Source organism: Cupriavidus basilensis, assembly GCF_000876015.1.
GTDB lineage: Bacteria > Pseudomonadota > Gammaproteobacteria > Burkholderiales > Burkholderiaceae > Cupriavidus > Cupriavidus basilensis_B.
This window is the reverse complement of the sequence record NZ_BBQM01000027.1, coordinates 54,777-109,767: the sequence shown is the minus strand read 5'-3', so window position 1 is coordinate 109,767 and position 54,991 is coordinate 54,777. Positions and strand designations below refer to the sequence as shown.

Genomic DNA, 54,991 nt, shown 5'->3' with positions numbered 1-54,991 from the left:
CGGAACACGTCCAGCGGGCCCGGCGACGGGAAAAAGCGCACCGGGTCCTCGGCGTAGACGCGCGCCTCGATGGCGTGGCCCTGCGCGGGCACGATGCCGCCCGCGGCCTGCGGCAGCACCGCGTCGATGCGCTCGCCGCGCGCCAGCCGGATCTGCGCGGCGACGATATCGATGCCGGTGATCTGCTCGGTGACGGCGTGCTCCACCTGCAGGCGCGTGTTCATTTCCAGGAACACGAAGCCGGTGGCGGGCGTGTGCAGCATCTCCACGGTGCCGATCACGTCATAGCCGATGGCGGACAGTAGCGCGGCGAGCTGCGCCGCCATCGCCTCGACCCCGGCGCGGTCCAGGCCGTGCGCGCGCGCTTCCTCGATGACCTTCTGGTGGCGGCGCTGCACCGAGCAGTCGCGCTCCCACAGGATGCGCACGCCGCCGTAGCGGTCGGCCAGCACCTGGAACTCGATGTGGCGCGGCTGCTCGACCAGCTTCTCCAGGTAGAGTTCGGCCTGGCCGAAGCTGCGCTGCGCCACCGAGCGCGCCTGCGCCCAGGCGGCCGCCAGCCCGGCCGCGTCGCGCACCGGCACCATGCCGATGCCGCCACCGCCGCCGGCGGGCTTGATCAGCACCGGGAAGCCGATGCGCGCGGCGGCCTCGGCCACAGTTGCCACGTCGTCGGGCAGCACGGCGGAGCTCGGCGCCAGCGGCATGCCCTGCGCCGCCATGAAGGCGCGCGCCTCGGTCTTGTGGCCCAGGCGCCGGATCCACTGCGGCGACGGCCCGATGAAGCACAGGCCAGCCGCCTCCACGCGCTCGGCGAAGGCGGCGTTCTCGGAGAGAAAGCCATAGCCCGGATGCACCGCGTCAGCGCCGCTGGCGCGCGCGGCTTCAAGCAGCTTGTCCTGGTCCAGATAGCTTTGCAGCGGCGGCGCCTCGCCGATGCGCAGTGCCATGTCGGCCTCGCGCAGATAGGGCAACCCGGCGTCCGCATCCGAATACACCGCGACGGATTCCAGCCCGAGCCCGCGCAGCGCGCGGATGACGCGCGCGGCCACCGCGCCGCGGTTGGCCACCAGCACGCGGCGCAGCGGGCGCGGCGCGGCGGATGCTTGCGTGTTCATGCTCATGACGCCTCTCCTGCGCGTTCTCCCGTGCGGATCACCACCGCGTCGACCAGCACCGGCGCGGCGTCGCCGCGCATCACCATGACCGGATTGGCGTCCACCGAGCGTACCCGCCCCTGCGCCTGCACCATCCAGTCGCCCAGGCGCGCGAGCAGGCGCGCCAGCGCGTCCACGTCCACCGCGGCCAGGCCGCGCAGCGCGCCGAACGCGCGCGCGATGCGCAGGCGGCCGATGGCCTCGCGCGCCTGCGCGGCGCTGAACGGCGCGCACAGGAACTGCACGTCGTCGATGGCCTCGACCAGCACGCCGCCCTGGCCTACCATCACCACCGGGCCGTAGATGGCGTCGATGTGCGCACCCACGGCCAGCTCGAACGCGCCGCGCTGCTGGCACGCCAGCAGTACGCCGCCGTGGCGCACGCCTTCGCTCGCGGCCAGGCCGCGCAGGATGCGGTCGAGCTCGGCGTAGGCGGCCAGCGCCTGCGCCTCGCCGGCCAGGCCGAGACGCACCAGCCCCAGTTCTGACTTGTGCGTGATGTCGGGCGAGACGCCCTTGGCCACCACCGGCGCGCCAAGTTCGGCCAGCGCGCGGCGCACGTCATCCTCGCTCTTGCACAGCCGATGTGCCACCACGGGCAGGCCGGCTTCCGCCAGCGCCGCCAGGCTCTCGACTTCGTCGAGCGAGTGCGTGGCTGCCGCGATGCCGTCCGGCCACGCCGGCGGGATCGCCGGGGGCGCGGCCAGCGCCGCGGCATTCAGTTGCACGTGGCGCGCGGCCATGCCGAGCGCGCGTATGGCCGCGCGTTCGCTGTCGAACACCGGCACGCCGTGCGCGCGGAAGGCCTGCGCCACCCATTCCTGGTTGGCGCTGACCGCCACCGGCACGCCGCTGGCCGCGGCGAAGCGGCCGGTCTGCGCCGAGAAGCCGGGGAAGTCGTAGCCTTCGCCGCCGATCGGAAAGCCCACGTAGATCATGTCGGCCTGGCGCTGCGCGGCCACCACCTCCAGCGTCTGGCCGTAGATGTGCGGCTGGCCCAGCAGCGCGGTGGTCATGTCGATCGGGTTGCGCGCCGACACGTATGGCGGCAGCACCGCCTTGAGCGCCGCCGCTCCAGCGCCTTCGAACTGGCACAGGTCCAGGCCCTGGTCCTCGGCGGCGTCGGCCGCCAGCACGCAGGTCGCGCCCGAGTTGCTGATCGCCACCACCTTGCGCCCGCGTGGGCGCTGGCCGCCGGCGAAGACCTGGCTGTATTCGACGAGCTCGCGGAAGTCCGCCACGCGCTGGATGCCGTGCTGCCGCAGGAAGGCATCGGCCAGCGCGTCCTCGCCGGCCAGCGCGCCGGTATGCGAGCTGGCGGTGAGCTGCCCGGCCTGCGTGCGGCCCGCCTTGACGGCAAGGATGGGAATGTCGCGCTGGTGCGCGATGCGCGCGGCCTGCGCCAGCACCGCCGGGTCCTTGAGCGATTCGATGTACAGCAACAGCACGCGGATGTCCGGGTCCGCCGCCACCGCGCGCAGCACCTCGGCGGCGGTGATGTCGGCCTCGTTGCCCGTGGCGACCATGTAGCGCACGCCGATGCCCTTGCGGCGCAGTCCGCCGTAGACGATGGACGAGCCCGCGCCGCTCTGGCTGACGATGGCGACCGGGCCGTCCTGCCCTCGCTCCTCGTTGATCATGGTGGAGAAATGCAGGATGGCGCCGTCGCGAAAGTTGGCCACGCCCTGCGTATTGGGGCCGAACAGGCGCAGCCCGCCGGCGCGCGCGCGCTCCACCAGCCGGCGCTGCTGCACGGCACCCGCCTCGCCCAGCTCGGCGAAGCCGGAGGAATAGATCACCGCGGCGCGCGCATGCACGGCGAGGCAATGTTCGATGGCCTGCTCCACTTCCTGGCCGGCCACGCTGACCACCACCACGTCAGGCGCGTCTGGCAGCGCGGCCAGTTCGGGGTAGGCCGGCAGGCCCTGGATCTGCGCGCGGTTCGGATTGACCGGATACACGCGGCCCGCGAAGCCATGGCGGCGCAGGTAGTCGATGGGCCGGCCACCCGCCTTGATGGGATTGTCGGAGGCGCCGAGGATGGCGACCGAACGCGGGGCCAGCAGACCGAGGATATCGTCGTCGCCGTTATTGTCGTTCTCGCGCATCGCTCAGTCCACCTTGACATTGGCCTCGAGGGCCACGCGCTTCCACTTGGCCAGCTCCGACTGCACGAAGGCGCCGAACTGCTCGGCGTTGAGCGTGCCCGGCGTGGTGCCGCTCTGCGCAAGGTTGGCCTTCGAGTCGGCGGTGTTCATGCTCCTCACCGCGTCGCGGTTCAGGCGTTCCACCAGCGGCCTGGGCAGATTGGCCGGGCCGTAGAAGCCGATCCACGTCGTGGCCTCGTAGCCGGGCACGCCCTGCTCGGCGATGGTGGGCACATTGGGCAGCGCCTCGCTGCGCCTGGCCGAGGTCACGCCGATGGCCTTGACCTTGCCGTCCTTCACGTAGGGCGCCATCGTCATCACGTCATGGAACAGCGCGGGGATCTGGCCGCCGAGCAGGTCCGACAGTGCCGGCGCCGCACCCTTGTACGGGATGTGCGTGAGCGGCGTGTTGGTCATCAGGCGCAGCAGCTCGCCCGACATGTGCGTGGCGCCACCGATGCTTGACGAGCCGAACGAGAGGCCCTCCTTCTGCTTCTTCGCGTAGGCGAGGAATTCCTGCAGGTTGGACACCGGCACGTTGTTGTTCACCACCAGCACGTTCGGCGTGGTGGCCAGCAGCGCGATCGGCGTGAAGTCCTTGCTGGCGTTGTACGGCAGCCGCGGCCGCACTGCCGGGTTGATCACGTGGTGGGTGGCTGTGACCAGCAGCGTATAGCCGTCCGGATTGGCGCGCGCCACGATCTCGCTACCGATCTGGCCGCTGGCGCCGGCACGGTTGTCCACCACGAAGGGCTGCCTGGACTCGGCCTGCATGTCGCGCGCGATGCGCCGCGCCAGCAGGTCGGTCATGCCACCGGCCGGGAACGGCACGACGATGGTGACGGGCTTCTGCGGCCAGTTCTCCTGCGCCTGCGCGCCGGCGGGCAGCAGCGCGGCGCCGATGGCGAAGGCGGCAGCCACGCCGCCGGGAGCGGTAAGGAATCGGTGATGGGACAAGGCGGTCTCCTGTTTTTGGCTTTGGTGCGTCGGACTTTCTCGGGAATTCGGATCCCAGGCCTTTGCTCCCCTCTCCCGCAAGCGGTGAGAGGGGAGCAAACCGGCAGCAAGGCGAGAGGCAATCCCGCCTCAGGGCCGGATGCCGAACCTGCTCACGCCCGGCTCGCGCAGCGGCGCGGCCAGGTTGGCGAACTCGCACAGCAGCGCGCGCGTGTCGCGCGGGTCGATGATGTCTTCCACCACGAAGGCTTCGGCGCTGCGGAACGGCGAGGTCAGGCTGCGCACGCGCTGCTCGATCTCGGCGCGCTTTTGCACGGGGTCATCGGCGCCTTCGATCTCGGCCTTGTAGGCCACTTCCAGGCCGCCTTCGATCGGCAGCGAGCCCCAGTTGGCCGAGGGCCACGCGTAGCGGAAGTTGAAGCGGCCCATGTGCTGGTGGCCGGCCGCGGCCACACCGTAGGCGCGGCGCAGGATCAGCGAGCACCACGGCACCGTGGCCTGGTACACCGCGGCCAGCGCGCGCACGCCGTAGCGCATGGTGCCGGCCTTCTCGGCCTCCAGCCCGATCTGGAAGCCGGCGATGTCGACCAGGTTCACCACCGGCAGGTGGAAGGCCTCGGCCATGTCGACGAAGCGGATGAATTTCTCGGCGGTGGGGCCATCCCAGCCGCCGCCGTAGTGGTACGGGTCGCTCGCCACCACCGCCACCGGCCAGCCGTCGATACGGGCCAGCCCGGTGACGATGGCGCGGCCCCAGAAGCGGCCCATCTCGAAGAACGAGCCCTGGTCCACCAGCGTCTCCACGATGGGCCGGATCTTGTAGACTGCGCGGCTGTCGCGCGGGATGGCCGACAGCAGCCATTCGTCGCGGCGCGCGGGGTCGTCGGCGGGCTCGGCGCGCGGCGGCAGCGCGTGCACCGAGGGCGGCAGGTAGGACAGGAAGCGGCGCGCGCGCGCGAACGCTTCGGCCTCGCTGGCGACTTCGTCGTCGACCACGCCGTTGCGGGTATGGATCTGGCTCCCGCCGAGCTCGTTCTTCTCCAGCTTCTGGCCAATGCGCGCCACCACCGGCGGCCCGGCGTTGAACAGTTGCGAGGTGCCCTTGACCATCACCGAGTAGTGGCTGGCGGCCACGCGCGCCGCACCCATGCCGGCCACCGAACCCAGCGCCAGCGACACCACCGGCACCAGCGACATGTTCTCCACCACGTGCTGCCACACCTTCATGGTGGGGATGTTGGTGTAGCCCTTGTTCTCGATATTGCGCACCGAGCCGCCGCCACCGGTACCGTCGACCAGCCGCACCATCGGCAGGCGCAGGTCGTGCGCCATCTTCTCGGCGTGGATCAGCTTCTCACCCACGGCGCCGTCGTTGGCGCCGCCGCGCACGGTAAAGTCGTCGCCCACCAGCACCACGGGGCGGCCATCCAGTTGCGCGCGGCCCATCACGAGATTGGCAGGCGTGAGGCCGACCAGCCGGCCGTTGCTGTCGTACTGGCCGTTGCCGGTGAGCGCGCCCACCTCGCGGAAACTGCCCGCATCGGCAATGGCGTCGATGCGTTCGCGCACGGTCAGCTTGCCGGCATCCTTGTGGCGCTTGACCTTGTCGTGGCCACCAAGCTGGGCGGCGAGTTGCTTGCGGTAAGCGAGTTCATCGATTTCGGGCTGCCAGGACAAGTCGGGTCTCCTCAAGACTGTCGTTATGTGCCCTTGATATCGCAGCAACCGTGCCATGCGCGCGCAGCCTTGATTTCATTGTTCTTTTTGCAGGGCGCTGATAATGTGTCCACCAAAACGACAAAGAAGGACATCAAAGTGTCCTCAATGGAGACACAATATGTCGTCGACAACGACAGCCGAAGACACACGGCCGGCGGGCGAGGACAGCCTCGGCGTGCTGGTCGCCACGCGCGCGGGAGCCACGCTGGCCAGCCACGGGCTGGCCGTCGACCCGGCGCTCGCGGCGGCGGCGCTGGCGGCCTCGGCGCGGCTGGACGATGAGCCCGGCACCGGCAGTGCGCTCGACACCGGCCGCCTGTTCGAATGCAGCGTGGCCGCGCGCCACTACATCGCCATGCGCCTGCGCGACGGCGCGCGCGAGGTGATCCTGCTGCGCCCGGCCGCGCGCGACGCGGCACTGTTCGATTTCCTCGGCGCGGTGCCGTTCGCCGGCGCCATCCTCGACCACCTGCTGACCAATCCCTACCAGGCCATCACCGTGGCCGACCGTGCCGGGCGCATGCGCTTCATCAGTCCGGTGCACGAGAAATTCCTCGGCCTGCGCACCGGCGAAGGCACCGGGCTGCCGGCGCGCGATGTCATCCCCAACTCACGGCTGGCGCAGGTGGCCGCCAGCGGCAAAGCCGAGATCGGGCAGTTGCAAACCATGAACGGCGTCACGCGCGTGGTCAACCGCATCCCGATCAGCGCCGGCGGCGAGGTGGTCGGCGCGATCGGCCAGGTGCTGTTCAAGGAGCCGGAGGCCATCGGCCGCATGGACCGCGAGATGACGCGGTTGCGCTCGCAACTGGCGCGGACGCGGCGCGAGCTCGACGAACTGCGCGAGCAACAGGCCGGCCCCGCGCTGCTGATCGGCGACAGCGCGCCGATGCAGCGCTTGCGCCGCGAGATCGACACGGTGGCGCGGCTGGACGTGCCGGTGCTGATCCTGGGCGAGAGCGGTACCGGCAAGGAACTGGTAGCGCACGCCATCCACGGCGCCAGCCGCGCGCCCGACGGCCGTCCGCTGGTCAGCCTCAACCTCGCCGCGCTGCCGGCCACGCTGATCGAGTCCGAGCTGTTCGGCCACGCGGCCGGCGCCTTCACCGGCAGCCAGCGCGGCGGGCAGGCCGGCAAGCTGGAGCAAGCCGCGGGCGGCACGCTGTTCCTCGACGAGGTGGCCGACATCCCGATGGAGATGCAGGTCAAGCTGCTGCGCGTGCTGGAAGACCACATGGTCGAGCGCCTGGGCAGCCGCCGCGCGCAGCGCGTGGACTTCCGCCTGGTGGCGGCGACCAACCGCGACATCCAGGCGCTGATCGACGGCGGGCGCTTCCGGCTCGACCTGTACTACCGGCTGTCGGGCGTGGTGCTGCGCATTCCGGCGCTGGGCCAGCGCCGCGAGGACATCCCGGCGCTGCTCGGCCATTTCGTGCGCGGCTTCTGCGCGCGCAACCGCGTGCCGGTGCCGGAGGTGGCGCCCGAGGTGGCCCGTTACCTGGCCGAGCGCCGCTGGCCCGGCAACGTGCGCCAGTTGCGGCAGAAAATCGAGGAAGCGCTGGTGTTCTGCGACGGGCGCGTGCTGCGCCCGGCGGATTTCGCGCGCGGCGAGGAAAGCGCGGTGGCGCTGCGCGCCGAGACGGCCGAGCCGCTGCCCGGCTACGGCGTTGCCGCCGCGGAACCGGCGGACCCCGCCGACGACACCCCGCCCCGCGCGGCCGCCGCGCTGCGCGAGGTCGCCCACGAAGCGGTGCTGCAGGCCATCGCGCGGCACGGCGGCAACAAGAAGCGCGCCGCCGCGCAGCTCGGCATCTCGCGCTCGCACCTGTACAAGCTCCTGGCGCGCGGCGCGCGGCCGTAGCCGCCGCGGTCGCCTACTCATCGTCCGCCAGCAGCACGCGCAGCATGCGCTGCGGATCGGCCAGGAAATCGCGCGTCACGCGGAAGTGCTCGGTGTCCTCGTAGGCGATGCGCTGCACGCCGCCGGCGCCGAGGCGGTAGATCCACGCATCGGGGTAGGCCATCAGGATCGGCGAGTGCGTGGCGATGAGGAACTGCGAATCGGCGCGCACCAGATCGTGGATGCGCGACAGCACGGCAAGCTGGCGCTGCGGCGAGAGCGCGGCCTCGGGCTCGTCGAGCAGGTAGAGGCCGTTGCCGCGGAAGCGCTCGGTCAGCAGCGCGAGGAACGATTCGCCGTGCGACTGCTCGTGCAGCGAGCGAGCGCCGTAGGCCGGCATCACCGGCCCGCCCGGGCCGGGCTCGGCATCGAGGCGCTCGATCTCGGTGGCGACGTTGAAGAAGCTCTCCGCGCGCAGGAAGTAGCCGTCGCGCGGGCGCCGGAAGCCGCGCGCCAGGCGCAGGTATTCGTTGAGCACCGAGTGCGAGCGGCGCGTGCCGAAGCTGAAGTTGCGCGAGCCGCCCTCGGCGTTGTAGCCGGCCGCCACCGCGATCGCCTCCATCAGCGTGGACTTGCCCGAGCCATTCTCGCCGACCAGGAACGTCACCTTGGGATGGAGCTCCAGCACGTCGAGCGCGCGCACCGCGGGCAGGCTGAACGGGTAGCGCGCGAAGCTCTCGACGATGTCGCGGCGCAGGGTGACGCGGCTGAGGAACTGGGACGAGATCATGGCGCGGCGGCGGGGGACGGGAGTGGCGTCCATCGTACCGCATGGCGCCGGCTGGTCAGACGCGCATCAACCCGCCGGAAACATCCCCAGCAGGTTCGCCACCGCCGCCGGCATGTCGGCAGCCTCGGTGATCGCGCGCACCACCGCCGCGCTGCCGACGCCGACCGCCAGCACCTCCGGCAGCCGCGCGGCGTCGACGCCGCCGATGCCGACCAGCGACGGGATCACCGGCTGCATCAGCTTCGCATAGGACTGGAAGCGGCCCATGCCCTGCGGCGCGGTCGGCATGACCTTGGTGGTGGTCGGGAAGATCGCGCCGAGCGCGAGGTAGCTCGGGCCGATGGTGGCCACGCGCAGCATCTCGGCGTAGCCGTGGGTGGACACGCCGAGGCGCAGGCCCGAGGCGCGCAGCGCGCCGAGGTCGGCTTCGTCGAGGTCTTCCTGGCCGAGGTGGATGCCGTAGATGCCGCTGCGCGTGCTGTCGTTGCCGAAGCCGGCGTGCAGCGCGATGGCCTCGCGCCAGTGGTCGTTGATGAACAGGCGCGCGCGGCTGCCGCGCGCGGCATCGGCGGCGCGCGCGATCTCGTCGCGCACGGCCTGCGCGTCGTCGGACTTGAAGCGCAACTGCACCGTGGGCACGCCGAGCGGCACCAGCCGCGCGATCCATGCGGCGCTCGGCACCACGGCGTACAGGCCCAGCGGCGGGCACGGCGCGAACGGCGCGGCGGGCTGCTCGGGCGCGACCAGCGCGGCGTGGCGCACCTGCGGGAAGCGCGCGAAATCGGCCGGCCAGTCGAGCGAGCCGGGCCGCCACGCGCGCGCCAGGCAGAGCGCGTCGTGCGCGGGGAAATGCAGCGCCAGGCAGGCCAGCAGCACGGCGGTGAACGCCGGCGAGTGCGCGCTGTCGCCGTCGGCGTGGGCGCTGAACACCCAGGTGCCCATCGGCGAGCGCACGGTGTCGATCCAGCGGCCGCCCTCGCGCTCGCTCTCGATGGCGGTCGCGCCGGCGGCGGCGAGGCGCGCGAGCGTGGCGGCGTCGGCCTCGCCGTCGCACAGCACCACGTCGGCACTGCCGGGCGCCTCGGCGCCGGCCTGCGCCAGCGCGCGCCAGGGCTGGTCGCTGGTGCCGAAGGTGGCGCCGTAGCGCGCCAGCAGCGTGTCGCGCAGCGCGGCGTCGACGGGCGCTTTCACGGCGGCGCGGCTCATGCGCGGTCCTCCGCGCCCGCGGCGTGCCAGAACGGCATGCCGACCACGGGAGTGCTGGCCTGGGCGATGTCGCGCTCGGGCATCGGTCCGGCCAGGTAGGCGGTGCGGCCGGCGTCGACGGCCTGCGCGAACGCGCGCGCCATGTCGACCGGGTAGGCGGCCTGCGCCACCGCGGTGTTGAGCAGCACGCCGTCGTAGCCCCACTCCAGCACCTGCGCCGCGTGCGACGGCAGGCCGAGGCCGGCGTCGACGATCAGCGGGGTGTCGGGCAGGCGCTCGCGCAGCAGGCGCATGGCGTGCGGGTTGACCACGCCCTTGCCGGTGCCGATCGGCGCGGCCCACGGCATCAGCGCCTGGCAGCCCACGTCGAGCAGGCGGCGGCACAGCACGAGGTCCTCGGTGCAGTACGGCAGCACCTTGAAGCCTTCCTTGACGAGGGTCTCGGCCACCGCGGGCAGGTTGAGCGTGTCGGGCTGCAGCGTGTAGTCGTCGCCCACCACTTCGAGCTTGATCCAGTCGGTCTCGAACACCTCGCGCGCCATCATGGCGGTGGTGATCGCTTCCTGCGGCGCCATGCAGCCGGCGGTGTTGGGCAGCACCGGCACGCCGAGCGCCTTGAGCATCTGCCAGAACGACTGGCCGCCTTCGCCATCGCCGACCGCGCCCTGGCGGCGCAGCGCCACCGTCAGCATGGCGGGGCGGGACGCTTCCACGGCGGCCTGCAGGGTGGCGGGGGACGGATAGCGCGCGGTGCCGAGCAGCAGGCGCGAGGCGAACCGCTCGCCGTACAGCACGAAGGGGTCGCCGAGCAGGCCGCCGCGTTGGTCGAGAGGATCGAGGGTATCGAGGGTCATGTCGGTTCAGCCTCCCGTGACGGGTTGCACGAGGTCGATGCGGTCGCCGGCGGCGAGCGCTGTTGCGCCATGCGCGGCGCGCGGCACGAACTGGCCGTTGAGCGCGGCGGCGAACGGCGGCGCGATGCCGGCGCCGGCCACCGCGTCGGCCAGCGTGGCGTGGTCGGCAAGGGCCAGCGGGCGGCCGTTGAGCAGGATTTCCATGGTCTGTCTGCGTCTGTTCAGTGCAGCACCGGCGAGCCGCCGGCGACGGTGTCGAGCGCCGGGCCGATCATGCCGGGCCAGCGCAGCGCGGCGGGCACGGCATGCGCGGCCGGGTCGCCGTCGAGCAGCGCGCGCACCACCTCGCAGGCGGCCTCGGTGACGGCCGGCGCGATCAGGAAGCCGTGCCGGTACAGGCCGTTGAGACGCACGATGCGCGCATGCTGGTCGACCCGGATGGCGGGCAGGTGGTCCGGCCGCGTGGGGCGGCGCTGCACGTTGAGTTCGAGCACGCGCGCCTCGCCGAAGGCCGGATGCAGCGAGTAGGCCGCCGACAGCAGCTCCAGCGCGGAGCGCACGCTCATCGGCGAATCGTCGTCGCTTTCGATTTCGGTGGCGCCGATCACGTAGAGGTCGCCCGGCTTGGGCGCGATGTAGATCGGGTAGCGCGGATGCAGCAGGCGCACCGGGCGCTGCAGCTTGACCTCGGGCGCATGCACGCGCACCACCTCGCCGCGCAGGCCGCGCAGCCCGGGAATGGTGCCGCGCGCGGCCGCCTGCGCGGGCCACGCGGCGCGCGCGCCGAGGCCGCGGCAGTCCAGCACCACGCGGGCGCGGATGCCCAGCGCCGGCAGGTCCTGCGCCTCGACTTCGCCGGCTTCCCACACGCAGTGCACGCCGCTGGCCACGGCGCAGGACAGCAGCGCGCGCAGCGTGCCGCGGTTGTCGAGCTGGCCTTCGCCGGCCAGCAGCAGGCCCTGCGGGAAGCGGCCCGCGAGCGCGGGCTCCAGCGCGGCCACGCCGTCGCCGTCGAGCGCGCGCATGCGCTCGGCCACCAGCGCCGGCGGCGCCACCGCGCGCACGCGGCTGGCGAACAGCGACATCTCGCCGCGGTCGCGCGCATGCCAGACCACCAGCGTGCCGCCTTCCTGGAAGAACACCGGCTCGGGCAGCTCGGCCAGCCAGCCGCGCCACAGGTCGACGCTGGCGATGCCGAGCTCAACGATGCGGCGCTCGGCGATCGCGGATTCGGCCAGCGGCGCCAGCATGGCGGCGGCCACGTGCGCGGCCGAGCCGGCGCCATCGGGACCGGCGCGCTCGACCAGCGCCACGCGCAGGCCGGCCCGCACCAGTTGCCAGGCGGAAAGCCGCCCGGCCAGGCCGGCGCCGAGCACGGCCACATCAAACGACTGCACTGTCATGGGGATGTTTGCGCCAGTGCCTGCCGCAACTGCGCGGCGGGCTCCGGCCTCCTTTCATTCATGGCGCGCCCCGCGGGCGGGGCGCGGTACTTCACGCGGCGCGCACGCAGGCGCGCGCCGCACCCTGCCTCACGAGTAGATCTTGCTGCCGCTCTTGACGAACTCGATCGACTTTTCCTGCATGCCCTTCTCGGCCTCCGGCTTGAGCGAGGCGGCGTAGTCGCGCACTTCCTGCGTGATCTTCATCGAGCAGAACTTGGGACCGCACATCGAGCAGAAGTGGGCGATCTTGGCGCCCTCGGCCGGCAGCGTGGCGTCGTGGAACGAGCGCGCGCGCTCCGGGTCCAGGCCGAGGTTGAACTGGTCTTCCCAGCGGAACTCGAAGCGCGCCTTGGACAGCGCGTTGTCGCGCAGCTGCGCGCCCGGCCAGCCCTTGGCAAGGTCAGCCGCGTGCGCGGCGATCTTGTAGGTGATGATGCCTTCGCGCACGTCTTCCTTGTCGGGCAGGCCCAGGTGTTCCTTGGGCGTGACGTAGCACAGCATGGCCGTGCCCATCCAGCCGATGTTGGCCGCGCCGATGCCGCTGGTGATGTGGTCGTAGCCGGGAGCGATGTCCGTCACCAGCGGTCCGAGCGTGTAGAACGGGGCTTCGTAGCAGTGCTTGAGCTCCTCGTCCATGTTGGCCTGGATGCGCTGCAGCGGCACGTGGCCCGGGCCTTCGATCATGACCTGCACGTCGTGCTTCCAGGCCTTGGCGGTCAGCTCGCCGAGCGTGCGCAGCTCGCCGAACTGGGCGTCGTCGTTGGAGTCGGCGATGCAGCCCGGGCGCAGGCCGTCGCCGAGGCTGAACGAGACGTCGTAGGCCTTCATGATTTCGCAGATCTCGTCGAAGTGCGTGTACAGGAAGTTTTCCTTGTGGTGCGCGAGGCACCACTTGGCCATGATCGAGCCGCCGCGCGAGACGATGCCGGTGACGCGGTCGGCGGTCATCGGCACGTAGCGCAGCAGCACGCCGGCGTGGATGGTGAAGTAGTCCACACCCTGCTCGGCCTGCTCGATCAGCGTGTCGCGGAACATCTCCCAGGTCAGGTCCTCGGCGATGCCTCCGGTCTTGTCGAGCGCCTGGTAGATCGGCACCGTGCCGATCGGCACCGGCGAATTGCGCAGGATCCATTCACGGGTCTCATGGATGTGCTTGCCGGTGGACAGGTCCATGATGGTGTCGGCGCCCCAGCGGATCGACCACACCATCTTCTCGACTTCCTCGGCCAGCGACGACGTCACCGCCGAGTTGCCGAGGTTGCCGTTGATCTTGACGCGGAAATTGCGCCCGATCGCCATCGGCTCCAGCTCGGTGTGGTTGATGTTGGCGGGGATGATGGCGCGGCCGGAGGCGATCTCGCGGCGCACGAATTCCGGCGTCATGTCCTCGGGGCGCAGCGGCAGCGCGGCGCCCAGCGCGTTGCCCGGGTGCTGACGCAGCAGCGCCTTGTACTCGGGCTTGTCGTAGAGCGCCTGCAGGTTGAGCGACTCGCGCAGCGCCACATATTCCATCTCGGGCGTGATGATGCCCTGGCGCGCATAGTGCATCTGCGACACGTTGGCGCCGGCCTTGGCGCGGCGCGGGTTGGTCAGCTGGGCGAAGCGCAGGTGCGCGGTGGCCGGGTCGGCGGCGCGCGCCAGGCCGTATTCGGACGACAGGCCGGACAGCACCTCGGTGTCGCCGCGCTCCTCGATCCACCTGCCGCGCACCGACGGCAGGCCGGCCTTGAGGTCGATGTGCACGTCCGGGTCGCTGTACGGGCCCGAGGTGTCGTACACGGGAATCGGCGGATTGGACATCTCGCCCTTGTCCGTGCGCGTGGAGGTCTGCAGGATCGTGCGCAGCGGCACCCGGATGTCGGGCCGGCTGCCGGTCAGGTAGGTCTTGCTGGAAGCCGGATAGGCAAACTTCTTGTCGAGATCGGTCTCGAGCGATTCGAAGGAAGCGGCAGGGGCGGAATTTGTGCGGGCCATAGGTATCGTCCTCTCTCTTGCGGGGATGGACGAAACCAGGAGCCCTGAGCATGGGCCGGGCGCGATGGCCGGGTCATGTGCCTCGCGGGAGGCAGGAGCTGTTCGGTAGTCATGAAACTTCCCACGCCGGTACTAGCCGGATCGGGTTCGAAGGGACTCTCTCAGCCGCACGGCCCATCCGTGTGGCACCCCTGTTTCATCCAACGGGGTGAATTTAAGCACAAGGGCCGGGGCTTGACCACCCTTGTTTCAATCTGGACAGCCGTGCGCGCAAGTCAGGACTGGCGCTTGCTGCGGCGCGGCAAAAACGCCGTGGGGCGCGATGGAGCGCGGTGGGACCCGGGCACCACACCCGGCAGACCTTGCCGGCCGTCACATAGCGCGCGGCTTGCTCTACCATGCAGAAAACAGCAGAAAACAGGACAACGCGGCCACGCGCCGCCCATTCCAGGAGACCGCATGACCGACGCCGCCACCCATCGCGTGTTCAACCAGGTGCCGGACCTTGCCGGCTACAACCTGTTCGCCGGCGATCCGGCCCTGCGCGCGGCGCTCGAGCGCCTCGGCGGCGGCTGGCATGCCGGCGCGCTCGACGTGTTCGGCGCGCGCCTGGGGCAGGCCGACGTGCAGCGCTGGGCGGCCGAGGCGAACCGCCACACGCCCGAGCTGCATACGCATGGCCGCACCGGCGAGCGCATCGACGAGGTGGAATTCCCCGCCGCGTGGCACGAACTGCTGGCCCTGCTGCGCAGCCAGCAGCTGCAGGCGCTGCCGTTCGCGCAGCCGCGCGACGGCGCCTGGGTGGCGCGCGCGGCGGGTTATTACCTGCAGGCGCAGGTCGAATCGGGCTCGCTGTGCCCGCCGACCATGACCTTCGCCAGCATTCCCGTGCTGCAAAAGGAGACCGCGCTGTTCGCCGGGCTGGGGCCGAAGCTGTTCGCCACCGAGCACGACGCGCGCGACCTGCCGTGGCGCGACAAGCGCGCCGTCATGATCGGCATGGGCATGACGGAGAAGCAGGGCGGCTCGGACGTGCGCAGCAACACCACGGTGGCGCGCGCCGTGCGCGGCGAGGGGCGCGGCGCCGAGTACGCGCTGACCGGGCACAAGTGGTTCTTCTCCGCGCCGATGTGCGACGCGCACCTGGTGGTGGCGCGCATGGGCGCCGAGGACGGGCCGCTGTCGTGCTTCTTCGTGCCGCGCTTTCGCGACGACGGCAGCAAGAACCCGGTGCAGATCCAGCGCCTCAAGGACAAGCTCGGCAACCGCTCCAACGCCAGCAGCGAGGTGGAGTTCCGCGGCGCCACCGGCATCCTGATCGGCGAGGAGGGCCGCGGCATCCCGACCATCATCGAGATGGCGACCTATACCCGGCTGGACTGCGTGATCGGCAGCGCCGCCATCCTCCGCGCCGCGCTGGTGCAGGCGCTCCACCACGCGCGCCACCGCATGGCCTTCGGCCAGCTGCTGGCCGAGCAGCCGCTGATGCGCAACGTGCTGGCCGACCTGGCGCTGGAAAGCCAGGGCGCGACGCTGCTGATGATGGAACTGGCGCACGCCTTCGAGCGCGCCGACGCCGACCCGCTGGCGGCCGCGTGGAAGCGCATCGTCACGCCGGCGGCCAAGTTCTGGATCTGCAAGCGCGCGATCGAGGCCACCGGCGAGGCGATGGAGGTGTGGGGCGGCAACGGCTACGTGGAAGAGGGGCCGATGGCGCGGCTGTACCGCGAGGCGCCGGTCAACTCGATCTGGGAAGGCTCGGGCAACATCATGTGCCTGGACGTGCTGCGCGCGCTGCAGCGCAATCCCGAGGACGGCGCGCGGCTGCTGCAGGACCTGGCGCAGCGCGCCGGCGGGCATCCGGCCGTGCGCGCCGAGCTGGCCTCGCTGCAGGCGATGCTGCGCGACGCGCCCGAGCACCTCGAGGCCGGCGCGCGCCGCTTCGCCCAGGGCCTGGTGCTGACCGCGCAGGCAGCGCTGATGCTGAACCATGCCGACCCCGAGGACGCCGAGCGCTTCGTGGCGAGCCGCCTGGGCCGCCAGCACGGCCGCGTGTTCGGCACGCTGGAGGGCGACGCGGCGGCGCTCGCGCGCGTGGCGGCGCGCGCGTGGCCGGCCTGAGGCGGTAGCTTCCGGCCGCCGCTCCGGTCGCTTCCGCGGCGGCTTTTCCGATCACTTCTCCGGCTACCCGGGCCGCCCCCGCCTGCCCTGTCCGTCACTTCGGGAAATATTCTTCCGGCGCCGCTACAACCGCCGGAAGCCCTGCCGTAAACCCGGTCATCCCCGGGAGCCATCCGCCCGCCCGTCGAGTGCGCATGGCACGCATTTCGCTTGGAAGTGCGCCCCGGTCATCTTTCCCGATTCAGTGACACGCCCCGCCCGGCGGGGGTTTCCCGATCCCGACATGAACATCAGCCAACGCCTGTTGCTTTCCCTTTCCCTGGCCCTGGCCGCCCTGCTGGTGGTGGGCCTCGGCGGCATCTGGCAGCTGCGCCAGTCCGAGCAGCGCTTCGAGTATTTCAACGACAACACGCTGGGCAGCGTGCGCACGCTCGGCGAGCTGAAGGACAACGTGAACGCCATGCGCGTCGCGCTGTACCAGCACACCATGAGCGACGACCTCAAGGCCAAGTCCGACAACGAGGCGGTGCTGGTCCAGGCCGACAAGAATTTCGAGGCCACCGCCGCCAGGTACGAGCGCGACGACATCAGCGACGACACCGACCGCAAGCTGCTCGAGGCCGACCGCGCCGCCTTCAAGCGCTACCGCGACACGCGCCCCGCGCTGCTGGCGAAGTCCCGCGACAACGACTACCAGGCCGTCCAGGAGCTGCTGCTCAGGGGCGAGGTGCACCAGGCCTCGCTCGCGCTGCGCCAGGCGCTCGACGCGCATATCGCCTACAACACCAAGCTCGGCGAGCTGGCCGTGGCGGACAACCGCGCGCGGTACCGCACCTCGGTCCAGGTGTTCTCGGCCCTGATCGCGGCGGCGGTGCTGGGCACGGTCGTGCTGGCGGTGGCGCTGTACCGCCGCATCCGCAACAGCCTGGCCGAGATCGAGCAGACCCTGGAATACGTCAGCAACAGCCTCGACCTGGAGCGCCGCGCACCAGTCGGGCGCATGGACGAGATCGGGCGCACCGCGGCCGCCTTCAACCGCCTGCTCGAACGGGTCGGCGCCGCCATGCGCGAGGTGCGCGAGTCGACCGAATCGGTGGGCGTGGCCGCGCGCCAGATCGCGGCGGGCAATACCGACCTGTCGGCGCGCACCGAGCAGCAGGCCGCCTCGCTGGAGGAAACCGCGTCGAGCATGGAGGAGCTGACCACCACCGTGCGGCAGAACGCCGACAACGCGCGCCAGGCCAGCGGACTGGCCGGCGACGCGGCCAGCGTGGCCGAGCAGGGCAGCCACGCGGTGCAGCAGGTGGTGCAGACCATGGGCGCGATCGCGGCCAGCTCGGGCCGTATCGCCGAGATCACCAGCCTGATCGAGGGCATCGCGTTCCAGACCAACATCCTGGCGCTCAACGCCGCGGTGGAAGCCGCGCGCGCCGGCGAGCAGGGCCGCGGCTTCGCCGTGGTGGCCGGCGAGGTGCGCACGCTGGCGCAGCGCTCGTCGAGCGCCGCCAAGGAGATCAAGGACCTGATCGACGAATCGGCCGGCACCGTGCGCGCCGGCTCCACGCAGGCGCAGGACGCCGGCAAGACGATGGACGACGTGCGCCAGGCCGTGAAGCGCGTGTCCGACATCATCAGCGAGATCAGCGCGGCCTCGGCCGAGCAGAGCGCGGGGATCGAGCAGGTCAACCAGGCGGTCGGCCAGATGGACCAGGTCACGCAGCAGAACGCCGCGCTGGTGGAACAGGCCGCCGCGGCGGCGCAGTCGCTCGACGACCAGGCCGGCAAGCTGCGCGACACGGTGTCGACGTTCCGGCTGGCCGGGGCCTGAACAACCGGCATCGGTCGCGCCGGCTACACCGCCAGTATCTCGGCCAGGCGCAGCACCACGCGCGGGCCGTGGCGGATCAGGTCGTGCGCGCGCTCGCCGATCATGACGGCCGGCGCGTTGGTGTTGCCGCCGATCAGCGTCGGCATGATCGACGCATCCACCACGCGCAAACCCTCCACGCCGCGCACGCGCAGTTGCGGGTCGACCACCGCGCCCTGGTCCATGCCCATGCGGCAGGTGCCAACCGGGTGGTAGATGGTGTCGGCATGCTCGCGGATCATGGCGCGGATGGCGGCGTCGTCGCTGCCGTCGGCCTGCAGGTGCGCGGAATAGAGTTCCTTGCCGCCGAACGCCGCCAGTTGCGGCTGGGCCAGAATGCGGCGCACGATGCGCACGCCGGCCACAAGGTCGTCGAGGTCGCGCGGGTCGGACAGGAAGCGCGGGTCGATCAGCGGGGCCTCGCGGATGTCGGGCGAGGCCAGCCGGACCTCGCCGCGGCTGCGCGGGCGCAGCACGCAGACATGGCACGAGTAGCCGTGGCCGAAGCGGAGGCGGCGCATGTGGTCGTCGGCCATGCCGACCACGAAATGCAGCTGCAGGTCGGGCTCTTCCAGTTCGGGCCGGCTCTTGAGAAACGCGCCGGCCTCGGCGAAGTTGGAGGTCAGCATGCCGGTGCGCTCGCGCCGGTAGCGCAGCATCTCGGCCAGCAGGCGCAGCGCGCCGCCCGGCGACACGCCGAACAGTTCGGACGCCGCCACGCGCTTGTGCACGACGACGTCGATATGGTCCTGCAGGTTCGTGCCCACGCCGGGCAGGTGGTGCACCAGCGGAATGCCGAGCTCGCGCAGGTGCGCGCCCGGGCCCACGCCCGATGCCATCAGCAGTTGCGGCGAGCCGAACGCGCCGGCCGCGACGATCACCTCGCGGCGCGCGCGCAGCAGCGTCTCGCGGCCGTCGAGCCGCACCATCACGCCGGCCGCGTGGCGGCCTTCGAAGGCGATGCGCAGCACCTGCATGCCGGTCAGCACGTGCAGGTTGGCGCGGCCGCCGTTGCCGGCCGGGTCGGCGGCGTCGCCGCGGTGCAGGTAGGCGCGCGCGGCGTTCCAGCGCTCGCCGCCGTGCTGCGTCACCTGGTACCAGCCGGCGCCTTCCTGCTCCATGCCGTTGAAATCGTCGTTGCGGCGGTAGCCGGCCTGCTGCGCCGCCTCGATGAAGCGCTGGCCGAACGGATTGGGCGTGCGCAGGTCGGCGACGTGGAGCGGGCCGCTGCCGCCGTGCAGCGGGTCGTCGTCGCGCCCGGCCAGGCGCTCGTTGCATTCGGCGCGGCGGAAATACGGCAGCACGTCGTCCCAGGCCCAGCCGTCGCAGCCGGCCGCGGCCCAGCCGTCGTAGTCGGACGGACGGCCGCGCGTGTAGATCATGGCGTTGAGCGACGAGCTGCCGCCCAGCCCGCGCCCGCGCGGCTGGTAGCCGCGGCGCCCGTCCAGCCCGGGCTGCGGCACGGTGCGGTAGCCGTAGTTGTGGCTGCCGGCGCGCGGCAGCATGGCGGCGACGCCGGCCGGCGTGGAGACCAGCACGTGGTGATCGTGGCCGCCGGCCTCGAGCACCGCCACGCTGTCGCCGCCGCTGTCGGCCAGCCGTCCGGCCAGGGCGCAGCCGGCCGAACCGCCGCCGACGACGAGATAGTCAAAGGTGGTTTCCATCTGTCTCCCCGCGTGGCCGGGTGGCCGGCGCGCCGGCGTTGCCGCGCCCGCCACGGCGATCCCCGAGCCGGTCTGAAAACCAGTGTAGGCGCTTTGCGGGGAGGGGGAAAAGGACGAAGCGCAGACCGCCGCGGCCGCCGCCGCGCGCGGGCGCGCCCGCGCGGAGGCGCCGGCCGGCGCACCAGGAAAAGGCATGCGGACGGCCGCCCGGCGGGCCGCGGCGCGCCTTGCGGTGGGTCCGCCCGAATGCCAGCCCGAATGCCTGCCCGAATGTCCGCCTGAACGCCTGTTTGAAGCGCCGCGCGCTAGAGGCGCGCCGCGATTGTGCGAGGAAGCGGCATGGCATATGGTGCGGGGATCGATAACGCCATGCGCGCCAGGGGCAGCGCATGGCCCCGGAGACCGAGAGATGAGAGAAGTGCCCGAGATGTCATCCGTGTTCGGCGCCATGCACGCCGCCTCGCGCAGCGACCAGGCGCCCGCCTGGGCCGTGCGCGCCGACCGCCTGCGGCGCCTGCGCCGCCTGGTCACGGACCACCGGGACGAGATCGCCGCAGCCATCAGCGCGGATTTCGGCAACCGCTCGCGCCAGGAAACCGCCCTGCTGGAGATCTTCCCGAGCGTGTCCGGCATCGACGACGCGCTGCGCCACGGCAAGCGCTGGATGCGCGTGCGGCGCGCGCGCACCGGCATCTGGTTCCGGCCCGCCAGCTCGCGCCTGATGCCGCAGCCGCTCGGCGTGGTCGGCATCGTGGTGCCGTGGAACTACCCGCTCTACCTGACCGTCGGCCCGCTCGCGGGCGCGCTGGCCGCGGGCAACCGCGCCATGATCAAGCTTTCCGAATACACGCCGCGCTTTGCCGCGCTGTTCGCCACGCTGGCGCAGCAGACCTTCGCCGCCGACGAAGTCACCGTGATCAACGGCGACGCCCTGGTGGCAAGCAACTTCTCCGCCCTGCCCTTCGACCACCTGTTGTTTACCGGCTCGACCCAGGTCGGCCACCACGTCATGCGCGCGGCCGCCGCCAACCTGACGCCGGTGACGCTGGAGCTGGGCGGCAAGTCGCCCGCCATCCTCGGCCCCGGCGCCGACCTGGAGCGCGCGGTGGAGCGCATCCTGGTCGGCAAGCTGCTCAACGCCGGCCAGACCTGCATCGCGCCCGACTACGTGCTGCTGCCCGAAACGATGCGCGAGCGCTTCGTCGAGTCGGCGCGCGCCTGCGCCGGCCGGCTCTACCCTGACCTGGACACCAACCCGGACTACACCACCATCATCAGCCCGCGCCACTTCGCGCGGCTGGGCGGCCTGGTGGACGACGCCGCGCGCGCGGGCGCGCGCGTGGTGCCGCTGACGCAGGCCGCGTCGGACGCCGCGCGCCGCCGGCTGGCGCCGGTGCTGCTGCTCGACGTGCCCGGGGACGCCACCGTGATGCGGGAGGAAATCTTCGGCCCGGTGCTGCCGCTGGTGACGTACCGCTCGCTGGAAGACGCGATCGCCTACGTCAACGCGCGCCCGCGTCCGCTGGCGCTGTACCTGTTCGAGCGGGAGCGCGGCGCGATCGACCGCGTGATGGCGCAGACCGTGGCCGGCGGCGTCAGCATCAACGAGACGCTGCTGCACATCGCCCAGGAAGACCTGCCGTTCGGCGGCGTCGGGCCCAGCGGCATGGGCGCGTACCACGGCGAGGCGGGCTTCGCGACCTTCTCCAAGTTCAAGCCGATCTTCCGGCAGTCGGCGCTCAACGGCGCGGGGCTGCTCAAGCCGCCCTACGGCAAGCGCTTCGAGACGATGATCCGCATGCTGCTGCGCTGAAGCGGCCGGGGCCGCCTTACGAAGCCAGCATCGGCCGGCCGAGCATGCGCGACAGCACCGCCTCCGGCGAGTGCGTGTGGTCGCCGATGGCCTTGGGCGACAGGTAATAGGTCTGCTCCATCATGGCGCGCCCGCGCATGGCGGCGTGCAGCACCTGGTCGCTGAACACCATCCAGGTGGCGCCCGGCGGGAACTGGAATTCCTGCTGCGGCACATTGGCCTGGTAGGCCAGGTCGGCCTTGGCCAGGTCGTGCAGTTGCAGCATGCGGTGGTCGTATTCCGAGCGGCGGCGCTTGGTGATGTGCAGCAATTCCATCAGGCGCGCCTGGCCCGGCCACATGCCCTTGGTCTGCGGCACGAAGCGGCGCGCGAAGTCGCCGAACGGCTCGCCCACGCGCCACACGCGCGGCGCCTGCGGGTCGATGTTGTGGAACACGCGCAGCAGGCGCTGGCCCAGCAGCGGGTTGGACGGGAAGGCATCCACGTGCAGGCGGGTGTCGTCCTTGCGCCAGCTCACCGGGCGGCCGGCGATCTCGCTCGGGCGCAGCGAGGTGCCGGCGCGCACGAGGTGCGGGCCGTACTCGGGGAACAGGCTCAGCACCAGCTTTTCGCTGGACTCGGCATAGCGGCGGATCAGGCGGTAGAGGTCCTTGAGGTCCTGCTCGCCGCCCTGGGCGCCGCGCACGGCGTGGTCGCTGGCGCGCAGGTTGATGTTCTTGGACTTGCCGTCGGACCAGCGGCTGTCGAGAAAGCGTTCCTCGCCCGGCTCGAAGCGGAAATGCAGGTTCGGGAAATACAGCACCGCGCCCTGCTCGAGCTGCTGACGCAGCCCGGCCGCGGTGGCGGCGTCGACCTGCGGCGCCCAGTCGGCGTAGGGCTGGGGACGGATCAGGTTGAAGGCGGGGCCATCCGCGCCGGGCATGGCGGCCTGGCCGGCTGCGGCCGGCGCCGGCGTCGAATGGGTCGTGTCTTGTGACATGGGCGTCCTCGGGTATGCGGGCTGCGGGCTCCGCCGCGCGGTAATCCGGCGGACTCCGGCGGACTCCGGCAGGCTCTGGCGGGCTTCGGCAAGAGCGCGGGGCGCCACTTGCCGGGCCGCTCCGCGATCCTGCGATTCTACCCTCGCGCGCTGCGCGCGCCATCCCGGCCACCGGCCGCGCTTGATCTTCGACAAGATCGCGGGCGCCAGAAAAAACGCCGCCCGGAGGCGGCGTTCTGCGCGGCGGAGGCGAGCCTTACAGGCCGGCGGCGGCGCGCAGCGCGGCGGCCTTGTCGGTGGCTTCCCACGAGAATTCCGGCTCTTCGCGGCCGAAGTGGCCGTAGGCGGCGGTCTTCTCGTAGATCGGGCGCAGCAGGTCCAGCATCTGCACGATGCCCTTCGGGCGCAGGTCGAAATGCTCCTGCACCAGCGCGGCGATGGCCTCGTCGGAGATCTTGCCGGTGCCTTCCGTGTACACGGTCACGTTGATCGGGCGGGCCACGCCGATGGCGTAGCTGACCTGCACCTGGCACTGGCGCGCCAGGCCGGCGGCGACCACGTTCTTGGCGACGTAGCGCGCGGCGTAGGCGGCCGAGCGGTCGACCTTGGACGGGTCCTTGCCCGAGAACGCGCCGCCGCCGTGCGGCGAGGCGCCGCCGTAGGTGTCGACGATGATCTTGCGGCCGGTCAGGCCGCAGTCGCCCTGCGGGCCGCCGATGACGAAGCGGCCGGTCGGGTTGACCAGGTACTTGGTGTCCTTGAGCATCGCGGCCGGCAGCACCGGCTTGATGATTTCCTCGATCACGGCTTCGCGGATCTGCGCCTGGCTGATGTCCGGCGCGTGCTGGGTCGACAGCACCACGGTGTCCACGCTGTGCGGGCGGCCGTCGACGTAGCGCACGGTCACCTGCGACTTGGCGTCCGGGCGCAGCCAGGGCAGGCGGCCGTCGCGGCGCAGTTGCGACTGGCGCTCGACCAGGCGGTGCGAGTAGTAGATCGGGAACGGCATCAGTTCCGGCGTCTCGTCGCAGGCGTAGCCGAACATCAGGCCCTGGTCGCCGGCGCCCTGGTTCAGGTAGTCGTCGGAGGCGCGGTCCACGCCCTGGGCGATGTCGGGCGACTGCTTGTCGTAGGCCACCAGCACGGCGCAGCCCTTGTAGTCGATGCCGTAGTCGGTGTTGTCGTAGCCGATGCGCTTGATGGTGTCGCGTGCGACCTGAATGTAGTCGACGTTGGCGGTCGTGGTGATTTCCCCGGCGAGGACCACCAGCCCGGTGTTGCAAAGCGTCTCGGCCGCCACGCGCGCGTACTTGTCCTGGGACAGGATGGCGTCCAGGACTGCGTCGGAAATCTGGTCAGCGACCTTATCGGGATGGCCTTCGGAGACGGATTCCGAAGTGAACAGGAAGTCGTTTGCCACGAACTTTTTCTCCAGGTTGGCTATTGCGCGCCAACCTATTCAGCCCGGGCGGCGACGCTTTAGCGGTATTTTCAAGCCGTTCCGGTAGAACGGTATCGCCCCGCAAGTTGTCAGTTAACTCGGCGATACGCGCTATTATACGCGCCTGCCGGCCGCTGTGCAGCAGGCCCCACAGCCATCGGGGTTGCCTGCGCGCGGCGCCGTCGCGGCCGTTGCCGGCGGATGCGGCCGGGTTCCCGGCCACGCCGGCCGCGCGGACCGTGCAGGTGCGAAGACGGGCCCGGAACACGCCGCCCGCCTCGTTTCGATTGCCCCAATATCGGCGCCACCGGGCAAAAACCTTAATCCCTTACCCGGCCACGATGCCGCTGAGCGCGATCCGATGACCTTTTTGTTCTGGCTGATTTCCCGCCTGCCGCTGTCGTGGCTGCACGCCGCCGGCGGTGCGCTGGGCCTGCTGGCGGCGCGCCTGCCGGGACGCTACGGCACCCGGCTGACCGCCCACCTGCGCCAGGCCTATCCGCGCGCGGACGCCGCCACGCTGGCCGAGGCCGCGCGCGCGACCGGCCGCATGATCCTGGAAATGCCGTATTTCTGGTGCCGCCGCAACCCGCCCGGGCGCATGTACGGCTTTGCCGGCCCGCTGTGGCCGGAGCTGGACCGGCTGATGGCGCAGGAGCGCGGGCTCATCATCCTGGTGCCGCACCTGGGCTGCTTCGAGGTGCTGCCGCAGGCGTTCGCGCTGCGGCATCCGGTCACCGCGCTCTACAAGCCGCCGCACCAGCCGTGGCTGCGCGCCTGGATCCTCAAGATGCGCACGCGCCATAACCTGGCGATGGCGCCGGCCGAGCCGCGCGGCGTGCGCATGCTGCTCAAGGCGCTCAAGCGCGGCGAGGCGGTCGGCATCCTGCCCGACCAGGTGCCGCCCGGCGGCGAAGGCGCGTGGGCGCCGTTCTTCGGCAAGCCGGCCTACACCATGACGCTGGTGCAGCGCCTGCAGCAGCACACCGGCTCGCCGATCGCGGCGATCTTCGCCGAGCGCCTGCCGCGCGGCGCCGGCTTCCGCGGTCACATGCAGGTGATCGAGGAGCCGCTGCCGGCCGACCCGGCCGCCGCCGCCGCCGTGCTCAACCAGGCCATCGAGGCCCTGGTCGAGGCGGCGCCCACGCAGTACCTGTGGGGCTACAACCGATACAAGCAACCGCGCGGCGCCGAGGCTCCTCCCGCACCGGCGCCGCTTCCCAACTAGAACAGATGAGCCGTATCTTTACCTGGCTGGGCATTGCCCTGCTGACCGTGCTGGGCAAGCTGCCCTATCCGCTGGTGGCGCGCTTCGGCGAAGCGCTGGGCAGCCTGCTCTACCTGTTTCCGAGCAGCCGCCGCGGCGTGGTGCAGACCAACCTGCGCCTGAGCTTCCCCGAGCGCAGCGAGGCCGAGATCGAGGCGCTGTCGCGCCAGACCTTCCGCACCGTGTTCCGCAGCTTCGCCGAGCGCGGCATCTTCTGGACCGGCAGCGAGAAGCAGATGCGCCGCTGGGTCCGCATCGAGGACCACGCCGACCTGGTGGCGCTCGACGGCAAGCCGCACATCCTGGTCACGCTGCACCTGTCGGGCGTGGAGGCCGGCGCGATCCGCCTGACCATCCACCTGCGCGACCACGTGGGGCGCTCGGGCGCCTCGCTCTACACCAAGCAGAAGAACGACCTGTTCGACGGCTTCCTCAAGCACGCGCGCGGGCGCTTCGGCGCCAACATGATCGCCCGCAACGACAGCGCGCGCGACATCATCCGCTGCCTGCGCAAGGGCGAGGCGCTGCAGCTGATCGCCGACATGGACTTCGGCGAGCGCGACTCCGAGTTCGTGCCGTTCTTCGGCGTGCAGGCGCTGACGCTGACCTCGGTGTCGCGCCTGGCGCGGCTGACCGGCGCCAGGGTGGTGCCGATCTACACCGAGATGCTGCCCGGCTACCAGGGCTACGTGCTGCACATCCTGCCGGCCTGGGAAGACTATCCCGGCGACAGCGTGACCGACGACACGCGGCGCATGAACGCCTTCTTCGAGGACTGCATCCGCCCGCGCATCGCCGAGTATTACTGGGTGCACAAGCGCTTCAAGCACCGCCCGCCGGGCGAGCCCGAGATCTACTGACACTACCGACACGGCCCGCGGCGCGCCATGCACGCGCGCCCGGCCAGGCATACAATCGCACCATGAGACTCCAGTTCACCAAGATGCACGGCGCCGGCAACGACTTCGTCGTGCTCGACGGCATCCACCAGACCCTGAACCTGACGCCCGCGCAGTGGCGCGCGCTCGCCAGCCGGCATTTCGGCGTGGGCGCCGACCAGATCCTGGTGGTCGAGAAGCCCACCCGCGACGACGTCGATTTCCGCTACCGCATCTTCAACGCCGACGGCGGCGAGGTGGAGCACTGCGGCAACGGCGCGCGCTGCTTCGTGCGCTTCGTCACCGAGCGCGGCCTGACCGACAAGCGCTCGGTGCGCGTGCAGGTCATGAACGGCGTGATCACGCTGACGCTGCAGGACGACGGCCAGGTCACGGTCGACATGGGCGCGCCCGAGCTCGAGCCGGCGCGCGTGCCATTCCGCGCCGAGGGCCTGCCCACGCGCGGCGAAGGCCGCGACACGCTGTACGGCCTCGAGGTCAACGGCCGCACGGCATGGATCTCCGCCGTGTCGATGGGCAACCCGCACGCGGTGCAGGTGGTGGACGACACCGAGGCCTTCCCGGTGCTGGAGGACGGCCCCGTCATCGAGCATCACCCGAGCTTCCCCAACCGCGTCAACGCCGGCTTCATGCAGGTGCTGGCGCGCCACACCGTGCGCCTGCGCGTGTTCGAGCGCGGCGCCGGCGAGACGCTGGCCTGCGGCACGGGCGCCTGCGCGGCGGTGGTGGCCGGCATCCGCCGCGGCCTGCTGGACTCGCCGGTGGTGGTCCACACCCACGGCGGCGACCTCACCATCGCCTGGGACGGCGAAGGCGAGCCGGTGCGCATGACCGGCCCGGCCACCACCGTGTTCGAGGGCAGCATTGACCTGGAGCGGCTACCTGCCTGACCATAGGGGATTGCGGCCCGCCCGGGCCGCGCCCCCGATGGAGTGCCAATGCCCCTCGCCGACTTCCGCATCACCTCCGGCAAGAACTTCCGCCTGGCCGACTTCGACCCAGGCGCCAAGCCGCTGTCCAGCGGCGACAAGGCCGCCGACCTGGCGCGCATCTCCGAGCTGAGCACCGAGCTCGACCTGCAGCAGGACGTCTTCTATGCCGAGCACCGGCGCAAGCTGCTGATCGTGCTGCAGGGCATGGACACCGCCGGCAAGGACGGCACCGTGCGCGGCGTATTCCGCAGCTTCGACCCGCTGGGCATCCGCGTGGTCAGCTTCAAGTCCCCCACCGCTGAAGAGCTCGCGCACGACTACCTGTGGCGCATCCACGCGCAGGTCCCGCGCGCCGGCGAGATCGTGGTGTTCAACCGCAGCCACTACGAAGACGTGCTGATCACGCGCGTGCACGAGTGGATCGACGAAGACGAATGCGAGCGGCGCTACAAGCAATTGCGCGCGTTCGAGACGCTGCTGATGGAAACCGGCACGACCATCGTCAAGTGCTTCCTGCACATTACCAAGGACGAGCAGAAAGCCCGCCTGGAGTCACGGCTGGCCGATCCGCAGAAACACTGGAAGTTCGATCCGCGGGACCTGGAGGAACGGCAGTACTGGAAGAGCTACATGACCGCCTACGAGGCGGCGATCGCCGCGACCAGCACGCCGGAAGCGCCCTGGTACATCGTGCCGGCGAATTCCAAGACGCATCGAAACCTGATGGTGGCGGAGATTGTGTTTGATGTTTTTTCGAGGTTGAAGCCGGCTTATCCGGCAGGGGATCCGGGGTTAGGGAAATTGAAGGTGGTTTGATTTTTTTGAAGATTTTTAAAAGTCTAAAGGCTTAACTTTAAAGTCAAAGGCTTTAACTTCAAAGTCAAAGGCTTAAGGTCAACTACTGAACGTCAACTTCAAAGTCAAAGGCTTTCGCTCCTCCGGAGCGACCTACTTTCTTTTGTCCGAAAAGAAAGTAGGCCAAGAAAGCGGACTGCCTGGCCGGCAGGGGCAGAAACGTTGGGGTTTCTGGTTGTTGGTGGTTTCGTGGTGGGGGCGGTGGTTCTGTTTGTATCCTGCCGGTACCGGTGCGGGCGGCCACGACTTTGCTGGCGGTGTTGGTTTCGTGGTCAGACCTATGATGGCGAGTGCACTGCTTGCTCGGCCATCTGCCGTTACCGGTTTGGGCTGCCACGATATAGCACCCTCGTGTTTTCGTGGTGGGCGTGGTGGACCGGGGCGCGGGTGTTGGCGGGTACTCTTGGGGCCACCGCGCCCACCACGAAACCAGCACCGCCCCTATGACGATCCCCTCCGCCCCGGTCGCGGCAGCAGCCCGAAGGGCCTGGACCTCCGCCATCATGCAGCGCCACCACGAATCCAATTTCGTTTGCGACGCCGCAGGCAAGCAAACCGGTAGCGTCAGCAGCCTCATCGAAGCCACAGACCGCACCACGAATCCAGCACCAGCCATAAAGTCTGAGCGCCCAGCCCCCCTGCAAGGGGTCTGCTTTCTTTGGTTACTTTCTTTTCAGACAAAAGAAAGTGACTGGCAGCCCCGCGCAGCGGGGATGTCATACAGCCTTTGGGTTCAAGCACCAAAACCGCCCGAGCCTCAAGGCCCACAACAGCCCGAACAAGGAAACCAAAAACCCAATCACGCCCCCCCATTCCCCCGATGAATATCATGCGTGACGAACGGCCGCTCGTGCGTCGGCATCGCCAGCCATTCCGGATGCTTGAGCGTCTCGCGGATGTCGTCCAGCCCGCTGGTCCAGTGCTCGTTCATGGTCAGCAGACCGAACTGGTAATCCTTGGCATTGCCCTCGAAGGTCTTGTCGCGGTAGATGAGCTGGATCACGTTGCGCCGCGCGTCGCACGCGTATTCGGCTGCCTTGCGGTACCAGTCGCTGTCGCGCTGCGCCTGCGGCACCAGCGCCATCACTTCGCTGAGCATGCGGCGGTAGTTCTGCTGCTCGCCCATGTAGTCGGTGATGGTGCGGGTGCGGCTGGAGTACTGGATGTCCTTCTGGCGCTCGGCCACGTCCAGCAGGTTGTGCGGCAGCTTGCCGCGCGCGCTCCACAGGTCGACCTGGAAGATCAGCGCGTCGCGGCGGGGCTGGGCGGTCAGCACCTCGGACAGCGGCGTGTTGGACACGAGGCCGCCGTCCCAGTAGAACTCGCCGTCGATCTCCACCGCGGGAAAGCCCGGCGGCAGGGCGCCCGAGGCCATGAAATGCTCGGCGGACAGCTTGCGGCGGGTGTTGTCGAAATAGGCGAAGTTGCCGGTGCGCACGTTGACCGCGCCCACCGAGACGCGCATCTCGTTGTGCTGGTGGTTGATGCGGTCGAAATCGGCGAAGCGCTCGAGCGTGGACTTCAGCGGCGAGGTGTCGTAGTAGCTGGCGGTGCCCGGTCCGCCCTGGTGCTCGAACAGCGTGGGCCACAGGCGCGGCTGGAAGAAGCCGCGCTGGCCTTCGAGCACGGCGCGGGCGGCCTCGATGCCGTCGAAGAAGACGCGCACCGGATCGGGCCAGTGCACGGCGCTCTCGGCGATCGCCTCGTAGGGCAGCAGGCTGGGCAGCCAGGGCTGGCGGCAGATGTATTCCCAGAACGCGCGCAACTGCTCGACGCGGCGCTCGGGCGCGTTGCCGGCGATGACCGCGGCGTTGAGCGCGCCGATCGAGATGCCCGCCACCCAGTTGGGCTGCACGCCGGCCTCGGCCAGGCCCTGGTACACGCCGGCCTGGTAGGAGCCGAGCGCGCCGCCGCCTTGCAGCACCAGCGCGCGCACCGTGTATTCGTGATGCACCGGGCGTTTCTGCCCGGCGCCCTGGGGCGCGAGATCGGGCGGCGCGCAGCCGCCGGGCGGCAGGTAGTTGGGCTCCGGCGCCTTGGGCGCCTTCGCCTTTGCCGCGCGCTTCACCGCGGGCGCCGCGGGATCGGCCACCACGGCCGCCGCCGCGCCGGGCGCGCCGGATTCTCCGGGCGCGCCGTTTTTCCCGACCTTCGCTGCCATCTGATCCGCTTTCTGCCGACGTCCTACTGCCACGGCCTCTCCTTGCTCTGGTTCGTCCTTCAGGCTGCCGGCGGCGCGGCACCGCGTCGCCCGGCTGCCCCTGGAAGTTGTTTCAAAATGAAGCGAAGCGGTCCTGGCTAGGCGCGGGGCCGCAGACAGTACGACTGGTACTTGCCGTGCCCCGCAACGACGCCAGGACCTTCTTGAGACGACTTCCTACTGCATATACCAGCCGTGGCTGACGATGAACGATTGCCCGGTCAGCGCCGCCGACGGGAACCCGCACAGGAACAGCGCGGTCTGGGCCACGTCGTCCACGGTGGTGAAGACGCCGTCCACGGTGCCGCCCAGCATCACGCGGCGGATCACTTCTTCCTCGCTGATGCCCAGTTCCTTGGCCTGCTCGGGGATCTGCTTGTCCACCAGCGGCGTGCGCACGAAGCCCGGGCAGATCACGTGCGAGCGCACGTTGTATTCCGCGCCTTCCTTGGCCAGCACGCGCGCCAGCCCGAGCAGCGCGTGCTTGGCGGCGACGTAGGCGGATTTCAGCGGCGAGGCTTCGTGCGAATGGACCGAGCCCATGTAGATCACGGTGCCGCCGCGCTTGTCCTGGTACATGTACTTGAGCGCGGCCTTGGTGGTCAGGAAGGCGCCGTCCACGTGGATGGCCTGCATCTTCTTCCAGTCGGAGAACGCGTAGTTCTGGATCGGGTTGACGATCTGGATGCCGGCGTTCGAGACCAGGATGTCGATATGGCCGAAGACCCTGGCGACCTCGTCGGTGGCGTTGTTGACGGCATCCTCGTTGGTCACGTCCATCGCCACGGCGATGGCGCGCCCGCCGGCGGCCTCGATGTCGGCGGCGGCTTTCTGCGCGGCCTCGAGATTCAGGTCGGCGATGGCGACCGCCGCGCCCTCCTTGGCCAGCAGGTCGGCGATGGCTTTGCCGATGCCGCTGGCGGCGCCGGTGACGATGGCGGTTTTTCCCTGGAGCTTCATGAAGACACCTCGTGTGATTGATGCGGGTTGGGCGCGGCGGGCGAGGCCCGCGGTGCGCGGAAGATCGGAAAGAGCGAAAGAAAATGAAAGGAACGAAAGACGAAAGGCCGGCGGGCGGGCCGCTCAGGCCAGGTAATCGAACACCACCTCGCCCAGTCCGAGCGTGAGGTCGGCCACGAAATGCTTCGCGCCGAGCACCTCCAGCACCGGCAGCGCGGACACCGGCGCCAGCGCGTGCGGCGACAGCGACAGCGCGGCCGGGCCGGTCCAGGCGCCCTTCATCTCCACGTCCTTGAGGAAGTAGCACACCAGCTCGCAGATGCGCGGGCTGCCGTCCACGTGCGGAATGACCTTGAGCAGGTAGTTCGGCGTGGTGGAGAGCGACAGGCCGAGCGCGTCCTTGTCGAGCTCGCGGTGCTTGTAGCCCATCGTGCCGGTGGCCACGCGCACCGGGCCGTAGTCGAGCGTGCCGACCAGGGTGTCGGTGTGGACCTCCAGCCTGGGGCTGGCGAGTTTCTTCGGGAAGCCCCACAGCTCGCGCCCGCCCGCCAGCGGCGGATGGTCGTCGAGGTACATGGCGTGGGTGTAGGTGGCGGGCTTGCCCTGGTAGGTGACGGGAATCACCTGGCCCGATTCGGTGTAGTCGCCGAAGCCGGTGGAGTCCGGCATGCGGATGAACTCGTAGTTGACCACCGCGTCGGCGATCTCCAGCGGTTCCGGCACCACCGCGCGCAGCAGCGCGGGATCGGTACGGTAGGTGATGATGAAGAATTCCCGATGGATGAAGCGGTACGGGCCCATCGGATAGGCCGGACTGGTAAGCGGCATGGCGAATGCCTGCTCGCGGATCGTCTTGATGTCCATGCCAGCTAACCTCCTGAAGAGATGCTGCGCCGCCCTGCCGGGCGGCAAGGCGAATCGCTGGCGGCGGGCGGTCCCGGCCGGCCGGCGAGATCAGTCAGACCGGCGAATTTTCCGCGCGGTTCCCGTCATCTGCTGCATTGCGACAAAGCTTTGCAATGCAGCGGGCAACAGATCCCAGACTATACGCCGTAGCGCTGGCGATAGGCAGCCACGGCCTCGCGCGAGGCGCTCAGCGCGGGATCGCGGGAGGCGTCCAGGTAGGCGAGCAGATCCTTGAGGCTGGCGATCGAGATGACGGGCACGCCATATTCGCGCTGTACATCCTGCACTGCGGAATGGGTGCCGACCTGCTCGGCGGTGCCGCTTTTCTCCATGCGGTCGAGCGCGATCAGCACCGCGGCGGGCTCGGCGCCGGCCGCGCGGATCATCTGCATCGATTCGCGCACCGAGGTGCCGGCCGAGATCACGTCGTCGACGATCACCACCTTGCCCTTGAGCTTGGCGCCGACCAGCGTGCCGCCCTCGCCGTGGTCCTTGGCTTCCTTGCGGTTGTAGGCGAAGCCCACGTCACGCCCGAGGCCGGACAGCGCCACCGCGGTGGCCGAGGCCAGCGTGATGCCCTTGTAGGCCGGCCCGAACAGCACGTCGAAGTCCACGCCCGAGGCCAGCAGGGTTTTCGCATAGAATTGCGCCACCTGGCCCAGCATCGCACCCTGGTTGAACAGGCCCGCGTTGAAGAAGTACGGCGACTTGCGCCCTGCCTTGGTCACGAATTCGCCGAAGGACAGCACGCCGGCGTCCAGCGCAAAACGGATGAAAGTCTGGCTGAGGTCGCCAGCGCCGGGCTGCGGCGTCGTCTGCTGCGTCATCTTTTCTCTCTGATTTCAAATTTCCCGAGATGTTACGGATTATCAGCGCCAACCTCAACGGCATCCGCTCCGCGGCCAAGAAAGGCTTTTTCGAATGGATGGGCAAGCAGGACGCCGACATGGTCTGCGTCCAGGAGCTCAAGGCCCAGTCCGCCGACATGACCGAAGCGTTCCTCGCGCCGCACGGCTACCACGGCTACTTCCACTACGCGGAGAAAAAAGGCTACAGCGGCGTCGGCCTCTATACCCGCCACAAGCCGGAGCGCGTGGTCACGGGCTTCGGCTGCGCCGAGTTCGACAGTGAAGGGCGCTACGTGGAGGTGCAGTATCCGCACCTGGCCGTGATCTCGGTCTACGTGCCGTCCGGCTCCAGCGGCGAGGAACGCCAGCTCGCCAAGTTCCGCTTCATGGCAGCCTTCCTGCCCCACCTGCTGCAGCTCAAGGCCAGCGGGCGCGAGATCGTGCTGTGCGGCGACGTCAATATCGCCCACAAGGAAATCGACATCAAGAACTGGAAGGGCAACCTGAAGAACTCGGGCTTCCTGCCGGAGGAGCGCAGCTGGATCGGCGAACTGTTCGACGTGCACGGCTACGTGGATGTGTTCCGCAAGCTCGACCCGCGGCCCGAGCAGTACACGTGGTGGAGCAACCGCGGCCAGGCCTACGCGAAGAACGTGGGCTGGCGCATCGACTACCACCTCGCCACGCCGAAGATCGCCGACACGGCCAGCGCCACCTCGATCTACAAGGACGAGAAGTTCAGCGATCACGCGCCGCTGTCGATCGACTACGATTTCCCGCTGTAGGAAACAGGCGGCTCCGCGCGGCGCCTACGCGGCGCGCACCTCTTCCAGCAGTTCCGGATGGCGCTCGAGCAGCTTGAGCAGCTTCACCAGCGCCAGCGGCGGCCGGGTCCGGCCGGTCTCGTAGCGCGAGAAGGCGTTGACGCCGCCGCCGAAGATCTCGGCGGCCTCGCGCTGGTCCAGCGCGAGGCGCTTGCGCACGCCGGCGATGAATTCGGGGTCGACGATGGCGGCGTTGACCTGCTTGTTGAATGCCAGCATGGCATCCGACACGCGCGCGGACTGGTCCAGGTCGAGCACGGCTTCGCCGCAGGCGGGACAAAACCGGCCACGCACGCACGGGATCGAGGTGCTCTCGCCCCGGTAGACGTAGGGCAGGTCGCGTACGGCCTCGACCAGTTCAGCCGCGCCGCAACTGGGACATTTCATTTCACCGCTCCTTGAAAGAGACGATCAGCACCTCGTCCATCACGGTCAGCTTCAGATAAATGCTGCCGTATGGCGTGACCGGCCGGTAGACGTCCTGCCAGATCGTGTGGTCAGCATAGGTGGTCATGCTCTTGTAGAAGTCGTGCGGAGCAAGCGCCATGACAACGGCAAGCAAACCCGCCTCGTCCAGTCCCATCCGGCCCGCGCCGGTCAGTGCCGAAAACGTGATGGTGACGCGGCCCGCTTCGATCAGGCTCCGTACGCGCTGCAATTTGCAATGCGGCCTATGTTTCTCCATGCGAATTTAACCTACTAGGTTATCGGGATCAAGGGATTCGCGCTGCGCCGCCGCATCAAGGCCCATCAAAGCCCATCAAGGCCCGCATCGACACCGCAGCGTCATCCCAACCTAGTTACAATGCTGGTTCCCGTCCGATTCCGGCATGGGAACCTTCGTATTTCCGAGTGAGTCCGCCATGGTTTTCAAAGTGTTCGTAGATGGTCAGGAAGGCACTACCGGCCTCCGGTTGCTCGACTATCTGTCCGGCCGTTCCGATGTGGAACTGCTGCGTATCGCCGATGACAAGCGCAAGGACCCGGCCGAGCGAGCACGATTCCTGAATGCCGCGGACGTCGCTTTTCTGTGCCTGCCCGACGTGGCGTCGCGCGAAGCCGTGTCGCTCGTGACCAATCCGGATACCTGCGTGATCGACGCCAGCACGGCGTTCCGCACCGCCGACAACTGGGCCTACGGCCTGCCGGAACTCACGCGCGGCCAGCGCGAGAAGGTCCGCGCGAGCAAGCGCATCGCGGTGCCGGGCTGCCACGCCAGCGCCTTCGTGCTGGCGGTGCGCCCGCTGGTGGAAGCCGGCGTGATGCAGGCCGACTACCCGGTCTCGGCGTTCTCGCTGACCGGCTACAGCGGCGGCGGCAAGCAGATGATCGCGGAGTTCGAAGCCGGCGGTAATCCGAAGCTGAACAGCCCGCGTCCCTATTCGCTGGGCCTGGCGCACAAGCACCTGCCGGAGATGCGCGTGCAGACCGGCCTGGCGCACGCGCCGATCTTCAGCCCGATCGTCGGCAACTTCCTCAAGGGCCTGGCCGTGACGGTGCCGGTGTACCCGGACCGCCTCGCGCGCAAGGTCACGCCGGAGCAGATCGCCGACATCTACCGCAAGCACTACGAAGGCGAGCAGTTCGTGCGCGTGATGCCGGTGGGCGACGAAGCCAACCTCGACGGCGGCTTCTTCGACGTGCAGGCCAGCAACGATACCAACCGCGTCGACCTGTTCGTGTTCGGCTCGGCCGAGCGCATCGTGCTGATGGCGCGCCTGGACAACCTGGGCAAGGGCGCCGCCGGCGCCGCCGTGCAATGCATGAACGTGCATGTGGGCGCGGACGAGGCGACCGGGCTGCGCGCCTGAGTGGCGCCGTCCGGTTGTCTGGGGTAGATGAAAAAAGCCGGCCTCAGCCGGCTTTTTTCATGGCTCGGACTCAACTGCCCGTGCGGACCACCACGCCCTTGAGCGCCACGCCGATATACGCGGCACCCTTGGCGCAGACATAGGTGCTGTCGCTGGCGGTCTCGTCGTTCTTCCAGTTGCTGCGGATGTCGACCACCGCGTTGCCGCCTTCCTTCATGGCGCGCTGCTGCAGCTCCTGCACGGCCTGCACGAAGGTGGTGGCGCACAGTTCCTCGTCTCCGGGCGGCGGCGCGGCGCCGGTGGCGCCGCTGTTGTCCACCGGCCGGCGGATGCGCTTGACGGTCTTGTAGGTCTGGCCGCCCTGCGCGTCGGGCAGCCGGTTGAAGCCGAACAGCAGCCTGATCGACGGATCCACGCGCGACTTGGCCTCGGCCGAGGCCAGCGCCTTGTCGATCGGCTGGTTGAGCAACTGGTCGGCCGCCTGCGCGCTGGCGCCGGCCAGCAGCGCGCCGGCCATCAGGCTGATCCGCATCCATCGTTTCATATCCCGCTCCTTGCTCCGTGACATCACGAGAAAAGGCGGCACGGCGCCGCGCCGCGGGCCGCGCACATCTTCATCCTATGCGATGCGCCGCGCGGCGGAGGCCCTTGCCGCCCTACTTTTTCAGCGGCTTCTGGCGATCGTCGTCGCCGCTGTCCTCGGGGGCGCCGCCCAGGTTGGCCATGTTGGCTCGGTACTCGGGCAGCTTCGCCATGCTCGACTCGATCGCGCGCGCGTACAGCGGCAGCACCTCGGGCAGATGCTTTTCCAGCTCGGCGATGCGGGTGCGGCCGGAGGGATGGGTGGACAGGAACTCGGAGCCCTGCTGCGCCGGCGCCTTCGACACCATGCCCATCTTCTGCCACAGCGAGATCGCGGCGCGCGGGTCGAAGCCGGCGCGCGCGGCGATGTCCATGCCGACTAGATCGGCCTCGGTCTCGTCGGCGCGCGAGAAACGCAGCGTGAGCAGTTGCGCGCTGGTGCCGATCGCCATGTTGCCGAGGTTGCCGAAGCCGAACAGTTGCGAGATCACGTTGGCACCGAGGTTGGTGATCTCGGACTTGGCGGCGCGCTCGCGCGCGTGCTCCTGCAGCGCGTGGGCGATCTCGTGCCCCATCACCTCGGCGACTTCGTCGTCGGTGAGCTTGAGCTGGTCGAGCAGGCCGGAGTAGAAGGCGATCTTGCCGCCCGGCATGCAGAAGGCATTGACCTGCCTGGAGTTGATCAGGTTGACCTCCCACTTCCACTGCCGCGCGCGTTCGTTCCAGCGCGTGGTCTGCGGCAGCAGGCGCCTGGCGATGGCGCGCAGGCGGATCAGCTGCGGGTTGCCGTCCGGCGCCAGCGTGCGCTTGGACTGCGCCTCGGTCTTGATCTGCTCGTATTCCTGCGCGGCCTGCTGCTCGATCACCTCGACCGGCACGATCAGCCGCACCGGCGCGCCGCCGCGCTGCACGCGGATGCCGTCGTCCGGCTCGGCGTCCTGGGCCAGGGCCGCCGGCGCGCCGAACGCGGCCGAGGCCGCCAGCGCCAGCGCGGCGAACTGCCGCGGCATCGCCAGCCCGGCCTGGCGGGGGCGGTTCTGACAATGCTGGCAATCGGACATGGAGGATTCCCCGGAAGCGGTTTGCCGGACGTGGTTTGCAGGCTGGTTTGCAACAGGCGGCGCGGTCGCGCCGCGAAAGCGCCCGGCACCTGCCGGCCCGGCCGCAGCGTAATGCAATAATACACGGCGCCCCGCCTGGCCCATCGCCGCCGATTCATGACCTTCCAAGACTATCTCGACATTTTCCGCAACCGCCGCATCGGCGCCATGCTGACGCTGGGCTTCGCCTCCGGGCTGCCGCTGGCGCTCACCTCCGGGACCCTGCAGGCCTGGATGACGGTGGAGGGCCTCGACATCAAGACCATCGGCTTCTTCTCGCTGGTGGGCCAGGCCTACATCTTCAAGTTCCTGTGGGCGCCGCTGATGGACCGCTACACGCCGCCGCTGCTGGGCCGGCGCCGCGGCTGGCTGCTGGTCACGCAGCTCGGGCTGGTGCTGGGCATCGCCGGCATGGCCTTCTGCCCGCCGCGCGAGGCATTGTGGGCGCTGGCGGCGCTGGCCACGCTGGTGGCCTTCCTGTCGGCCTCGCAGGACATCGTGTTCGACGCCTACAGCACCGACGTGCTGCGCGCGCCCGAGCGCGGCGTGGGCGCGGCGGTCAAGGTGCTGGGCTACCGGCTGGCGATGCTGGTCTCGGGCGGGCTGGCGCTGTGGCTGGCCGACCGCGTGATGGGCTGGCAGCAGATGTACATCCTGATGGCCGGCCTGATGGGCATCGGCATCTTCTCGCTGTCGTGGGCGCCCGAGGCGGAATCGCCGGCGCGCATGCCGCGCTCCATCGAGGAGGCGATCCTCGGCCCGCTGCGCGACTTCTTCTCGCGCCCGGGCGCGTGGTGGCTGCTGCTGCTGATCGTGCTGTACAAGCTCGGCGACGCCTTCGCCGGCAGCCTGTCGACCACCTTCCTGATCCGCGGCGTGGGTTTTTCCGCCGGCGAGGTCGGGCTGGTCAACAAGACGCTCGGGCTGGCCGCCACCATCGTGGGCGCGCTGTTCGGCGGCACGCTGATGGTGCGCCTGGGGCTGTACCGCTCGCTGATGCTGTTCGGCCTGCTGCAGGCGGTGTCCAACCTCGGCTACTGGCTGCTGGCGGTGACGCCGCCGCACCTGTGGAGCATGGGCGCCACCATCTTCGTGGAGAACCTGTGCGGCGGCATGGGCACGGCCGCCTTCGTGGCGCTGCTGATGACGCTGTGCAACCGCTCGTTCTCGGCCACGCAGTACGCGCTGCTGTCGGCGCTGGCCTCGGTCGGGCGCGTCTACGTGGGGCCCAGCTCGGGCTACCTGGTGGAGGCATTCGGCTGGCCGGCGTTCTACCTCAGCACGGTGGTGGTGGCGCTGCCGGGCGTGGCGCTGCTCTGGGCGATGCGCAACACCGTGCACCGCTACGAGGCCAGCGCGCGCGCCGCCGCTTGACGCGGCGGGGCCGCCGGCCTTACTGCTTGTAGTAGACGATCTGGTGCGAGGTGGCGAGCAATTCGCCCTGCGGGCTCCAGATCTGCGCGCCCTGGTCGAAGAAGCCCTGGCGGAACACCTGCGCCTGGGCGCTGCCCAGCACGTGGCTGTCGCCGAGCGCGGCCAGCGTGGCGGCGTCGGCATGGAAATACGTGGTCAGCGACACCGTGCCGGCCGGCACGAAACCGGCGCGCTTGAGGAAGATGCGCGGGTAGAAGGTGTCGCACCACGCCGCCATCGCGGCGAAGTCCGGCGTGCGCGCCGGCGCGTCGCGCAGCCAGAACTGCGTGAGGCTGTCGGGATGCTCGGTGCCGGGCTCGGCGCTCGGCTTGGCGCCGCGCACCGGGCGCAGCTCGTAGGCATCGAGCCAGCGCACCGGCGCGAAGCCCGCCATCGGCGGCACGGCCTGCGCGGGCGGCACCTGCGGGAATGCCGCCTCGGCGCAGTTCCACGTCTCGCGGCGCACGGCGAAGAAGGCGGTGGCGGTGGTGGCCACCTCGTCGCCCTGGCGCAGCTCGATCGACCAGTGCTGGGTGTTGCGGTTGGTGCGCACCGGGCGCGCCTCGATCACGAACGGCCCTGCCACGATCGGGCCGGCGAAGTTGACGGTCAGCGCGGACGGGTCGCCGAGCCGGGCCGGATGCCGGAGCGCGGCCTGCAGCAGCGTGGCCGCGGTGATGCCGCCGAACGGCCCGATCATGTTCCAGTACTCCGGCGTGGTGCGGCCGTGGAAGAGATTGCCGCCCGCGTGCTCCAGCGCGATCGCGTGGTCGAAGGAGTGGACGGGCTGGCTGGCGGCTTGGGTGGCGGTCATGATGTCTCTGCGTATTATGTTTGAATCGATGCCGAAAAAAGTACGGTCGTTCGATAATACGCCAAAGCGCCGCGCGCTGCCGGCGCGCGCCGCCAGGGCCGGACGCGCCCGTTCAGGCCGCCGTCACGCTACCTTCGCGCTGCCTTCGCGCCGCCCTCAGGCGGCACACACCCGGTACACCGCCAGGCTGCCGCGCCAGTTCCGCCCCCAGTTGACCGTCACGCCTTCGTGCATCACCACGCGGTCCAGCACGCGCAGCCCGACCTTGGGCGCGAGCGCCTCGAAGTCGCTGATGGTCAGCACGCGCACGTTGGGCGTGTTGTACCACTGGTAGGGCAGCGCCTCCGACACCGGCATGCGGCCGCGGAACACCGACAGCCGGTGCGGCCAGTAGCCGAAGTTGGGAAACGACACGATGCATTCGCGCCCCACGCGCAGCGTCTCGCGCAGGACCTGCGCGGTGTTGTGGATGGTCTGCAGCGTCTGCGACAGGATCACCGTATCGAAGCTCTTGTCCTCGAACAGCGCCAGTCCGCCTTCCAGGTTCTGCTGGATCACGTGCACGCCCTTCTGCGCGCACGCCAGCACGCCTTCGTCCTGGATCTCGATGCCGTAGGCCTGCACGTCGAGCTCGTCCTGCAGCACGCGCAGCAGGCTGCCGTCGCCGCAGCCGAGGTCCAGCACAGTGGAATCGGGCTCGATCCAGCGCGCGATGGCGCGGAAGTCGGGGCGCAGCGCCAGGATGTTGGGGTTGGCAGCGGCGTTCATGCACCAATCTCCTCGGCGATGCGCTGGTAGTAGGCGCGCATCAGGTTGTGGTAGCGCGCGTCGTCCAGCAGGAAGGCGTCGTGGCCGTGCGGCGCGTCGATCTCGGCGTAGCTGACCGGGCGCTTGTTGTCGAGCAGCGCCTTGACCAGCTCGCGGCTGCGGTTCGGCGCGAAGCGCCAGTCGGTGGTGAAGCTGGCCACCAGGAAGCTGGCGCGGGTCTGCGCCACCGCGCGCGTGAGGTCGCCGCCGAAGGCCAGCGCGGGATCGAAGTAGTCCAGCGCGCGCGTGATCAGCAGGTAGGTGTTGGCGTCGAAATACTCGGCGAACTTGTCGCCCTGGTAGCGCAGGTAGCTCTCCACCTGGAACTCGACGTCGAACGAGAAGCGGATGTCGTCGGTCTTGAGCTCGCGGCCGAATTTCTCGGCCATGTCCTCGTCGGACAGGTAGGTGATATGGCCGATCATGCGCGCCACGCGCAGGCCGCGCTTGGGCTTGACGTTGTGCGCGTAGTAGTTGCCGCCGTGGAAGTCCGGGTCCGACAGGATGGCGCTGCGCGCCACCTCGTTGAAGGCGATGTTCTGCGCCGACAGCTTGGGCGTGGAGGCCACCACGATGCAGTGGCGCAGCCGGTCCGGGTACATCAGGCTCCACGCCAGCGCCTGCATGCCGCCGAGGCTGCCGCCCATCACCGCGGCGAACTGCGCGATGCCGAACTGGTCGGCCACGCGCGCCTGCGCGTTGACCCAGTCTTCCACCGTCACCACCGGGAACATCGCGCCGTAGGGCTTGCCGGTGGCGGGGTTGGGGCTCATCGGGCCGGTCGAGCCGAAGCACGAGCCGAGGTTGTTCACGCCGATGACGAAGAAGCGGTTGGTGTCGAGCGGCTTGCCGGGGCCGACCATGTTGTCCCACCAGCCCACGTCGTGCGGATCGTGCGCCGACACGCCCGCCACGTGGTGCGAGGCGTTGAGCGCGTGGCACACCAGCACGGCGTTGGAGCGCGCGGCGTTGAGCGTGCCGTAGGTCTCGACCATCAGGTCGTAGTCGGCGATCGAGGTGCCGTTGCGCAGCTTCAGCGGCTCGGGGAAATGCATGCGCCGCGGCGTGACGATGCCGACCGAATCGGCCGGCGGTGCCAGCGTGGCAGGAGGCGTAGCTACGTCTGTCATGAAGTGGGCCCGCCGGGAGACGGGCGTAAAAAAACCCGACCGGCATTTGCATGGCCGTCGCGTGCGGTTGCGGTTTGCATTTGCACGAACGGTGGCGCAGCCAATCGGGTTTTGCGCGGGCCTTGTCGCCGCTTGCCGGTGCCTTGCGTGGCAGGGTACCGGCCCAACCTCTTTAGCCGCATTTATATTGGCCGCCGCGACATCCCGACAAGGGAACCGTGGCTGCCGCGCGCCCGCAAGCCAGTCATCAAATCGGCGCGACGCGCTTATTATAGAGCAAACGGCGCCGGCGCCGCCCGCCCCGCGCCGTTGTCCCTACTGCCAGCGAGCCTTGCCTTGACGAACCCGCCCAGCATCCTGGTCATCGAAGACGAAGCCGCGATCGCGGACACCATCCTCTACGCGCTGTCCACCGACGGCATGTCGGTGGCGCATTGCGCGCTCGGCGGCGCGGCGCTGGCGCGGCTGCGCGCGCAGGTGCCCGACCTGGTGATTCTCGACGTGGGCCTGCCGGACATCAACGGCTTCGAGGTCTGCCGCACGCTGCGCACGTTCTCCGACGTGCCGGTGATCTTCCTGACCGCGCGCCATGAAGAGATCGACCGCATCGTGGGCCTGGAGATCGGCGCCGACGACTACGTGGTCAAGCCGTTCTCGCCGCGCGAGCTGGCCGCGCGCGTGCGCGTGATCCTGCGCCGCGCCGGCACGCGCGCTACACCGCCGCCAGCGCCGCCAGCCGCCGCCGCGCAGGAATTCACGCTCGACGCCGACGGCGCGCGCGTGGCCTGGCGCGGCCGGTGGCTGGACCTGACCCGCTACGAATACTTGCTGCTGTCGCTGCTGCTGCGGCACCCGGGGCGCATCTACTCGCGCGCGCAGCTGATGGCGCTGGTCTGGCACGATGCCGCCGACACCATCGACCGCACCGTCGACACCCACGTCAAGACCGTGCGCGCCAAGCTGCGCGCGCTCGATCCCGGCTGCGACCCGATCCGCACGCACCGCGGCATGGGCTATTCGCTCGCGGCCTGATCCCGCTCTCCCTTCCTTCGCGCCCACGCATGCACATCGGCCTTCGCATCTTCTTCGGCTTCTTCCTGATCGTCGGGCTGGCGGCCTTCCTCACGCTGCGCGTGTTCGTGCAGGAGGTCAAGCCGGGCGTGCGGCAGGCGATGGAGGACACGCTGGTCGACACCGCCCACGTGCTCGCGGTGCTGGCCGCCGACGACCTCAAGAGCGAGCATATCGCCGACGGCGCCTTCGCGCGGCGCCTGGCGCGGCTGCGCGAGGACAAGGTCGACGCCAACGTGTGGGGCATGCACAAGGACGCGGTCGGCTACCGCATCTACGTCACCGACGAGCGCGGCATCGTGCGCTTCGACTCCGGCGACGCCGGGACAAGCGCGACAGGCGCGACAGGCGCCGACTACTCGCGCTGGAACGACGTCTACCGCACCCTGCGCGGCCAGTACGGCGCGCGCAGCACGCGCGCCGACCCGGACGACGACGCCAGCACCGTCATGCACGTGGCCGCGCCGATCCGCGACGACGGCCGGATCATCGGCGTGCTGACCGTGGCCAAGCCCAACGTGACGATGGCGCCGTTCATCGCGCGCAGCCAGCGCAAGATCCTGCTCAACGGCCTGCTGCTGATGGGCGGCGCCTTCGCCATCGGCCTGGCCTGCACGTTGTGGCTGGTGCACGGCCTGCGCCGCCTGCAGCGCTACGCGCGCGCGGTGGCGGCCGGCGAGCGCGCCGAGATGCCGCTGCGCGGCGCCAGCGAGCTGGCCGAGCTGGGCCGCGCGGTGCAGGGCATGCGCGCGCGTCTGGAAGACAAACAGTACGTCGAGCACTACATCCACACCCTCACGCACGAGATGAAGAGCCCGCTGGCGGCCATCGGCGGCGCGGCCGAGCTGCTGCAGGAGGACATGCCGGCGGCGGACCGCGGCCGCTTCGCCGCCAACATCGGCCGCCAGGCGCAGCGCCTGGAACAGATGATCCGCAAGCTGCTGGCGCTGGCCGCGCTGGAGCAGCGCCAGCGCCTGGAGACGCGCGAGCGCGTGGCGCTGCTGCCGCTGATCGGGCAACTGCTGCAGGAGCTGGAGCCGCGCGCGCGCCAGCGCGAACTGTCGCTGCGCCTGCTGCCGCCCGCGCAGCCTGACCCGGCCGTGGAAGGCGACCCGTTCCTGCTGCGCCAGGCGCTGGCCAACCTGCTGGAAAACGCGCTCGATTTCGCGCCGGCGGGCAGCGCGGTGGACATCTCGGTGGAGCAGGCCGGCGCCACCACCGCCGTGCGCGTGGCCGACCAGGGGCCGGGCATCCCGGACTACGCGCTGCCGCGCCTGTTCGAGCGCTTCTACTCGCTGCCGCGCCCGGGCGGCCAGGACAAGAGCACCGGGCTGGGGCTGTGCTTCGTGCGCGAGATCGCCACGCTGCACCAGGGCGCCATCGCGCTGGCCAACGGCGCGCGGGGCGGGGCCTGCGCCACGCTGACGCTGCCGTCGGCATAGCGCCGGCGGCGGCCGGTTCGCCACACATTCGCTTCACACAGGCTTCCGCGGCGCCTCACACGGCGGCGGCACACTGGCGGCATTCTCATTGCCGAGCCCAAAGGAAACCGCCGCTCATGCCGACCTATCTCCATTGCGCCCCGCCGCTGGCCCTCGCGGCCGCGCTCGGCCCGCGCCGCGTGCCGGCCGGCCTGCTGGCCGCCGGCGTGGCGGCCAGCGTGCTGCCGGACCTGGACATGCTCGCCGTCTGGCACGCCGGCGTGCGCTACGACACGGTGCTGGGCCACCGGGGCCTGACGCACTCGATCGGCTTCGCGCTGGCGCTCGGCCTGCTGGCCGCGCTGGCGGCGCGGCGCCGCGGCTGGCGGCCCGGCATCGCGTTCCTGTTCGTGGCGGCGAGCGCCGTGTCGCATCCGCTGCTGGACCTGCTCACCGACCGCGGCATCGGCTCGGCGCTGTTCTACCCGCTGACGGACCGGCGCGTGAACCTGCCGTGGCGGCCATTGCCGCTGTCGGCGGCGGGCCTGTTCGGCGTGGCGCGCCTGCGGCTCGAATGCCTGTGGATCGGCTTGCCGCTGCTGGCGGCGGGCACGCTTGGCGCCGGCCTGCGGCTGTGGCTGGAGCGCGCGGGGCTGGCGCGGCGTCCCGCGCTGGCCAAGTGAGGCCCGCATGACACCGGCCAGCGGCGCGGCCCTGGCCGCCACCAACCGCATCGACCGCTTCCTGACCGCGCCGCGCCCGGCGCTGGCGCTGGCGGGCACGCGGCGCGCGCTGTGCGAATTGCTCGCCTTCGGCATCAAGGAGGCGCGCGCCTGCCTGTTCGCCGGGCTGTTCTTCCTGGCGGTGTTCGCGGTGCCGCGCGGCGGCTGGCTGGGCATCCCGCGCTATGACCTGCTGCTGGCCGCGGCGCTCGCCATCCAGGCGGCGATGGTGTGGGCGCGGCTGGAAACCGTGGACGAGCTCAAGGCCATCAGCCTGTTCCACGTGGTGGGCTTCGCGCTGGAGGCGTTCAAGACCTCCGGCGGCATCCAGTCGTGGAGCTATCCCGACTTCGCCTACACCAAGGTGCTTGGCGTGCCGCTGTTCGCGGGTTTCATGTACGCGGCGGTGGGCAGCTACATCATCCAGGCCTGGCGCATCCTCGGCGTCAGCGTGCGGCACCATCCGCCGCACTGGATGGCGGCCGCGATGGCGGTGCTGGTGTATGCCAACTTTTTCACGCACCACTATATCGGCGACTACCGCTGGTACCTGGCCTGCGGCATCTGCGGCCTCTACGCGCGCGCCACGGTGCGCTTCCGCCCGCTCGACCGCGAGCGCGGCATGCCGCTGCTGCTGGCCTTCGTGCTGATCGGGCTGTTCGTCTGGATCGCCGAGAACATCAGCACCTTCTTCTCGGTATGGCGCTATCCCGACCAGCTCGGCGCGTGGTCGGCGGTGCACGTGGGCAAGTGGAGCTCGTGGTCGCTGCTGATCGTGATGACCTTCACCATCGTGGCCAACCTCAAGCACGTCAAGGCCAGCATCCACGTGCCGCGCTGATCGTGGCGGCTCAGCCCAGCAGCACGCGCAGTTGCGCGTCGGCGTTCTCGCTGGGCAGCTTGCGGAAGCCGCTCTTGGCGTAGCGGTGCCACTGGCCCTGCACCGCCGCCACGATCAGCGCGGCGCGCACCGGCACGTCGGCGTCGGCCGGGAAGGCGCCCTGGCTGATGGCGACCTTCAGGCACTGCCGCAGCGAGGCCTCGATGCGGTCCACCAGCTGGTTGATGCGCTCCTGCAGGCGGTCGTGCTCGCCGACCAGCGCCTCGCCGGTCAGCACGCGCGTCATGCCGGGGTTCTTCTCGGCGAACGACAGCAGCATGCGCACGATGGCGTGCGCCTGGCGCAGGCCGTTCTCTTCCTGCGTGGTGATCTGGTTGATGAGGCCGAACACGGTCTGCTCGATGAAGCCGATCAGGCCTTCGAACATCTGCGCCTTGCTGGCGAAATGGCGGTACAGCGCCGCCTCCGACACGCTCAGCTTGGCGGCCAGCGCGGCGGTGGTGATCTTCTCCCCGCGCGGCACTTCCAGCATGCCGGCCAGCGTCTGCAGGATCTGCACGCGCCGCTCGCCGGGGCGCGGCCGCTTGCGCACCGGCGCCCCGTCGGCGCCCGCGGCCGGCGCGCCGGCGGCCGCGGTGGTGCCCGCGGTGGTGCCGGCATTGCTGCCTGAAGCGGCGCCCGAGGGGCGCCCATTGCTCTGCATCATGACCCGATTCCCCGCATTCTTTGTTTGAGTTGATGCATGGATTGTACTTTTACGTCCACATAGCCGGGACGATTTACGATGCGCGCGCGCACCCGCGGCGCCGAAGCGGGCAGCGCCTGGGGCGCGGTGCCGCCGGCCGCGCCCTGCGCGGCCGCGGCCGGCGGGTCCTGCGTCTCGGCCGCCACCAGCGTCACCGAGCGCTCCTGCGCGGCGTGGCCGGCGCGCTGGCGGTCTTCGGCATCGAGCGTGCTGCGCAGCACGGCGTCGCCGCTCACGCCGGCCACCGCGGCATCGGCCGGCAGCGGCACCGCGTGCGGGCGCGACGGCGCCAACGTGCGCAGATAGCCCGTCACCCAGGCGGTGCGGATGCCGGTGCCGGCGTAGCGCTTGAGGTGGGACAGCGTGTCTTCCACCAGCACCGCGCGGTGCGGCGCCACGCCGTGCTGGGCCAGCAGCCGGCGCAGCATGCGGCGGTCGGGCTTGGGCCGCAGGTGGCCGTGCACCCACATGTCCTCGACCGCCACCACGCGCTCGAAGCAGTGCGCGATGCCGGCCACGCGCAGCACCGCGCGCGCGTACTGCGCGGGCGCGTTGGTGACGAGGATCTTGCGGCCCGGCAGGCGCATCAGGTGCGCGGCCAGCCCGCGCTGCACGCGCACCATCTGCGCCAGCTCGGGAAAATCGTGCGCGGCGCGCAGGAAGTCGGCCGGGTCCACGCCGTGGTGGCGGATCATGCCGAGCAGCGTGGCGCCGTAGCGCTGCCAGTACTTCACCCGCATCTCGCTGGCGGTGGCCTCGTCGCAGCCGATCACGCGCGCCACGTACGCCGTCATCAACCGGTTGATGGCCGGGAAGATCGCGTGCGAGGCGTCGTGCAGCGTGTTGTCGAGATCGAACAGCCAGACGGTGCGGCCGGAATTGTCGCCGGCGGGGCGGCGGCGGCGCGCACCGCGCAGGCTGGGGCGCGGGGTCTGGGTTGGTGTCGGCACGCGGGAAGGGAAGGAAGGCAGGACCGGCAGCGCGCGGCGCGCGCGGCCGGCGGACGCCGCTCAGTGCGAGCGGATCATGGTGCCGAACGCCTGTTCGGTCAGGATTTCGAGCAGCAGCGAGTGTTCGATGCGGCCATCGACGATGTGCACCGAGTTGACGCCGCTCTTGGCCGCGTCCAGCGCCGACGAGATCTTGGGCAGCATGCCGCCGGAGATGGTGCCGTCGGCGAACAGCTCCTCGATCTCGCGCGCCGACAGGTCGGTCAGCAGGTTGCCGGCCTTGTCCATCACGCCCGGGATGTTGGTCATCATGACCAGCTTTTCGGCCTTGAGGATCTCGGCCATCTTGCCGGCGACCACGTCGGCGTTGATGTTGTAGGCCTGGCCGTCGTCGGAGAAGCCGATCGGCGAGATCACCGGGATGAAGGCGTCGTCCTGCAGCGCCTTGACCACGGCCGGGTTGATGGCCTCGATGTCGCCCACGTAGCCGATGTCGATGAAGGCGCCCGGGTTCTCGCGGTCCGGCATCTTCAGGCGCTTGGCGCGGATCAGGCCGCCGTCCTTGCCGGTCAGGCCCACGGCCTGGCCGCCGTACTGGTTGATCAGCATGACGATGTCCTGCTGGACCTCGCCGCCGAGCACCCACTCGACCACTTCCATCGTTTCTTCGTCGGTCACGCGCATGCCCTGGATGAAGGTGCCGACCTTGCCGACCTTCTTCAGCGCCTCGTCGATCTGCGGGCCGCCGCCGTGGACCACCACCGGGTTCATGCCGACCAGCTTGAGCAGGATCACGTCGCGCGCGAAGCCGTGCTTGAGCTTTTCCTCGGTCATGGCATTGCCGCCGTACTTGACCACGATGGTCTTGCCGTGAAACTTGCGGATATAGGGCAGCGCCTCGGCAAGGATTTCGGCCTTGAGGGCGGGGGCGATGGCGGCCACCGCAGTTGCGGCAGGCCCGGGGTTGTCGGCGTTCATGGCAAGGGACATCCGTGAGATTCAACAGGTATCATGGCGGTTCTGGCCGGCGGCAGGCAGGCGCGTCATGGGCATCGTGCCCCTGACAAGCCACCTCCGGCCGCGGCAGGCGCCGATTTTACAAGAAACCGGAGCGCACGCGAGCGGACCGTGGCGCAGCGGGGGCACAAGGCCGGCACATGCGTCCTGCGGCGCACCATGACGTCCCCTCCACGCAACAGTCCAGCCGGCGATCTGCCCGCCGGTCGCGCACAAGTCTCGCTACACATTAGAACAGCGGCATGACAAAGAGCCTGCACCCTGACAAACCCGGTGCCCGGTGCACCGACAGGCGCCGCCCGGGCACCGCAGACAATGCCGGCAAGCCCGGCGCCGCGCCGTGAGCGACCCGGCCACCGTGCTGACCGGCCAGCTGCGCCCGGTCGAGCATTGCAGCGCCTGCGGCGCCGGCTTCGTGTGCGGCTACGCGGCCGGCCTGCCGCAGTGCTGGTGCGCCAGCCAGCCGCTGCTGCCGGCGCGGCTGATCGTGCCGGGCCGGCACTGCCTGTGCCCGGCCTGCCTGGCCAGGCGCCGCGAGGCCGCCGAAGCGGCGCCCGGCGCCGCCTGAGCAGCGGGCCTGCCGCGGTGCCCCACGCAAAATATTGCGCAACGAATTTCCATTTCCCATTCATGCGGCTACTATTCGCCCCATGAATGATCTACGTGCAATCGACCTGAACCTGCTGGTGGTGCTGGAAGCGCTGCTGGCCGAACGACATATCTCGCGCGCGGCGCTGCGCCTGCACCTGAGCCAGCCGGCCGTCAGCCACGCGCTGGGCCGCCTGCGCCAGTTGCTGGACGACCCGCTGCTGGTGCGCGGCCAGGGCGGGCTGGTGCCGAGCCCGCGCGCCCACGAGCTGGCCGGGCCGCTGGCCGAGGCGCTGGCGCAGGTGCGCATCCTGCTCGGGCCGACGGGCTTCCAGCCCGCCACGGCGCGCCGCAGCTTCCGCCTGGCCATGTCCGACTACGGCGCGATGGCGTTGCTGCCCAGCCTGCTGCGCGCGGTGCGCAAGGCCGCGCCGGGCATCGACCTGGTGGTCTCGCAGGCCAGCCGCGAAGGCATGGTGGCCAAGGTGGCGGACGGCGAGATCGACCTCGCGCTGGGCGTGTTCGAGGCGCCGCCCGAAGGCATGCGCGGCGCGCCGCTGTTCGAGGAAGCCTATGCCTGCATGGTGGATGCGGCCACGGTGCGCGGCCAGGGCAAGCTGGACCAGGTGGCTTACCTGGCCCGCTCGCACGTGCTGGTGTCGGCCCACGGCGAGCGCGTGGACGCCATCGACGCCGCGGTGGCCAAGGCCGGCGGGCGGCGCAAGATCGCCTGCGTGCTGCCCCACTGGAGCGTGGCGCCGGCGCTGATCGCCGGCACCAACCTGGTCCTGACCACGGCGCGCCGCAGCTTGGCCGCGTTCGAGGACGACGCGCGCTTCGCGGTGTTCGAGCCGCCCTTCGCGCTGCCGGGCTTCACCTTCAGCCTGATCTGGCACGACCGCACCGACGCCGACCCGGGCCAGACCTGGCTGCGCGAGCGCGTCAAGGCGGTGGCGGCGGGCGACGAGCCCGGCGACGCGATCAGCCTGCGCCGCTGAGCCGCGCCGGACCGCTGACCGAACCGCTGACCGGACCGCCGGAGCGCGGAACCGCCGGCCGGAGCCGGGACTTCAATTTCAGTGCTTGTGGTCGCCGTGCGCGCCGGCCGCGGGCGCGCCGGCCCCGAGGTCGCGCACCTCGGCGTCCACCTTCTCCTCGATCACCTTGCCGCCCTGCTCGATCCTGAGCGTCAGCGGCACGGTGTCGCCCTTCTTGAGCGGCGCCTTGAGGCCCATCAGCATCACGTGGTAGCCGCCCGGCTTGAGCTCCACGTCCTGCATGCGCGGCAGGTCCAGCGCGCCGACCGCGCGCATGCGCATGACGTTGCCGTCCATCTTCATTTCATGGACCTCGGCGGTGGCCGCGGCGGGCGTGCTCACGCCGACCAGTTTGGCCGTCTCGTGCGCGTGCAGGGTCATGAACACGCCGGTCGCGGTCTGCGCCGGCACGGTGCCGCGGGCCCAGGCGTTGCTGACGTCGACCTGCGCGAAGGCCGCGCCCGAACAGAGCGCGGCCAGCACGGCAGCGGCGGCGGCGGGCAGGGCGGCGAGGAATCTGGCTTGCATGGGAATCTTCTCCACTGAACTTCACTTGCGTCGCAAAGGCGCCATTAGACCATGCCGGCGCGGGCGGCGTGGCCGGCGCCGGCAGTCAACGAACCAGTCTGGCAGCGCGCCGCGGGGTGGCCAATGCGGCACGGTGTCGCATAATGCGGGCCCGCGCCGCGCCATTGTTAAACTCGCGGCATGGATACCTCCTCCGCCGTGCCGCCCGGCCCGGCCTCTCCCGCCGCCGCGTCCGCCGCTGCCGCTGCCGCCGCGGCGACCTCCGCCCGCACCGGCCCGCTGCGCCACAACCTGGTGAGCCTGCGCCGCCTGTTCTGGCTGCGCTGGGCGCTGCTCGGCGGGCAGGCGCTGCTGCTGGTGTCGTGCGAGGCGGTGGCCGGCGTGATCCTGCCCTACAGTCCGCTGCTGGCCATCCTCACGCTGCAGACGCTGTTCAACCTGCTGACCGGGCTGCGCCTGCGCCACCAGCGCGGGCGCGGCGCGCGGCCCAGCGACGCCGAGCTGATGGGCCAGCTGCTGGTCGACCTGACCGCGCTGTCGGCCGCGCTGTTCTTCACCGGCGGCGCGACCAACCCGTTCGTCTCGTTCTACCTACCCGGCCTGGCCATCGCCGGGGCGGTGCTGCCGTGGCGCCTCGTGGTGGTGCTGGCCTTCTACGCGATGGCCTGCTACAGCGTGATGCTGATCGAGTACGTGCCGCTGAACCTGCACAACCCGGACAACGCCATCACCTACCACCTCGCCGGCATGTGGCTGAACTTCGTCGTCAGCGCCACCATGATCGCGGTGTTCGTGGCGCGCCTGTCCAACGTGCTGCGCCAGCGCGACGCCGAGCTCAACCTCGCGCGCGAGCAGTTGCTGCGCGACGCGCGCATCGAGGCGCTCAACGACCAGGCCGCCGCCGTGGCGCACGAGATCGGCACGCCGCTGGCCACGCTCGCGGTGATCGCGGGCGAGCTGCGCGCCGATGCCGCCGACGCGCGCCTGGGCGCCACCCCGGTCAACGCCTACCTGCCCGACCTGCAGACCGTGGAGCAGCAGCTCGACCTGTGCAAGTCGATCCTGGCGCGCCTGCGCGACGACCACCAGACCGCCGCGCCGCAGCGCGTGGACGCCTGGCTGGACGGCTTCGTCGAGCGCTGGCAGTTGCGCCACCCGCATGCGCGCCTGGAAGCCAGCGCCATCGGCGAGGCCGCCGCGCTGCCGGTGGAGGCCGCGCGCGTGGGCCAGATCCTGACCATCCTGCTCGACAACGCCGCGCGCAGCCAGCTCGCCGCCGGCCACGCGCAGGTGCCGCTGCGCCTGGCCATCGTGCTCGACAAGCAGGAGGGCCAGCCCACGCTGACCTTCCGCGTCACCGACCGCGGCCTCGGCATCCCGCCGGCGCAGCGCGCGCGGCTCGGCGAGGCGCCCATGAGTAGCATGCACGGCGGCCAGGGCATCGGCGCCTACCTGGCGCAGAGCGCCGCGCTGCAGATGGGCGGATGGCTGGCCTGGCACGACCACCACGAAGGCGGCACCGTGGCCGAGCTGCACCTGCCCGAGCCTGCCGCCGCGCCGCCCGAAGCGCAACCGATTGCCTCACCCCCGGCCCCATCCACGGCCGCACCCACGACAACGAGCCAGCCATGACCGACGCCTCCCACGACCCCGCCGCCACGCAGCAGCCCGGCACCGGCGATGCCGGCCCCTTCCTGGTCATCGACGACGATGCCGTGTTCGCCGGCGCGCTGGCGCGCGCGCTCACGCGCCGCGGCTACGCGGTGCAGATCGCGCACACCGGCGCGCAGGCGCTCGCGCTGGCCGCGCAGACGCCGTTCGCCTACATCACGCTGGACCTGCACCTGAGCGCGCCGCCCGAGGCCGGCAGCACCGCGCCGGCGGAATCCGGCCTGCACCTGGTCGGGCCGCTGCGCGCGGCCCTGCCGGACGCGCGCATCCTGGTGCTGACCGGCTACGCCAGCATCGCCACCGCGGTGGCGGCGGTCAAGCATGGCGCCGACGAGTACCTGGCCAAGCCGGCCAATGTGGATTCGATCCTGACCGCGCTGATGGCGGGGGTATCGGAAGACGCGGCCGAAGCCGCGATGGAAGAGCCGGTGCCGCTGTCGGTGGCGCGCCTGGAGTGGGAACACATCCAGCGCGTGCTGGCCGAGCACGACGGCAATATCTCGGCCACCGCGCGCGCGCTCAACATGCACCGGCGCACGCTGCAGCGCAAGCTGGGCAAGCGGCCGGTCTCGCGCTAGCGCGCTGATGCGCTAGCGCGGCGCGCGGGCCGCGCGCGGCATCGTCAGAGCCGCAGCTGGACGTAGTCCCAGTCGAGATCGTCTTCCCGCACCGGCTGCTGCGCCACGCGCAGCGCGTCGCTGGCATGGCGGTCGGCGCGCGAGCCGAGGTCGCCGGCCTCGACCGCCAGTTCGGCGGCGGGCGGCACGGCGTCGGCGCGCGTGCCGGCTTGTGTCTCGGTGCGCGTTTCAGTGCGTGTTGTGTCGGTGCGCGTGCCGGTGTGTGTGTCGGCGGCGGCGCGGATCGCGGCGGGCGTGGCCAGCGCCGCATGCGGCGCGACATCGGGGCGCGCGCACAGGAACAGGGTGGCGGCGGCCATGCCGCCAAGCACGGCGAAATAGGACAGCAGCTCGCGTTTCATTTCGGTCCTCCTGCCTGATCGGTTTGCGGTTGTTGTCATGAAGGCCGCCGGCGGCATGGCCGGCAGCCTCCGTGGAACGACCCGCCGCGGGGCCGTGGAGATGACCTGCGCCGCTGCACCGTCAAGTTCCCGCCGGCCGGAGCGCGGCGCGGATGGCTGGTGAGAGCGGCAAGCCGGCTCCCCAGGGGGGAGAGCCGGCCGCCACTTTGTCATCGCACGGCAGCGCTTGCCAGCGCGCTTACCAATGCTTACGGTCCTTACCAGCGCGTGTCACGCTCCCACGCTTTCATTTCATCCTCGACACGTTCCTTGGTATAGCCGTACCGTTCCTGGATGCGGCCGGCAAGCTGGTCGCGCTTGCCCTGGATCTGCGTGAGGTCGTCGTCGGTGAGCTGGCCCCACTTCTCCTTGATCTTGCCCTTGGCCTGATCCCACTTGCCTTCGATCTGATCCCAGTTCATGGTTGCTCCTTGGTCGAGATTGCGGTGGACGGGGGCGCCGCGGCGCGGCTGGCCGGCCCGGTTGCTGCGGGTTTCGGTGCTGGTTTCGGCGCCGGTTTCAGCGCTGGTTTCAGGTTACTTGGCGTACCTGGCCTGCACGTTGGCCTGGCACTTGTCCTTGGCGTCGCCGGACAGCGCGTCGCACTTTTCCTTGTCGGCCTTGTAGCTGGCGTCGACGGTGTCCTTCCTGGCGTCGCGGCGCGCCTCGGCCACGTCGGTACTGGTGCCGGTGGCGGCGGCCTTGTCGACCTTGGCCGCGCCGAGCGCCTGCTCGTGGGCGGCCTTGGCTTCCTTCACGCACACGTCCTTGTCGTTGCCCTTGCGGTCGTCGCACTTTTCCCTGGCGACGTCGTAGTCGGCGTCGGCCTTGACCTTCTCGGCCTTGGCGCGGGCCTTCGCGGTGCCGTCCCGGGTGGCTTCGGCGTTGGCCTTGGCCACGTCCTGGTCGCGCCTGGCCTCCTTCACGCACACGTCCCGGGCGTTGTCCTTGAGGCTGTCGCAGCGGGCCCGCGCGGCCTTGTAGCCGGCGTTGGCCGTCTTCACGGCGGCGTCATAGTCCGCCTTGGATCCCGGCGCGCCCTGGGCCAGCGCATGACCGGCGGGGGCGGCGATCATCATCGAACACGCTGTGGCAATCAGCCATTTCTTCATCATGTCATGCTCCTTTTCAGTGACGGCATGGCGTGGATGGCGGCTCCGGCCTGCGGTCCGCTCTGGCCCACACCGTATGAACAGGTTACGCAGCAAGCCCGCGCGCAAGCAGGCGTGCGGCTCCGAAAGCCGCGTCAGACGATTCCCACAGTTGGCATAGGCAGGCCCCAAATGCGGATCGCCCCGCGTGGAGCGTGTCCACGCGGGGCGATCGGGGCTGGCTGCCGGGGCGGCGGCTTACAGCACGTAGCGCGACAGGTCCTCGTTGCCGGCGAGGTCGCCGAGCCGCTCATCGACATAGGCGGCGTCGATGGTGACGGTCTCGCCCGACGACTTGGCGGCGTGGAAGGACAGGTCCTCCAGCAGCCGCTCCATCACCGTGTACAGGCGGCGCGCGCCGATGTTCTCGACCTTCTCGTTGACCGAGAACGCGATCTCCGCGAGGCGGCGGATGCCGTCCGGCGCGAACACGAGCTGGACCTGCTCGGTGCCGAGCAGCGCCTGGTACTGCTTGGTCAGGCTGGCGTCGGTCTGCGTCAGGATGGCTTCGAAGTCGGACACCGACAGCGACTCCAGCTCGACGCGGATCGGGAAGCGGCCCTGCAGTTCCGGGATCAGGTCGCTCGGCTTGGACAGGTGGAACGCGCCGGAGGCGATGAACAGGATGTGATCGGTCTTGATCATGCCGTACTTGGTGTTCACCGTGGTGCCCTCGACCAGCGGCAGCAGGTCGCGCTGCACGCCCTGGCGCGACACTTCTCCGCCGCCCACTTCGCTGCGGCTGGCGATCTTGTCGATCTCGTCGAGGAACACGATGCCGTTCTGCTCCACGTTGGCCACCGCCTTGTGCTTGAGCTCCTCGTCGTTGAGCAGCTTGGCGGCTTCCTCGTCGATCAGCAGCTTGAACGCTTCGGCCACCTTCATCTTGCGGCGCGCCTTCTTGCCCTG

The 54,991-nt window shown here is 70.2% G+C and carries 51 protein-coding genes and 1 riboswitch (2 of these 52 only partly in view); of the genes, 19 read left to right on the top strand and 32 right to left on the bottom strand.

The features are described from left to right. The 4 genes from KF708C_RS29195 to KF708C_RS29180 form a co-directional block, all read right to left on the bottom strand. Positions 1-1,124, bottom strand: the 5' portion of a protein-coding gene (locus KF708C_RS29195) for an acetyl-CoA carboxylase biotin carboxylase subunit (RefSeq protein ID WP_082080080.1). Its footprint begins 301 nt before the window's first position; 1,124 of the gene's 1,425 nt are visible here — the first part of the coding sequence; it begins with the start codon at positions 1,122-1,124; its stop codon lies off the left edge, out of view. Beyond that, positions 1,121-3,265 carry an acetate--CoA ligase family protein gene (locus KF708C_RS29190; protein ID WP_059414880.1) on the bottom strand — a complete coding sequence of 715 codons (2,145 nt, stop codon included), beginning with the start codon at positions 3,263-3,265 and terminating at the stop codon, positions 1,121-1,123. Before KF708C_RS29190 ends, KF708C_RS29195 begins: the two co-directional genes overlap by 4 nt. A 3-nt stretch (positions 3,266-3,268) precedes the next feature. Continuing rightward, positions 3,269-4,261, bottom strand: coding sequence for a tripartite tricarboxylate transporter substrate binding protein (locus tag KF708C_RS29185; protein WP_059414877.1), 993 nt, complete (start codon positions 4,259-4,261; stop codon positions 3,269-3,271). 129 nt (positions 4,262-4,390) lie between these two features. Next, positions 4,391-5,938, bottom strand: coding sequence for an acyl-CoA carboxylase subunit beta (locus KF708C_RS29180; protein WP_059414875.1), 1,548 nt, complete (start codon positions 5,936-5,938; stop codon positions 4,391-4,393). Between the two features lie 160 nt (positions 5,939-6,098). Between KF708C_RS29180 and KF708C_RS29175 the strand changes: the two genes are divergently transcribed. Continuing rightward, entirely contained in the window at positions 6,099-7,841 is a 1,743-nt protein-coding gene (locus KF708C_RS29175; protein WP_059414873.1) for a sigma-54 interaction domain-containing protein, read from the top strand. A 13-nt stretch (positions 7,842-7,854) separates the two neighbouring features. Here the strand turns inward: KF708C_RS29175 and KF708C_RS29170 are convergent, their stop codons facing one another. From KF708C_RS29170 to thiC, 6 genes are all read right to left on the bottom strand, one after another. Continuing rightward, a complete protein-coding gene (locus KF708C_RS29170) occupies positions 7,855-8,610 on the bottom strand; it encodes an AAA family ATPase (protein ID WP_059414871.1) in 756 nt (251 codons plus the stop codon). A 66-nt stretch (positions 8,611-8,676) separates the two neighbouring features. Continuing rightward, the gene (locus KF708C_RS29165) at positions 8,677-9,816 is read right to left on the bottom strand and encodes a thiamine phosphate synthase (RefSeq protein WP_059414869.1); all 1,140 of its coding nucleotides are present in this window, start codon (positions 9,814-9,816) and stop codon (positions 8,677-8,679) included. After that, positions 9,813-10,670: a thiazole synthase gene (locus KF708C_RS29160; protein ID WP_059414867.1), complete on the bottom strand. Its 858-nt coding sequence runs from the start codon at positions 10,668-10,670 to the stop codon at positions 9,813-9,815. Before KF708C_RS29160 ends, KF708C_RS29165 begins: the two co-directional genes overlap by 4 nt. Positions 10,671-10,676: 6 nt before the next feature. Beyond that, positions 10,677-10,874: a sulfur carrier protein ThiS gene (gene thiS, locus KF708C_RS29155; protein ID WP_020205941.1), complete on the bottom strand. Its 198-nt coding sequence runs from the start codon at positions 10,872-10,874 to the stop codon at positions 10,677-10,679. Between the two features lie 17 nt (positions 10,875-10,891). Next, complete coding sequence (locus KF708C_RS29150; protein ID WP_020205940.1) at positions 10,892-12,073, bottom strand: FAD-dependent oxidoreductase; 1,182 nt, start codon at positions 12,071-12,073, stop codon at positions 10,892-10,894. A 129-nt stretch (positions 12,074-12,202) separates the two neighbouring features. Then, positions 12,203-14,089 carry a phosphomethylpyrimidine synthase ThiC gene (gene thiC / locus KF708C_RS29145; protein WP_020205939.1) on the bottom strand — a complete coding sequence of 629 codons (1,887 nt, stop codon included), beginning with the start codon at positions 14,087-14,089 and terminating at the stop codon, positions 12,203-12,205. 101 nt (positions 14,090-14,190) lie between these two features. After that, positions 14,191-14,292: riboswitch (TPP riboswitch) on the bottom strand. 256 nt (positions 14,293-14,548) lie between these two features. Here thiC and KF708C_RS29140 point away from each other — a divergent pair. Together KF708C_RS29140 and KF708C_RS29135 are read left to right on the top strand one after the other, a co-directional pair. Continuing rightward, entirely contained in the window at positions 14,549-16,210 is a 1,662-nt protein-coding gene (locus tag KF708C_RS29140; protein ID WP_059414865.1) for an acyl-CoA dehydrogenase family protein, read from the top strand. Between the two features lie 283 nt (positions 16,211-16,493). Beyond that, positions 16,494-18,038, top strand: a complete 1,545-nt coding sequence (locus KF708C_RS29135; protein WP_059414863.1) for a methyl-accepting chemotaxis protein — start codon at positions 16,494-16,496, stop codon at positions 18,036-18,038. Positions 18,039-18,061: 23 nt separating this feature from the next. Here KF708C_RS29135 and KF708C_RS29130 read toward each other — a convergent pair whose 3' ends face one another. Next, entirely contained in the window at positions 18,062-19,741 is a 1,680-nt protein-coding gene (locus tag KF708C_RS29130) for a GMC family oxidoreductase (protein WP_059414861.1), read from the bottom strand. A 409-nt stretch (positions 19,742-20,150) separates the two neighbouring features. On the opposite strand from KF708C_RS29130, the gene KF708C_RS29125 reads away from it, so the two are divergent. Continuing rightward, positions 20,151-21,554, top strand: a complete 1,404-nt coding sequence (locus KF708C_RS29125; protein WP_059414859.1) for a coniferyl aldehyde dehydrogenase — start codon at positions 20,151-20,153, stop codon at positions 21,552-21,554. Between the two features lie 16 nt (positions 21,555-21,570). Here KF708C_RS29125 and KF708C_RS29120 read toward each other — a convergent pair whose 3' ends face one another. Beyond that, positions 21,571-22,476, bottom strand: coding sequence for a Kdo hydroxylase family protein (locus tag KF708C_RS29120; protein WP_059414908.1), 906 nt, complete (start codon positions 22,474-22,476; stop codon positions 21,571-21,573). Positions 22,477-22,789: 313 nt separating this feature from the next. Then, a complete protein-coding gene (metK, locus tag KF708C_RS29115; protein WP_020205933.1) occupies positions 22,790-23,953 on the bottom strand; it encodes a methionine adenosyltransferase in 1,164 nt (387 codons plus the stop codon). A 382-nt stretch (positions 23,954-24,335) separates the two neighbouring features. On the opposite strand from metK, the gene KF708C_RS29110 reads away from it, so the two are divergent. The 4 genes from KF708C_RS29110 to KF708C_RS29095 all read left to right on the top strand — a co-directional run bounded on the left by KF708C_RS29110 (position 24,336) and on the right by KF708C_RS29095 (position 27,888). Then, complete coding sequence (locus KF708C_RS29110; RefSeq protein ID WP_020205932.1) at positions 24,336-25,202, top strand: lysophospholipid acyltransferase family protein; 867 nt, start codon at positions 24,336-24,338, stop codon at positions 25,200-25,202. A 5-nt stretch (positions 25,203-25,207) separates the two neighbouring features. Continuing rightward, on the top strand, positions 25,208-26,101 hold the full coding sequence (locus tag KF708C_RS29105) for a lipid A biosynthesis lauroyl acyltransferase (RefSeq protein WP_059414857.1): 894 nt from the start codon (positions 25,208-25,210) through the stop codon (positions 26,099-26,101). A 62-nt stretch (positions 26,102-26,163) separates the two neighbouring features. After that, complete coding sequence (dapF, locus tag KF708C_RS29100; protein WP_059414856.1) at positions 26,164-27,030, top strand: diaminopimelate epimerase; 867 nt, start codon at positions 26,164-26,166, stop codon at positions 27,028-27,030. Between the two features lie 48 nt (positions 27,031-27,078). Continuing rightward, positions 27,079-27,888, top strand: coding sequence for a polyphosphate kinase 2 family protein (locus KF708C_RS29095; protein WP_020205929.1), 810 nt, complete (start codon positions 27,079-27,081; stop codon positions 27,886-27,888). Between the two features lie 838 nt (positions 27,889-28,726). Here KF708C_RS29095 and KF708C_RS29090 read toward each other — a convergent pair. The 4 genes from KF708C_RS29090 to pyrE form a co-directional block, all read right to left on the bottom strand. Then, the gene (locus KF708C_RS29090; protein ID WP_020205128.1) at positions 28,727-30,088 is read right to left on the bottom strand and encodes a DUF3734 domain-containing protein; all 1,362 of its coding nucleotides are present in this window, start codon (positions 30,086-30,088) and stop codon (positions 28,727-28,729) included. Positions 30,089-30,304: 216 nt separating this feature from the next. Continuing rightward, positions 30,305-31,087: a 3-hydroxybutyrate dehydrogenase gene (locus KF708C_RS29085; protein ID WP_059414853.1), complete on the bottom strand. Its 783-nt coding sequence runs from the start codon at positions 31,085-31,087 to the stop codon at positions 30,305-30,307. Between the two features lie 123 nt (positions 31,088-31,210). Continuing rightward, positions 31,211-31,951, bottom strand: coding sequence for an acetoacetate decarboxylase (locus tag KF708C_RS29080; protein WP_020205130.1), 741 nt, complete (start codon positions 31,949-31,951; stop codon positions 31,211-31,213). Positions 31,952-32,130: 179 nt separating this feature from the next. Then, complete coding sequence (pyrE, locus tag KF708C_RS29075; RefSeq protein ID WP_020205131.1) at positions 32,131-32,820, bottom strand: orotate phosphoribosyltransferase; 690 nt, start codon at positions 32,818-32,820, stop codon at positions 32,131-32,133. Between the two features lie 29 nt (positions 32,821-32,849). On the opposite strand from pyrE, the gene KF708C_RS29070 reads away from it, so the two are divergent. Continuing rightward, on the top strand, positions 32,850-33,626 hold the full coding sequence (locus KF708C_RS29070; RefSeq protein ID WP_020205132.1) for an exodeoxyribonuclease III: 777 nt from the start codon (positions 32,850-32,852) through the stop codon (positions 33,624-33,626). Positions 33,627-33,650: 24 nt separating this feature from the next. Here the strand turns inward: KF708C_RS29070 and KF708C_RS29065 are convergent, their stop codons facing one another. Both KF708C_RS29065 and KF708C_RS29060 read right to left on the bottom strand, forming a co-directional pair. Beyond that, complete coding sequence (locus tag KF708C_RS29065) at positions 33,651-34,052, bottom strand: type II TA system antitoxin MqsA family protein (RefSeq protein WP_059414851.1); 402 nt, start codon at positions 34,050-34,052, stop codon at positions 33,651-33,653. 1 nt (position 34,053) lies between these two features. Beyond that, positions 34,054-34,350: a type II toxin-antitoxin system MqsR family toxin gene (locus KF708C_RS29060; protein WP_059414849.1), complete on the bottom strand. Its 297-nt coding sequence runs from the start codon at positions 34,348-34,350 to the stop codon at positions 34,054-34,056. 178 nt (positions 34,351-34,528) lie between these two features. Between KF708C_RS29060 and argC the strand changes: the two genes are divergently transcribed. Beyond that, on the top strand, positions 34,529-35,476 hold the full coding sequence (gene argC, locus KF708C_RS29055; RefSeq protein WP_029044059.1) for an N-acetyl-gamma-glutamyl-phosphate reductase: 948 nt from the start codon (positions 34,529-34,531) through the stop codon (positions 35,474-35,476). 70 nt (positions 35,477-35,546) lie between these two features. Here argC and KF708C_RS29050 read toward each other — a convergent pair whose 3' ends face one another. Both KF708C_RS29050 and KF708C_RS29045 read right to left on the bottom strand, forming a co-directional pair. Further along, positions 35,547-36,020 (bottom strand): excinuclease ATPase, encoded by a 474-nt coding sequence (locus KF708C_RS29050; RefSeq protein ID WP_231586627.1) that lies wholly within the window; start codon positions 36,018-36,020, stop codon positions 35,547-35,549. Between the two features lie 112 nt (positions 36,021-36,132). Further along, entirely contained in the window at positions 36,133-37,068 is a 936-nt protein-coding gene (locus tag KF708C_RS29045) for a M48 family metallopeptidase (RefSeq protein WP_020205137.1), read from the bottom strand. A gap of 207 nt (positions 37,069-37,275) precedes the next feature. On the opposite strand from KF708C_RS29045, the gene KF708C_RS29040 reads away from it, so the two are divergent. After that, positions 37,276-38,532 carry a muropeptide transporter gene (locus KF708C_RS29040; protein ID WP_059414843.1) on the top strand — a complete coding sequence of 419 codons (1,257 nt, stop codon included), beginning with the start codon at positions 37,276-37,278 and terminating at the stop codon, positions 38,530-38,532. Positions 38,533-38,551: 19 nt separating this feature from the next. Here the strand turns inward: KF708C_RS29040 and KF708C_RS29035 are convergent, their stop codons facing one another. The 3 genes from KF708C_RS29035 to metX form a co-directional block, all read right to left on the bottom strand. After that, complete coding sequence (locus KF708C_RS29035) at positions 38,552-39,385, bottom strand: acyl-CoA thioesterase (protein WP_059414838.1); 834 nt, start codon at positions 39,383-39,385, stop codon at positions 38,552-38,554. Between the two features lie 156 nt (positions 39,386-39,541). Continuing rightward, the gene (metW, locus tag KF708C_RS29030) at positions 39,542-40,153 is read right to left on the bottom strand and encodes a methionine biosynthesis protein MetW (protein ID WP_020205140.1); all 612 of its coding nucleotides are present in this window, start codon (positions 40,151-40,153) and stop codon (positions 39,542-39,544) included. Continuing rightward, positions 40,150-41,322, bottom strand: a complete 1,173-nt coding sequence (gene metX, locus KF708C_RS29025) for a homoserine O-succinyltransferase MetX (RefSeq protein WP_029044061.1) — start codon at positions 41,320-41,322, stop codon at positions 40,150-40,152. Before metX ends, metW begins: the two co-directional genes overlap by 4 nt. 336 nt (positions 41,323-41,658) lie before the next feature. Here metX and creB point away from each other — a divergent pair, with 336 nt between their 5' ends. The 4 genes from creB (at position 41,659) to KF708C_RS29005 (ending at position 45,377) form a co-directional block, all read left to right on the top strand. Then, complete coding sequence (creB, locus tag KF708C_RS29020) at positions 41,659-42,354, top strand: two-component system response regulator CreB (RefSeq protein ID WP_156174015.1); 696 nt, start codon at positions 41,659-41,661, stop codon at positions 42,352-42,354. A gap of 29 nt (positions 42,355-42,383) precedes the next feature. After that, a complete protein-coding gene (gene creC, locus KF708C_RS29015; protein WP_059414834.1) occupies positions 42,384-43,835 on the top strand; it encodes a two-component system sensor histidine kinase CreC in 1,452 nt (483 codons plus the stop codon). A 116-nt stretch (positions 43,836-43,951) separates the two neighbouring features. After that, positions 43,952-44,497, top strand: a complete 546-nt coding sequence (locus tag KF708C_RS29010; protein WP_059414829.1) for a metal-dependent hydrolase — start codon at positions 43,952-43,954, stop codon at positions 44,495-44,497. 7 nt (positions 44,498-44,504) lie between these two features. After that, on the top strand, positions 44,505-45,377 hold the full coding sequence (locus tag KF708C_RS29005) for a DUF817 domain-containing protein (RefSeq protein ID WP_059414827.1): 873 nt from the start codon (positions 44,505-44,507) through the stop codon (positions 45,375-45,377). A gap of 10 nt (positions 45,378-45,387) precedes the next feature. On the opposite strand, the gene slmA is transcribed toward KF708C_RS29005, so the two are convergent. The 3 genes from slmA to argB are packed head-to-tail and all read right to left on the bottom strand — an operon-like array spanning position 45,388 to position 48,062. Further along, complete coding sequence (gene slmA / locus KF708C_RS29000) at positions 45,388-46,083, bottom strand: nucleoid occlusion factor SlmA (RefSeq protein ID WP_020205146.1); 696 nt, start codon at positions 46,081-46,083, stop codon at positions 45,388-45,390. Next, positions 46,080-47,072 carry a pyrimidine 5'-nucleotidase gene (locus tag KF708C_RS28995; RefSeq protein ID WP_059414825.1) on the bottom strand — a complete coding sequence of 331 codons (993 nt, stop codon included), beginning with the start codon at positions 47,070-47,072 and terminating at the stop codon, positions 46,080-46,082. The genes slmA and KF708C_RS28995 overlap by 4 nt, the downstream gene beginning before the upstream one ends. A gap of 60 nt (positions 47,073-47,132) precedes the next feature. Beyond that, complete coding sequence (gene argB, locus KF708C_RS28990; RefSeq protein WP_369796926.1) at positions 47,133-48,062, bottom strand: acetylglutamate kinase; 930 nt, start codon at positions 48,060-48,062, stop codon at positions 47,133-47,135. A gap of 367 nt (positions 48,063-48,429) precedes the next feature. Between argB and KF708C_RS28985 the strand changes: the two genes are divergently transcribed. Then, positions 48,430-48,657 (top strand): cysteine-rich CWC family protein, encoded by a 228-nt coding sequence (locus KF708C_RS28985; RefSeq protein WP_059414823.1) that lies wholly within the window; start codon positions 48,430-48,432, stop codon positions 48,655-48,657. A gap of 82 nt (positions 48,658-48,739) precedes the next feature. Beyond that, positions 48,740-49,675 carry a LysR family transcriptional regulator gene (locus KF708C_RS28980; RefSeq protein WP_059414821.1) on the top strand — a complete coding sequence of 312 codons (936 nt, stop codon included), beginning with the start codon at positions 48,740-48,742 and terminating at the stop codon, positions 49,673-49,675. Between the two features lie 78 nt (positions 49,676-49,753). On the opposite strand, the gene KF708C_RS28975 is transcribed toward KF708C_RS28980, so the two are convergent. Next, positions 49,754-50,242: a copper chaperone PCu(A)C gene (locus KF708C_RS28975; protein WP_059414820.1), complete on the bottom strand. Its 489-nt coding sequence runs from the start codon at positions 50,240-50,242 to the stop codon at positions 49,754-49,756. Between the two features lie 180 nt (positions 50,243-50,422). Between KF708C_RS28975 and KF708C_RS28970 the strand changes: the two genes are divergently transcribed. Next, positions 50,423-51,874: an ATP-binding protein gene (locus tag KF708C_RS28970; RefSeq protein ID WP_156174014.1), complete on the top strand. Its 1,452-nt coding sequence runs from the start codon at positions 50,423-50,425 to the stop codon at positions 51,872-51,874. Further along, positions 51,871-52,491, top strand: coding sequence for a response regulator transcription factor (locus tag KF708C_RS28965; RefSeq protein WP_020205153.1), 621 nt, complete (start codon positions 51,871-51,873; stop codon positions 52,489-52,491). Before KF708C_RS28970 ends, KF708C_RS28965 begins: the two co-directional genes overlap by 4 nt. Before the next feature lie 44 nt (positions 52,492-52,535). Here KF708C_RS28965 and KF708C_RS28960 read toward each other — a convergent pair whose 3' ends face one another. The 4 genes from KF708C_RS28960 to hslU form a co-directional block, all read right to left on the bottom strand. Further along, positions 52,536-52,892 (bottom strand): hypothetical protein, encoded by a 357-nt coding sequence (locus tag KF708C_RS28960; RefSeq protein WP_059414818.1) that lies wholly within the window; start codon positions 52,890-52,892, stop codon positions 52,536-52,538. Positions 52,893-53,149: 257 nt separating this feature from the next. Continuing rightward, on the bottom strand, positions 53,150-53,353 hold the full coding sequence (locus tag KF708C_RS28955) for a CsbD family protein (protein WP_020205155.1): 204 nt from the start codon (positions 53,351-53,353) through the stop codon (positions 53,150-53,152). A gap of 114 nt (positions 53,354-53,467) precedes the next feature. Then, positions 53,468-54,046, bottom strand: a complete 579-nt coding sequence (locus KF708C_RS28950) for a hypothetical protein (protein WP_059414816.1) — start codon at positions 54,044-54,046, stop codon at positions 53,468-53,470. A 234-nt stretch (positions 54,047-54,280) separates the two neighbouring features. After that, positions 54,281-54,991, bottom strand: the 3' portion of a protein-coding gene (gene hslU, locus KF708C_RS28945) for an ATP-dependent protease ATPase subunit HslU (protein ID WP_020205157.1). The gene runs 621 nt beyond the window's last position; the window shows 711 of its 1,332 coding nt (coding positions 622-1,332); its start codon lies beyond the right edge, outside the window; the stop codon is at positions 54,281-54,283.

Coding starts and splice junctions, on each gene's coding strand:
- KF708C_RS29190 (WP_059414880.1), bottom strand. CDS start 3,265: ATGCGCGAGAACGACAATAACGGCGACGACGATATCCTCGGTCTGCTG.
- KF708C_RS29175 (WP_059414873.1), top strand. CDS start 6,099: ATGTCGTCGACAACGACAGCCGAAGACACACGGCCGGCGGGCGAGGAC.
- KF708C_RS29170 (WP_059414871.1), bottom strand. CDS start 8,610: ATGATCTCGTCCCAGTTCCTCAGCCGCGTCACCCTGCGCCGCGACATC.
- KF708C_RS29165 (WP_059414869.1), bottom strand. CDS start 9,816: ATGAGCCGCGCCGCCGTGAAAGCGCCCGTCGACGCCGCGCTGCGCGAC.
- KF708C_RS29160 (WP_059414867.1), bottom strand. CDS start 10,670: ATGACCCTCGATACCCTCGATCCTCTCGACCAACGCGGCGGCCTGCTC.
- thiS (WP_020205941.1), bottom strand. CDS start 10,874: ATGGAAATCCTGCTCAACGGCCGCCCGCTGGCCCTTGCCGACCACGCC.
- KF708C_RS29150 (WP_020205940.1), bottom strand. CDS start 12,073: ATGACAGTGCAGTCGTTTGATGTGGCCGTGCTCGGCGCCGGCCTGGCC.
- thiC (WP_020205939.1), bottom strand. CDS start 14,089: ATGGCCCGCACAAATTCCGCCCCTGCCGCTTCCTTCGAATCGCTCGAG.
- KF708C_RS29140 (WP_059414865.1), top strand. CDS start 14,549: ATGACCGACGCCGCCACCCATCGCGTGTTCAACCAGGTGCCGGACCTT.
- KF708C_RS29135 (WP_059414863.1), top strand. CDS start 16,494: ATGAACATCAGCCAACGCCTGTTGCTTTCCCTTTCCCTGGCCCTGGCC.
- KF708C_RS29130 (WP_059414861.1), bottom strand. CDS start 19,741: ATGGAAACCACCTTTGACTATCTCGTCGTCGGCGGCGGTTCGGCCGGC.
- KF708C_RS29125 (WP_059414859.1), top strand. CDS start 20,151: ATGAGAGAAGTGCCCGAGATGTCATCCGTGTTCGGCGCCATGCACGCC.
- KF708C_RS29120 (WP_059414908.1), bottom strand. CDS start 22,476: ATGCCCGGCGCGGATGGCCCCGCCTTCAACCTGATCCGTCCCCAGCCC.
- KF708C_RS29110 (WP_020205932.1), top strand. CDS start 24,336: ATGACCTTTTTGTTCTGGCTGATTTCCCGCCTGCCGCTGTCGTGGCTG.
- KF708C_RS29105 (WP_059414857.1), top strand. CDS start 25,208: ATGAGCCGTATCTTTACCTGGCTGGGCATTGCCCTGCTGACCGTGCTG.
- dapF (WP_059414856.1), top strand. CDS start 26,164: ATGAGACTCCAGTTCACCAAGATGCACGGCGCCGGCAACGACTTCGTC.
- KF708C_RS29095 (WP_020205929.1), top strand. CDS start 27,079: ATGCCCCTCGCCGACTTCCGCATCACCTCCGGCAAGAACTTCCGCCTG.
- KF708C_RS29090 (WP_020205128.1), bottom strand. CDS start 30,088: ATGGCAGCGAAGGTCGGGAAAAACGGCGCGCCCGGAGAATCCGGCGCG.
- KF708C_RS29085 (WP_059414853.1), bottom strand. CDS start 31,087: ATGAAGCTCCAGGGAAAAACCGCCATCGTCACCGGCGCCGCCAGCGGC.
- KF708C_RS29080 (WP_020205130.1), bottom strand. CDS start 31,951: ATGGACATCAAGACGATCCGCGAGCAGGCATTCGCCATGCCGCTTACC.
- pyrE (WP_020205131.1), bottom strand. CDS start 32,820: ATGACGCAGCAGACGACGCCGCAGCCCGGCGCTGGCGACCTCAGCCAG.
- KF708C_RS29070 (WP_020205132.1), top strand. CDS start 32,850: ATGTTACGGATTATCAGCGCCAACCTCAACGGCATCCGCTCCGCGGCC.
- KF708C_RS29065 (WP_059414851.1), bottom strand. CDS start 34,052: ATGAAATGTCCCAGTTGCGGCGCGGCTGAACTGGTCGAGGCCGTACGC.
- KF708C_RS29060 (WP_059414849.1), bottom strand. CDS start 34,350: ATGGAGAAACATAGGCCGCATTGCAAATTGCAGCGCGTACGGAGCCTG.
- argC (WP_029044059.1), top strand. CDS start 34,529: ATGGTTTTCAAAGTGTTCGTAGATGGTCAGGAAGGCACTACCGGCCTC.
- KF708C_RS29050 (WP_231586627.1), bottom strand. CDS start 36,020: ATGAAACGATGGATGCGGATCAGCCTGATGGCCGGCGCGCTGCTGGCC.
- KF708C_RS29045 (WP_020205137.1), bottom strand. CDS start 37,068: ATGCCGCGGCAGTTCGCCGCGCTGGCGCTGGCGGCCTCGGCCGCGTTC.
- KF708C_RS29040 (WP_059414843.1), top strand. CDS start 37,276: ATGACCTTCCAAGACTATCTCGACATTTTCCGCAACCGCCGCATCGGC.
- KF708C_RS29035 (WP_059414838.1), bottom strand. CDS start 39,385: ATGACCGCCACCCAAGCCGCCAGCCAGCCCGTCCACTCCTTCGACCAC.
- metW (WP_020205140.1), bottom strand. CDS start 40,153: ATGAACGCCGCTGCCAACCCCAACATCCTGGCGCTGCGCCCCGACTTC.
- metX (WP_029044061.1), bottom strand. CDS start 41,322: ATGACAGACGTAGCTACGCCTCCTGCCACGCTGGCACCGCCGGCCGAT.
- creC (WP_059414834.1), top strand. CDS start 42,384: ATGCACATCGGCCTTCGCATCTTCTTCGGCTTCTTCCTGATCGTCGGG.
- KF708C_RS29010 (WP_059414829.1), top strand. CDS start 43,952: ATGCCGACCTATCTCCATTGCGCCCCGCCGCTGGCCCTCGCGGCCGCG.
- KF708C_RS29005 (WP_059414827.1), top strand. CDS start 44,505: ATGACACCGGCCAGCGGCGCGGCCCTGGCCGCCACCAACCGCATCGAC.
- slmA (WP_020205146.1), bottom strand. CDS start 46,083: ATGATGCAGAGCAATGGGCGCCCCTCGGGCGCCGCTTCAGGCAGCAAT.
- argB (WP_369796926.1), bottom strand. CDS start 48,062: ATGTCCCTTGCCATGAACGCCGACAACCCCGGGCCTGCCGCAACTGCG.
- KF708C_RS28980 (WP_059414821.1), top strand. CDS start 48,740: ATGAATGATCTACGTGCAATCGACCTGAACCTGCTGGTGGTGCTGGAA.
- KF708C_RS28975 (WP_059414820.1), bottom strand. CDS start 50,242: ATGCAAGCCAGATTCCTCGCCGCCCTGCCCGCCGCCGCCGCTGCCGTG.
- KF708C_RS28970 (WP_156174014.1), top strand. CDS start 50,423: ATGGATACCTCCTCCGCCGTGCCGCCCGGCCCGGCCTCTCCCGCCGCC.
- KF708C_RS28965 (WP_020205153.1), top strand. CDS start 51,871: ATGACCGACGCCTCCCACGACCCCGCCGCCACGCAGCAGCCCGGCACC.
- KF708C_RS28960 (WP_059414818.1), bottom strand. CDS start 52,892: ATGAAACGCGAGCTGCTGTCCTATTTCGCCGTGCTTGGCGGCATGGCC.
- KF708C_RS28955 (WP_020205155.1), bottom strand. CDS start 53,353: ATGAACTGGGATCAGATCGAAGGCAAGTGGGATCAGGCCAAGGGCAAG.
- KF708C_RS28950 (WP_059414816.1), bottom strand. CDS start 54,046: ATGATGAAGAAATGGCTGATTGCCACAGCGTGTTCGATGATGATCGCC.